Origin of the sequence: Branchiibius cervicis (assembly GCF_042661605.1) — a bacterium.
Taxonomy (GTDB): domain Bacteria; phylum Actinomycetota; class Actinomycetes; order Actinomycetales; family Dermatophilaceae; genus Branchiibius; species Branchiibius cervicis.
In genome coordinates this window covers 1,300,755-1,358,425 of record NZ_JBHSWJ010000002.1, presented here as the reverse complement: position 1 = coordinate 1,358,425, position 57,671 = coordinate 1,300,755, and the positions used below count along the sequence as shown (strand labels likewise).

The 57,671-nt window shown below is 68.0% G+C and carries 50 protein-coding genes and 4 pseudogenes (2 of these 54 cut by a window edge); 22 read left to right on the top strand and 32 right to left on the bottom strand.

What is annotated here, in order from left to right; translation table 11 throughout:
- Together ACFQBT_RS07180 and ACFQBT_RS07175 are read right to left on the bottom strand one after the other, a co-directional pair.
- On the bottom strand, positions 1–318 hold the 5' end (the start) of the coding sequence (locus tag ACFQBT_RS07180; RefSeq protein WP_377821534.1) for an ATP-dependent DNA ligase. The gene continues 762 nt to the left of window position 1, outside the view; 318 of the gene's 1,080 nt are visible here — the first part of the coding sequence; it begins with the start codon at positions 316–318; its stop codon lies off the left edge, out of view.
- A gap of 3 nt (positions 319–321) precedes the next feature.
- On the bottom strand, positions 322–1,407 hold the full coding sequence (locus tag ACFQBT_RS07175; protein WP_377821532.1) for a DNA polymerase domain-containing protein: 1,086 nt from the start codon (positions 1,405–1,407) through the stop codon (positions 322–324).
- 146 nt (positions 1,408–1,553) lie between these two features.
- On the opposite strand from ACFQBT_RS07175, the gene ACFQBT_RS07170 reads away from it, so the two are divergent.
- Entirely contained in the window at positions 1,554–3,971 is a 2,418-nt protein-coding gene (locus ACFQBT_RS07170; RefSeq protein ID WP_377821530.1) for a lamin tail domain-containing protein, read from the top strand.
- An 84-nt stretch (positions 3,972–4,055) separates the two neighbouring features.
- A complete protein-coding gene (gene msrB / locus ACFQBT_RS07165; protein WP_377821528.1) occupies positions 4,056–4,487 on the top strand; it encodes a peptide-methionine (R)-S-oxide reductase MsrB in 432 nt (143 codons plus the stop codon).
- 83 nt (positions 4,488–4,570) lie between these two features.
- Here the strand turns inward: msrB and hemQ are convergent, their stop codons facing one another.
- The 3 genes from hemQ to hemE all read right to left on the bottom strand — a co-directional run bounded on the left by hemQ (position 4,571) and on the right by hemE (position 7,981).
- Positions 4,571–5,266: a hydrogen peroxide-dependent heme synthase gene (hemQ, locus tag ACFQBT_RS07160; RefSeq protein WP_377821526.1), complete on the bottom strand. Its 696-nt coding sequence runs from the start codon at positions 5,264–5,266 to the stop codon at positions 4,571–4,573.
- Positions 5,267–5,270: 4 nt separating this feature from the next.
- Entirely contained in the window at positions 5,271–6,656 is a 1,386-nt protein-coding gene (gene hemG / locus ACFQBT_RS07155) for a protoporphyrinogen oxidase (RefSeq protein WP_377821524.1), read from the bottom strand.
- A gap of 257 nt (positions 6,657–6,913) precedes the next feature.
- The gene (hemE, locus tag ACFQBT_RS07150; protein WP_377821522.1) at positions 6,914–7,981 is read right to left on the bottom strand and encodes a uroporphyrinogen decarboxylase; all 1,068 of its coding nucleotides are present in this window, start codon (positions 7,979–7,981) and stop codon (positions 6,914–6,916) included.
- 64 nt (positions 7,982–8,045) lie between these two features.
- Between hemE and ACFQBT_RS07145 the strand changes: the two genes are divergently transcribed.
- The 7 genes from ACFQBT_RS07145 (at position 8,046) to ACFQBT_RS07115 (ending at position 16,305) form a co-directional block, all read left to right on the top strand.
- Positions 8,046–8,636, top strand: coding sequence for a DUF3000 domain-containing protein (locus tag ACFQBT_RS07145; protein WP_377821520.1), 591 nt, complete (start codon positions 8,046–8,048; stop codon positions 8,634–8,636).
- Positions 8,636–9,907 carry an HRDC domain-containing protein gene (locus ACFQBT_RS07140; RefSeq protein ID WP_377821518.1) on the top strand — a complete coding sequence of 424 codons (1,272 nt, stop codon included), beginning with the start codon at positions 8,636–8,638 and terminating at the stop codon, positions 9,905–9,907. Before ACFQBT_RS07145 ends, ACFQBT_RS07140 begins: the two co-directional genes overlap by 1 nt.
- 50 nt (positions 9,908–9,957) lie before the next feature.
- On the top strand, positions 9,958–11,190 hold the full coding sequence (locus ACFQBT_RS07135; RefSeq protein ID WP_377821516.1) for a thiolase family protein: 1,233 nt from the start codon (positions 9,958–9,960) through the stop codon (positions 11,188–11,190).
- 1 nt (position 11,191) lies between these two features.
- The gene (locus ACFQBT_RS07130; protein WP_377821514.1) at positions 11,192–13,303 is read left to right on the top strand and encodes a 3-hydroxyacyl-CoA dehydrogenase NAD-binding domain-containing protein; all 2,112 of its coding nucleotides are present in this window, start codon (positions 11,192–11,194) and stop codon (positions 13,301–13,303) included.
- Positions 13,304–13,412: 109 nt separating this feature from the next.
- A complete protein-coding gene (locus tag ACFQBT_RS07125; RefSeq protein WP_377821512.1) occupies positions 13,413–14,978 on the top strand; it encodes a helix-turn-helix domain-containing protein in 1,566 nt (521 codons plus the stop codon).
- Positions 14,979–15,066: 88 nt separating this feature from the next.
- Positions 15,067–15,417, top strand: a complete 351-nt coding sequence (locus tag ACFQBT_RS07120) for a hypothetical protein (RefSeq protein ID WP_377821510.1) — start codon at positions 15,067–15,069, stop codon at positions 15,415–15,417.
- A gap of 129 nt (positions 15,418–15,546) precedes the next feature.
- Positions 15,547–16,305, top strand: a complete 759-nt coding sequence (locus ACFQBT_RS07115; RefSeq protein WP_377821508.1) for a glycerophosphodiester phosphodiesterase — start codon at positions 15,547–15,549, stop codon at positions 16,303–16,305.
- Here ACFQBT_RS07115 and ACFQBT_RS07110 read toward each other — a convergent pair.
- The 3 genes from ACFQBT_RS07110 to ACFQBT_RS07100 all read right to left on the bottom strand — a co-directional run bounded on the left by ACFQBT_RS07110 (position 16,298) and on the right by ACFQBT_RS07100 (position 20,590).
- On the bottom strand, positions 16,298–17,257 hold the full coding sequence (locus ACFQBT_RS07110; protein ID WP_377821506.1) for an aminoglycoside phosphotransferase family protein: 960 nt from the start codon (positions 17,255–17,257) through the stop codon (positions 16,298–16,300). The two genes, ACFQBT_RS07115 and ACFQBT_RS07110, sit on opposite strands and share 8 nt — an antisense overlap.
- A gap of 2 nt (positions 17,258–17,259) precedes the next feature.
- The gene (gene dxs, locus ACFQBT_RS07105; protein WP_377821504.1) at positions 17,260–19,125 is read right to left on the bottom strand and encodes a 1-deoxy-D-xylulose-5-phosphate synthase; all 1,866 of its coding nucleotides are present in this window, start codon (positions 19,123–19,125) and stop codon (positions 17,260–17,262) included.
- A 127-nt stretch (positions 19,126–19,252) separates the two neighbouring features.
- Entirely contained in the window at positions 19,253–20,590 is a 1,338-nt protein-coding gene (locus tag ACFQBT_RS07100; protein WP_377821502.1) for a C39 family peptidase, read from the bottom strand.
- A gap of 122 nt (positions 20,591–20,712) precedes the next feature.
- Between ACFQBT_RS07100 and ACFQBT_RS07095 the strand changes: the two genes are divergently transcribed.
- Positions 20,713–21,615, top strand: a complete 903-nt coding sequence (locus ACFQBT_RS07095) for an alpha/beta fold hydrolase (RefSeq protein ID WP_377821500.1) — start codon at positions 20,713–20,715, stop codon at positions 21,613–21,615.
- A gap of 57 nt (positions 21,616–21,672) precedes the next feature.
- Here ACFQBT_RS07095 and acnA read toward each other — a convergent pair.
- Positions 21,673–24,464 (bottom strand): annotated as a pseudogene (acnA, locus tag ACFQBT_RS07090) (aconitate hydratase AcnA).
- A gap of 286 nt (positions 24,465–24,750) precedes the next feature.
- Here acnA and ACFQBT_RS07085 point away from each other — a divergent pair.
- Both ACFQBT_RS07085 and ACFQBT_RS07080 read left to right on the top strand, forming a co-directional pair.
- Complete coding sequence (locus ACFQBT_RS07085; RefSeq protein WP_377821498.1) at positions 24,751–25,197, top strand: sugar nucleotide-binding protein; 447 nt, start codon at positions 24,751–24,753, stop codon at positions 25,195–25,197.
- 98 nt (positions 25,198–25,295) lie between these two features.
- Positions 25,296–25,562, top strand: a complete 267-nt coding sequence (locus ACFQBT_RS07080) for a hypothetical protein (protein WP_377821496.1) — start codon at positions 25,296–25,298, stop codon at positions 25,560–25,562.
- A gap of 24 nt (positions 25,563–25,586) precedes the next feature.
- Here the strand turns inward: ACFQBT_RS07080 and mraY are convergent, their stop codons facing one another.
- Both mraY and ACFQBT_RS07070 read right to left on the bottom strand, forming a co-directional pair.
- Positions 25,587–26,684 carry a phospho-N-acetylmuramoyl-pentapeptide-transferase gene (mraY, locus tag ACFQBT_RS07075; protein ID WP_377821494.1) on the bottom strand — a complete coding sequence of 366 codons (1,098 nt, stop codon included), beginning with the start codon at positions 26,682–26,684 and terminating at the stop codon, positions 25,587–25,589.
- A 106-nt stretch (positions 26,685–26,790) separates the two neighbouring features.
- Entirely contained in the window at positions 26,791–27,576 is a 786-nt protein-coding gene (locus ACFQBT_RS07070) for a metallophosphoesterase family protein (RefSeq protein ID WP_377821492.1), read from the bottom strand.
- 68 nt (positions 27,577–27,644) lie between these two features.
- Between ACFQBT_RS07070 and ACFQBT_RS07065 the strand changes: the two genes are divergently transcribed.
- Positions 27,645–28,595, top strand: a complete 951-nt coding sequence (locus ACFQBT_RS07065; RefSeq protein ID WP_377821490.1) for an LLM class F420-dependent oxidoreductase — start codon at positions 27,645–27,647, stop codon at positions 28,593–28,595.
- Positions 28,596–28,714: 119 nt separating this feature from the next.
- Here ACFQBT_RS07065 and ACFQBT_RS07060 read toward each other — a convergent pair whose 3' ends face one another.
- Positions 28,715–29,254, bottom strand: a complete 540-nt coding sequence (locus ACFQBT_RS07060; protein WP_377821488.1) for an ester cyclase — start codon at positions 29,252–29,254, stop codon at positions 28,715–28,717.
- 81 nt (positions 29,255–29,335) lie between these two features.
- Here ACFQBT_RS07060 and ACFQBT_RS07055 point away from each other — a divergent pair, with 81 nt between their 5' ends.
- Complete coding sequence (locus ACFQBT_RS07055) at positions 29,336–29,998, top strand: TetR/AcrR family transcriptional regulator (RefSeq protein WP_377821486.1); 663 nt, start codon at positions 29,336–29,338, stop codon at positions 29,996–29,998.
- Positions 29,999–30,002: 4 nt separating this feature from the next.
- Here the strand turns inward: ACFQBT_RS07055 and ACFQBT_RS07050 are convergent, their stop codons facing one another.
- Both ACFQBT_RS07050 and ACFQBT_RS07045 read right to left on the bottom strand, forming a co-directional pair.
- On the bottom strand, positions 30,003–31,286 hold the full coding sequence (locus tag ACFQBT_RS07050) for a class I SAM-dependent RNA methyltransferase (RefSeq protein WP_377821483.1): 1,284 nt from the start codon (positions 31,284–31,286) through the stop codon (positions 30,003–30,005).
- A 1-nt stretch (position 31,287) separates the two neighbouring features.
- Positions 31,288–33,297, bottom strand: coding sequence for an APC family permease (locus ACFQBT_RS07045; RefSeq protein WP_377821481.1), 2,010 nt, complete (start codon positions 33,295–33,297; stop codon positions 31,288–31,290).
- A 57-nt stretch (positions 33,298–33,354) separates the two neighbouring features.
- On the opposite strand from ACFQBT_RS07045, the gene ACFQBT_RS07040 reads away from it, so the two are divergent.
- A complete protein-coding gene (locus ACFQBT_RS07040; protein WP_377821479.1) occupies positions 33,355–34,017 on the top strand; it encodes a potassium channel family protein in 663 nt (220 codons plus the stop codon).
- 14 nt (positions 34,018–34,031) lie between these two features.
- Positions 34,032–34,724 (top strand): potassium channel family protein, encoded by a 693-nt coding sequence (locus ACFQBT_RS07035; protein ID WP_291524894.1) that lies wholly within the window; start codon positions 34,032–34,034, stop codon positions 34,722–34,724.
- Between the two features lies 1 nt (position 34,725).
- Here ACFQBT_RS07035 and ACFQBT_RS07030 read toward each other — a convergent pair whose 3' ends face one another.
- From ACFQBT_RS07030 to ACFQBT_RS07005, 6 genes and pseudogenes are all read right to left on the bottom strand, one after another.
- A complete protein-coding gene (locus ACFQBT_RS07030) occupies positions 34,726–35,097 on the bottom strand; it encodes an OB-fold nucleic acid binding domain-containing protein (protein ID WP_377821477.1) in 372 nt (123 codons plus the stop codon).
- Between the two features lies 1 nt (position 35,098).
- Positions 35,099–35,689 (bottom strand): annotated as a pseudogene (locus ACFQBT_RS07025) (DUF3710 domain-containing protein); the annotation flags it as partial.
- Between the two features lie 252 nt (positions 35,690–35,941).
- On the bottom strand, positions 35,942–36,394 hold the full coding sequence (dut, locus tag ACFQBT_RS07020) for a dUTP diphosphatase (RefSeq protein ID WP_377821475.1): 453 nt from the start codon (positions 36,392–36,394) through the stop codon (positions 35,942–35,944).
- A gap of 10 nt (positions 36,395–36,404) precedes the next feature.
- Positions 36,405–36,704: a DUF4193 domain-containing protein gene (locus ACFQBT_RS07015; protein ID WP_109684373.1), complete on the bottom strand. Its 300-nt coding sequence runs from the start codon at positions 36,702–36,704 to the stop codon at positions 36,405–36,407.
- Between the two features lie 270 nt (positions 36,705–36,974).
- On the bottom strand, positions 36,975–37,811 hold the full coding sequence (locus ACFQBT_RS07010) for an inositol monophosphatase family protein (protein WP_377821472.1): 837 nt from the start codon (positions 37,809–37,811) through the stop codon (positions 36,975–36,977).
- Positions 37,812–37,816: 5 nt separating this feature from the next.
- The gene (locus ACFQBT_RS07005; RefSeq protein ID WP_377821470.1) at positions 37,817–38,935 is read right to left on the bottom strand and encodes a ferrochelatase; all 1,119 of its coding nucleotides are present in this window, start codon (positions 38,933–38,935) and stop codon (positions 37,817–37,819) included.
- Positions 38,936–39,068: 133 nt separating this feature from the next.
- Between ACFQBT_RS07005 and sepH the strand changes: the two genes are divergently transcribed.
- A complete protein-coding gene (gene sepH / locus ACFQBT_RS07000) occupies positions 39,069–40,304 on the top strand; it encodes a septation protein SepH (RefSeq protein WP_377821468.1) in 1,236 nt (411 codons plus the stop codon).
- On the opposite strand, the gene ACFQBT_RS06995 is transcribed toward sepH, so the two are convergent.
- From ACFQBT_RS06995 to ACFQBT_RS06960, 8 genes and pseudogenes are all read right to left on the bottom strand, one after another.
- Positions 40,276–40,932: an MFS transporter gene (locus ACFQBT_RS06995; protein WP_377821466.1), complete on the bottom strand. Its 657-nt coding sequence runs from the start codon at positions 40,930–40,932 to the stop codon at positions 40,276–40,278. The genes sepH and ACFQBT_RS06995 overlap by 29 nt on opposite strands.
- A complete protein-coding gene (locus tag ACFQBT_RS06990; protein ID WP_377821464.1) occupies positions 40,851–41,864 on the bottom strand; it encodes an MFS transporter in 1,014 nt (337 codons plus the stop codon). The genes ACFQBT_RS06995 and ACFQBT_RS06990 overlap by 82 nt, the downstream gene beginning before the upstream one ends.
- The gene (locus ACFQBT_RS06985; RefSeq protein ID WP_377821462.1) at positions 41,861–42,556 is read right to left on the bottom strand and encodes a thymidine kinase; all 696 of its coding nucleotides are present in this window, start codon (positions 42,554–42,556) and stop codon (positions 41,861–41,863) included. The genes ACFQBT_RS06990 and ACFQBT_RS06985 overlap by 4 nt, the downstream gene beginning before the upstream one ends.
- A gap of 21 nt (positions 42,557–42,577) precedes the next feature.
- Complete coding sequence (locus ACFQBT_RS06980; RefSeq protein ID WP_377821460.1) at positions 42,578–43,723, bottom strand: alkaline phosphatase family protein; 1,146 nt, start codon at positions 43,721–43,723, stop codon at positions 42,578–42,580.
- Entirely contained in the window at positions 43,720–44,316 is a 597-nt protein-coding gene (locus tag ACFQBT_RS06975; protein WP_377821458.1) for a DUF5998 family protein, read from the bottom strand. The genes ACFQBT_RS06980 and ACFQBT_RS06975 overlap by 4 nt, the downstream gene beginning before the upstream one ends.
- Positions 44,317–44,636: 320 nt before the next feature.
- Positions 44,637–46,091 (bottom strand): annotated as a pseudogene (locus ACFQBT_RS06970) (acetate--CoA ligase family protein); the annotation flags it as partial.
- Positions 46,058–47,029, bottom strand: coding sequence for a GNAT family N-acetyltransferase (locus ACFQBT_RS06965; protein ID WP_377821456.1), 972 nt, complete (start codon positions 47,027–47,029; stop codon positions 46,058–46,060). The pseudogene ACFQBT_RS06970 and the gene ACFQBT_RS06965, both read right to left, overlap by 34 nt.
- Positions 47,026–48,114, bottom strand: a complete 1,089-nt coding sequence (locus tag ACFQBT_RS06960) for a beta propeller repeat protein (RefSeq protein ID WP_377821454.1) — start codon at positions 48,112–48,114, stop codon at positions 47,026–47,028. Before ACFQBT_RS06960 ends, ACFQBT_RS06965 begins: the two co-directional genes overlap by 4 nt.
- A gap of 318 nt (positions 48,115–48,432) precedes the next feature.
- On the opposite strand from ACFQBT_RS06960, the gene ACFQBT_RS06955 reads away from it, so the two are divergent.
- Positions 48,433–49,053 carry a nitroreductase family protein gene (locus ACFQBT_RS06955; protein WP_377821452.1) on the top strand — a complete coding sequence of 207 codons (621 nt, stop codon included), beginning with the start codon at positions 48,433–48,435 and terminating at the stop codon, positions 49,051–49,053.
- Between the two features lie 78 nt (positions 49,054–49,131).
- Here the strand turns inward: ACFQBT_RS06955 and ACFQBT_RS06950 are convergent, their stop codons facing one another.
- A complete protein-coding gene (locus tag ACFQBT_RS06950; protein WP_377821451.1) occupies positions 49,132–50,178 on the bottom strand; it encodes an alpha-hydroxy acid oxidase in 1,047 nt (348 codons plus the stop codon).
- Between the two features lie 33 nt (positions 50,179–50,211).
- Here ACFQBT_RS06950 and ACFQBT_RS06945 point away from each other — a divergent pair, with 33 nt between their 5' ends.
- Positions 50,212–50,994, top strand: coding sequence for an LLM class F420-dependent oxidoreductase (locus ACFQBT_RS06945; RefSeq protein ID WP_377821449.1), 783 nt, complete (start codon positions 50,212–50,214; stop codon positions 50,992–50,994).
- Between the two features lie 146 nt (positions 50,995–51,140).
- Here ACFQBT_RS06945 and ACFQBT_RS06940 read toward each other — a convergent pair whose 3' ends face one another.
- The gene (locus ACFQBT_RS06940) at positions 51,141–52,139 is read right to left on the bottom strand and encodes an NUDIX hydrolase (protein ID WP_377821447.1); all 999 of its coding nucleotides are present in this window, start codon (positions 52,137–52,139) and stop codon (positions 51,141–51,143) included.
- A gap of 207 nt (positions 52,140–52,346) precedes the next feature.
- Here ACFQBT_RS06940 and ACFQBT_RS06935 point away from each other — a divergent pair.
- Together ACFQBT_RS06935 and ACFQBT_RS06930 are read left to right on the top strand one after the other, a co-directional pair.
- Positions 52,347–54,817 (top strand): annotated as a pseudogene (locus ACFQBT_RS06935) (DNA gyrase/topoisomerase IV subunit A).
- On the top strand, positions 54,814–55,743 hold the full coding sequence (locus tag ACFQBT_RS06930) for a sucrase ferredoxin (RefSeq protein ID WP_377821445.1): 930 nt from the start codon (positions 54,814–54,816) through the stop codon (positions 55,741–55,743). Before ACFQBT_RS06935 ends, ACFQBT_RS06930 begins: the two are co-directional and overlap by 4 nt.
- Here the strand turns inward: ACFQBT_RS06930 and ACFQBT_RS06925 are convergent.
- Positions 55,729–56,259 (bottom strand): DinB family protein, encoded by a 531-nt coding sequence (locus ACFQBT_RS06925; protein WP_377821443.1) that lies wholly within the window; start codon positions 56,257–56,259, stop codon positions 55,729–55,731. The two genes, ACFQBT_RS06930 and ACFQBT_RS06925, sit on opposite strands and share 15 nt — an antisense overlap.
- Before the next feature lie 424 nt (positions 56,260–56,683).
- Here ACFQBT_RS06925 and ACFQBT_RS06920 point away from each other — a divergent pair, with 424 nt between their 5' ends.
- A complete protein-coding gene (locus ACFQBT_RS06920) occupies positions 56,684–57,103 on the top strand; it encodes a VOC family protein (protein ID WP_377821441.1) in 420 nt (139 codons plus the stop codon).
- A gap of 58 nt (positions 57,104–57,161) precedes the next feature.
- Here the strand turns inward: ACFQBT_RS06920 and ACFQBT_RS06915 are convergent, their stop codons facing one another.
- Positions 57,162–57,671 carry the 3' portion of a S1 family peptidase gene (locus ACFQBT_RS06915; protein ID WP_377821439.1) on the bottom strand. It continues 270 nt past the right edge of the window, so 510 of the gene's 780 nt are visible here — the last part of the coding sequence; its start codon lies off the right edge, out of view; it ends in the stop codon at positions 57,162–57,164.

Here is a 57,671-nt window from a genome sequence, read left to right as displayed (position 1 = left end):
CAGCTTCGCGATCCGGCTGGCCGCGGGATGGATCCGTTGTTGCAGCACTTCGAACTCGAGCCGGTCGCCGGCGATCACGACGATCTCACCGTCGACGACGCACCGCTGCGGCAGGTTCACCTTCAACGCCTCAACCAGTTCGGGGAAGTAGCGCGTCATCGGCTTCTCGTTGCGACTACCCAGCTCCACCTCGTCCCCGTCGCGGAACACGATCGTGCGGAAGCCGTCCCACTTCGGTTCGACGTGACCGATGTCGGGGATCTCCTTCACCGACTTGGCCAACATGGGTGAGACCGGCGGCATCACAGGCAGATCCATGGTTCAGTCCTCGATCCGGTTGCCGTCGGCGTCCCAGTGATCGACCCGTTTCTTGGAAGGCTGCACCCGCGGCGGCTCGCCGGGCATCTTCGGGTAGTCGGGTGGGAAGTTCAGTTCACCGCCGGGCAGCGTCTCCCACAACTCCAACAGCGGTTCCAATGAGAACGCCTCATCGTCCATCGAGGCCCAGGCGTTGCCGTGCTCGGCCACGAAGTCCGGCACGGTGGTCAGGTTGAACTCACGCGGATCGGTCATCGCCGCCAACTGCTCCCAGGTCATCGGCGTCGACACCGGCGCACCGGGACGAGCCCGCAGCGACCAGGCCGAGGCAATCGTCCGGTCGCGATTGTTCTGGTTGAAGTCGATGAAGATCCGCTCCCCGCGCTCCTCCTTCCACCAGGCAGTCGTGACGCCGGGGTCACGTTGCGCGAGGAGCCGGCCGAAACCGATCGCGGCGTGCCGGACCTCCTCGAAACCCCAGCGCGGCTGGATCCGGACATAGATGTGGATCCCGCGGTTGCCGCTGGTCTTGCAGTACCCGCGGATACCCAACTCCTCCAACACCGTCCGCGCGAGGGCCGCAACTCGCTGGGCATCGGTGAAGCCGGTGCCGGGTTGCGGATCCAGGTCCAGGCGCAACTCGTCGGGGTGATCGACGTCGGCGCGCCGTACGGGCCAGGGGTGGAAGGTGAGCGCACCCATCTGAGCCGCCCACACCAGCACGGCCGGTTCGGTCGGACACAATTCATCCGCGGTACGGCCACTGGGGAAGCGCACCTGCACGGTCTCCGCGTACGGCGGCGCGCCCTTGGGCAGCCGCTTCTGGTAGAAACCGTCGCCCTCACGGTCCTGCGGGCCGGTGGCCAGGCGCATGCCCTCCCGCCACCCGTCCGGCCAACGCTCCATCGCCGTCGGACGCTGCCCCACCGCGGTCATCAGTTCCGCACCGACCGACGAGAAGTACTCGCACACCTGCAGTTTCGTGATCTGTGGGGTCCGCGACGTGGCCGCGTAGACGACCCGGTCGGGAGAGGTGACTCGCACCTCGCGGTCGTCGACGGTGACGGTGGCAGCCGGTTTCGAGGCCATGGCCAGCAGCCTACGGGCAGCCACCAACTGTTTACCGAACGCTCACCGTCGCAAGACCCCATCGGGCGGATGTACTACCTAGCGTTACCCGGGGCCCGTCGAACGACCGCCCTCCTGCACCTGTTCCCCACCCCGGAAGGTCCCCCATGCCGCGCCGTCGCGCTCTCGCTCTCCTGTGCTCCATCCCGATCGCCGGCCTGCCGGCGCTGGCACTGGCTCCGCACGCCCAGGCCGCCTCCTCGACCGTGGTCATCTCGCAGGCGTTCGGTGGCGGCGGCAACTCCGGGGCGCCGTACGCCTCCGACTTCGTCGAGCTCTACAACCGCTCCGGAGCGGCCATCGACCTCACCGGTTGGAAACTGCAGTACTGGTCCGCGGCCGGCACCACAGCCTCGAGCACCCCGCTGACCGGCAGCATCGACGGCGGACATCACTACCTGATCAAGGAGGCCGACGGCTCCAATGCCGCCGCGGCTGCCCTGCCCACCCCGGACGCCACTGGCACCATCGCCATGTCCGCCACGGCCGGCCGGGTGGCCATCGTCGACGCCGGCGGGACAACGGTGGACCTGCTGGGTTACGGCAGCACCGCGTCCGTCTCCGAGACCGCCCCGGCCCCCGCGCCGAGCAACACGCTGGCCGACGTGCGCACCAGCGGTTGCACCGACACCGACGACAACTCCACCGACTTCGTGACCGCGACCCCGGCCCCGAACAACTCGACCGGCGCCGTCGGCCAGTGCGGCACGACCGGTGGCGGCGGAGGCACCACGCCGCCGCCCACCGGTCAGGACGCCACCATCGAGCAGGTCCAGGGCGCCGCGCACCGTTCGCCGCTGGAGGGCAAGGCCGTCAAGAACGTGGCCGGTGTGGTCACCGCCACCAGCAGCACCGGATACTGGATCCAGTCCACGACTCCGGACGACGACCCGGCCACCAGCGAAGGCCTGTTCGTCTTCACCAAGAGCGCCCCGAGCGCCAGGGTCGGCGACGCGGTGACCGCGGCGGGCACGGTGAGTGAGTACCGCCCCGGCGGCAGCAGCGGCACCGCGAACCTCACGACCACCGAACTGACCAACCCGACCACCGCCATCGTCAGCAGCGGCAACCCGCTGCCGGCTCCCGTGGTGATCGGCAAGGACCGGATCGCACCCCAGCAGACCGTCAAGGACGGCGATCCCGGAGACATCGAAACCGCCGGCACCTTCGACCCCACCAAGAGCGCCATCGACTTCGATGAGTCCCTCGAGGGCATGCGCGTGGAGTTGGACGACGCCGTTGCCGTCGGACCGACCAACCCCTCCTACGGTGAGACGCCCGTGATCCCCGGGCAGAACGTCACCGCCACCCGGTCCGCGCACGGCGGTGTGGTGTACGGCGGGTACGACCAGCCCAACGCCATGCGGCTGATCCTCGACGACAGCCTGCTGCCTTCGGTCTCGGTGCCCTCCGCCAACGTCGGTGATGTCTACGAGGGGCCAACGGTCGGCGTACTCGACTACAGCTTCGGCAACTTCCACCTGCTGGCCACCAGCACAGGCAGCTTGAAATCCGCTGGGCTGCAACGGGAGACGGCGTCGGCAGCCAGCAAGGGACAGGTCGCCGTCGCAACCTTCAACGTGGAGAACCTCGCCCCCAGTGACCCGCAGACCAAGTTCGACCGGCTCGCCGGTCAGATCGTCGGCAACCTGAAGGCGCCCGACATCGTCGCGCTCGAGGAAATCCAAGACAACAGCGGCGCCACCGACGACGGTACGGTCGACTCCACCGACACCATCACCAAGCTCATCGCGGCCATCAAGGCGGCTGGTGGCCCGGCGTACCAGGCCCGGTGGATCAACCCCACCAACGACACCGACGGCGGTCAGCCGGGCGGCAACATCCGGCAGGTCTTCATCTTCCGGACCGACCGCGGCGTCAGCTTCACTGACATCCCCGGTGGCGACGCGACGACGGCCACCAGTGTCGTGGGCTCGTGGTTCGGAACGAGGTTGTCCGCCTCTCCCGGACGCATCGACCCCACCAACGGCGCCTGGACCGCATCGCGTAAGCCGTTGGTCGGACAGTTCAGCTACAAGGGCCAGAAGCTCTTCGTCATCGCCAACCATTTCAACTCCAAGGGCGGCGACGACCCGTTGTTCGGCCGGTTCCAGCAGCCGCTGCGGTCCTCGGAGACCCAGCGGCACAACCAGGCGACCGCCGTCCGGGGCTTCGTCGACTCGCTGCTCAAGGCCGATCCGCTGGCCAAGGTGATCGTGCTGGGTGACCTCAACGACTTCGAGTTCAGCCAGACTGCGGACATCCTCGTCGGCAGCGGCCGCACGGCGCTGACCGACCTGCCGCGGACCCTGCCGCCGGCCGAGCGGTACACCTACGACTACGAGGGCAATTCCCAGGTGCTCGACCACATCCTGATCAGCAAGGGGCTGCAGATCCCGCTGCCGTTCTCCGGTCCGGCGTACCGCTACGACGTGGTGCACACCAACGCCGAATTCTCCGACCAGGACTCCGATCACGACCCGCAGGTGGTGCGCCTGCAGTTGTGGCCCTCCTGGTTGGGCTGAACCCGCTCCACCCGTAGGGAACGAACGCCCCGGTCACACTGTTGATCAAAGCGGACGTTCCCTACCAGTGAGAAGGAGTACGTCGTGAACGACCAGTTCCCGGCCACCACCAGCTACCGCGTGCACAAGTCGGACAAGGAATGGCGCGACCAGCTGTCCCCCGCCGAGTACGCCGTGTTGCGGCAGGCCGGCACCGAGCGCGCCTTCACCGGCGAATACACCGACACCGAGACCGAAGGCGTCTACTCGTGTCGCGCCTGCGGCGTCGAGTTGTTCCGCAGCACGCAGAAGTTCCACAGCCACTGCGGTTGGCCATCGTTCTACGAGCCCAGCGAGGCCGACAACGTCGAGCTGATCGAGGACCGGTCGCACGGCATGGTCCGCACCGAAGTGCGCTGCAAGAACTGCGGCTCGCACCTGGGTCACGTGTTCGAGGGCGAGGGCTACCCCACCCCGACCGACCAGCGGTACTGCATCAACTCGATCAGTCTGCGCCTGACCCCGCAGGAGGCCTGAGCACCTCGATTTTTGGATCGGATTTCACCTCGAGGCGCCGATTCCGGGTGAAATCCGATCCAAGAGTCCGGCAGTAGCTATCCCTACCGCAGGCGAGCCGCGAACTCCGCGACGCTCGTCTGCGGTCCGGTGTAGAAGGGCAGTTCTTCGCGCACGTGCAACCGGGCCCTGGTGTTGCGCAACTCGCGCATCAGGTCGACGATCCGGTGCAGTTCGTCGGCCTCGAACGCCAGAAGCCACTCGTAGTCGCCGAGCGCGAAGGACGACACCGTGTTGGCGCGCACATCCGCGTAATCCCTTGCTGCCAGGCCGTGTTCGCGCAGCATCTCCCGACGCTCGTCCTCCGGCAGCACGTACCACTCGTAGGAGCGCACGAACGGGTAAACGCACAAGTACTTGTGCGCCGGCTCCCCCGCCAGGAAGGCCGGCACGTGCGAGCGGTTGAACTCCGCCGGGCGGTGCAGACCCACGTTGCTCCACACCGGGTCCAGGGTCCGGCCCAGCGGGGTCGCCAGGAATCCGCGGTACGCGGCCTGCAGCGACTCGACGTCGTCCGCGTGCCACCAGATCATCAGGTCGGCGTCCGCGCGCAGCCCGCCCACGTCGTACAGACCGCGCACGACCACGTCCTCGGTCGCGATCTTGTCGAAGAACGCGGTCGTATCGGAGACCAGGTTCGAGCGCTCGGCAGGCAACTCACGGGTCGCCTTGAAGACCGAGTACATGCAGTACCGGATGGAGGCGTTGATGGCTTCGACGTCGGGGGTCTGGTCGGACATATCTCTATTCTTCGCTTTCTTGCGTGGTTCCGGCTAACCGGGTGAGAAGTTGGTCGCTCGCGCGGTGCGCGGAAGCGATACAGGCGGGGATGCCGACGCCGTCGTAGGCGGCGCCCGCAACCGCCAGGCCCGCCGGCAGGCCGGCGCGGATGGCGGCGACCCGGTCCAGGTGCCCCACGGCGTACTGCGGCAATCCCCCACCCCAGCGCTGCACACGAGTGTCGACCGGCGCGGGTAAGGCCCGCCCGAGGGCCCCTGCCAGGTCGGCCAGTCCGGCGGCAGCCAGCTCCTCATCGGGACGCTGGAGGGTGTGCACCTCACCGGCACGACCGAAGGAGACCCGCACCACGTCGTACGCCGGCAGGGCCGTCCGCAGCCACGGCCACTTGGCGCTGGAGAAGGTGGACGCCTTGATGTCCCGGCCTTCCACCGGGGGCACCAGGAAGCCGGAGGTGTCATCGGGGATCGCGCCGCGTTCGAAGGCGTAGCTGACCAGCACCATCGATGCGTAGTCGATCGCGGCCAGAGCCTGCGCCGAGTCGGGGGCGATGTCGCGCAGCAGCCTGGCCGTCGGTGCGGCAGGCGCGGCGAGCACCACAGCTTCGGCCCGCAGCGTTCGCGGCTCCCGGGCCGACCCGACCGTGAGTTCGAATCCGTTTGTGATATAGGCGATTTCGCGCACCATGGCGCCGGTCTCGATGGTGACACCCTTGGCTGCCAGATGCTGCGCCAGCGCGATCGGCAGTCCGCCGATGCCGCCGGCGAGACTCGCGAAGACCGGCGCGTCCGAGCGAGGTGCATGCGCAGCGCGGGCCGCCAGCGCCGTCAGCGTGCCACCGGCAGCGACCGCGTCGTACGCCGCGGGCAGACAGGCCTGGGCCGACAACTTCCGCGCGTCCCCGGCATACACCCCGCCGAGCAGCGGCTCGATCAACCGGTCGACGACTGCTGGGCCCAGAGCTTGCTCGACGAGGGATCCCAGACTGAGGTCACCCTCGACATGCACCGGCTGCTCGTGGGCGGCGCGGGACACTTCGTCCGCGTCGAGCACCCCGGCCAGCGTCGATGCGTCGGCCGGAATGCCCATCAACGTGCCCTGCGGCATGGTGCGCAAAGCGCCACGGCTCCACAGACTCGCGCCAACCGCTGCCGGTGATTCGCGGGTCAGCCCCAGTTGATCGATGAGACCGACCGCTTCGGGGCGCCGGGCCAGTACGGCCTCCGCGCCCAGGTCGATCTGCTGTCCCGCGAGCTCACCCACGTGCAGTTTGCCGCCGACGCGCGAAGATCCCTCCAGTACCACGATGTCCGCGCCGGGCTCCTGCTGCAGGAGCCGCTCAGCAGCGGCCAGACCGGCGATCCCGGCTCCGACGACCACGATGTCCGCCATGCCTCTACCGTCTCACCGCCGTCCGTCACGGCGCATGTCAGGGTCGCCTACCCGGACTTCACGGGTCGAGTGTCCTTGTTCTGTGCCCCGGCGACTACCCCCCGCCGCCTGCCCGGGTCGAGTGTCCCTGTGTTGCGCCCCGTACGACGACCCCCCGCCGCCTGCCCGGGTCGAGTGTCCCTGTGTTGCGCCCCGTACGACGACCCCCGCCGCGTGCCCGGGTCGAGTGTCCCTGTGTTGCGGACGGACAACGCCCCCTACGCGGACGGCGCCTGCGCGGACAGGGCGTGTACTTCCTCAACGACACGGGTCAACACGTCGGGATCTGTGTTCGGAAGCACCCCGTGGCCGAGGTTGAAGATGTGTCCCGGCGCAGCCTTACCGCGCGCCAGGATGTCCGCGATCACCGGTTGCAACGCTTCCCAGGGGGCGAAGAGCAGCGCCGGGTCCAGGTTGCCCTGCACCGCGTACGCACCGTCCAGTCGGTCGACAGCGACATCCAGCGGAACCCGGAAATCCACGCCCACCACGTCGGCGCCCGCCTGGCCCATCGCCGCCAGCAGCTCCCCCGTCCCGACCCCGAAGTGGATCCGCGGCACATCGAGGTCCGCGACGGCGGCCAGCGCGGCGGCGCTGTGCGGCTGGACGTACCGCAGGTAGTCCGGCAACGACAGCGCCCCGACCCACGAGTCGAACAGCTGAACGGCCGATGCGCCCGCCGAGGCCTGCACCCGCAGGAATGTCCCGGAGATGTCAGCGAGCTTGGCGCACAATGCATTCCAGACTTCCGGCGCACCGGCCATCAGCGCTTTGGTGTGCTCGTGGTTCTTGGACGGACCGCCCTCGATCAGATAGCTGGCCAGCGTGAAGGGTGCTCCCGCGAAGCCGATCAGCGGCACCCCGCCGAGCGCTGCGGTGATCTGCCGCACCGAGGTCGCGATGTCCTCGACCGCCCCGGCATCCAGTAACGGCATCGCCTCGACGTCTGCAGCGGTGCGGATGGGGTTCGCCACGACCGGACCGACACCGGGGACGATCTGCACGTCCACGCCCGCCGCCTGGAGCGGCACCACGATGTCGCTGAAGAAGATGGCCGCGTCCACCCCGTGCCGGCGCACCGGCTGCAGCGTGATCTCCGTGACCAGGTCCGGGGTGCGGCAGGCCTGCAGCATTGAGGTCCCTTCGCGAATCGCCCGGTATTCCGGCAGCGAGCGTCCCGCCTGGCGCATGAACCACACCGGGGTCCGCCGGACGGGCAGCCCGCGCGCGGCCCGCACCAGATCGCTGTCCCGGGGATCTCCGGCGGTCGGTAGTTCGAGGGTCACCGAGCGATCGTCGCACGGCGCGCCGTTGCCGCGTCCCGTGGGCCGAGCGACCTACGCTGATCACGTGCCCAGCAGAGACATCAGTTCGACTCCCGAGTCGACGTTCGACCAGGTCGTTCGCGACCTTGCGGGAGTGACCGCCCGTCCCGAGGTGGTGCTCACCGAAGTCCCCGCGCCGAGCCGGGTCGCGCCGTACGCCATGGCGCTGACCGCGGACGTGCTGGCCTCCGGCAACGACGATGATGACCGCGAACTCGCCTCCGGCCGGTTCGTGGTCCTGCACGACCCGGCTGCCCCCGAACCATGGCAGGGCGCTTGGCGCGTGGTCACTTTCGCGCGCGCGAACCTCGAACCCGAGCTGGGTGAGGACCCGCTGCTCAACGACGTCGGGTGGAGTTGGCTGCTGGAAGCCCTCGAGGGGCACGACGCGCCGTTCCATGCCCCCTCCGGGACCGTCACCCACGTGGTCTCCAGCGGGTACGGCGGCCTGAGCGACAGCGGGACCAGCACCGAGATCGAGGTGCGCGCCTCGTGGTCCCCGACCGGGCTCGAACTGCCGGCCCACCTGCATGCCTGGGTCGGCCTGCTGTGCACCCTCGCCGGACTGCCACCCCTCCCGGAGGGCGTCGTCGCGCTACCCCGGCCGCGCCGCTGATGGAATCGGCGGATTCCGAGAACTACCCCGTCCTGGAAGCGCCGCGCGACGGCCTCCCGCCGGTCACCGCCACCGAACGTGACCTGTTGGTCGCGGCCGATGCGATCGCCGCCGGATCCGGCCCGATCGCGATCGACGCCGAACGCGCCTCCGGCTACCGCTACGGCAACCGCGCCTACCTGGTGCAGTTGCGCCGCAACGGAGCCGGGACGTTCCTCTTCGACCCCGCCGCCATCCCTGATCTATCGCCGGTCCAGGACGCCATCGGCGGCGCCGAGTGGATCCTGCACGCCGCGACCCAGGACCTGGTGTGCCTGGCTGAGGTCGGGCTGCGGCCGGCCAGCCTGTTCGACACCGAGGTCGGTGCCCGCCTGGCGGGATTGCCGCGGGTCGGGCTGGCCGCGGTCATCGAGCATTACCTGGGGGTGAGCCTGGCCAAGGAACACTCAGCGGTCGACTGGTCCACCCGCCCGTTGCCCGAGCCGTGGCTGCGCTATGCCGCGCTCGATGTCGAGTTGCTGGTCGACGTGCGTGATGCGATGTACGCCGACCTGCAGTCCCAGGGCAAGCTCGACTGGGCGCTGCAGGACTTCGCGGCACTGACCCGCTTCGCCGGGCCGCCGGTCCGGGAGGAACCGTGGCGACGTACCTCGGGACTGCACACCGTGCGTGACCGGCGGGTGACGGGCCGGGTCCGCGAACTGTGGCAGACCCGCGATCGCATCGCGCAGGATCGCGACACCTCGCCGGGCCGGGTGCTCCCCGACGCCGTGCTGATCGAGATGGCCAAACAGGACCCGAAGAACGCTGCCGATCTGGCGGCGATCCGCACCGAGGCCACCTCCCGGCGGGGCAAGGCCCGGCCCGCACACACCGGGGTGCCGCGCTACCAGCGCGACTGGCTGGACGCCGTACGCCGAGCTGACGCCCTCCCCGCCGCGGACCTGCCCGGCCCGCCGCCGCGCACCGACGCGCCCCCGCCGGCTCGGTCCTGGAGCGATCGCGACCCGGCGGCCGCGGCCCGCCTCGCCTCGGCCCGGGAGCAACTGGCGGTGATCAGCGACGAACGCAACGTGCCTGTCGAGAACATCCTGCAGCCGGACACGCTGCGCCGGATCCTGTGGCAGCTGCCTGATCCGTTGGACGACAACACGATTCGTGGTTTCCTGACCCAACGGGGGGCTCGCCCATGGCAGGTAGAGCTCACTCTCCCGGTGATCAAGCAGGCCGCGACCGCCCAGCCTGCGGAGGATACTGTTACTGACGAGTAACAAGCGAGTTAGAGTAGAGACGTTCCCGTCGTCTCACCGTTGGAGGCACCGTGCCCCGCACGCTCTCGGAAGTCGTCTTCGTCGATGGGGTTCGCACCCCGTTCGGCAAGGCCGGGGAGAAGGGCATCTACGCCCAGACCCGCGCCGACGACCTCGTCATCAAGTGCATTCGTGACCTGTTGCGCCGCAACCCGCAGTTGCCGGCCGAGAAGGTCGAAGAGGTCGCGATCGCCGCGACCACCCAGATCGGCGACCAGGGCCTGACCCTCGGCCGCACCGCTGCCCTGCTGTCCGGGCTGCCTAAGTCCACCCCCGGCTACTCGGTCGACCGGATGTGCGCCGGTGCGATGACTGCCGTCACCAACACCGCCTCCTCGATCGCCTTCGGCGCCTACGACGTCGCGATCGCCGGCGGGGTCGAGCACATGGGCCGCCACCCGATGGGCGAAGGCGTCGACCCCAACCCGCGGATCGTCGCCGAGAAACTGGTCGACCCCTCCGCCCTGGTCATGGGCTCGACTGCCGAGAACTTGCACGACCGCTTCCCGGCCATCACCAAGGAGCGCTGCGACGCGTTCGCCGTCGGTAGTCAGGAGAAGCTGGCCAAGGCCTACGCCAACGGCAAGATCCAGACGGACCTGGTGCCGGTCGCGACCCAGCACCAGGAGAAGGGCTGGGGTCTGGCGGTGCAGGACGAGCCCCCTCGTCCGGGTACGACGATGGAGGACCTGGCACACCTGAAGACCCCGTTCCGGCCGCACGGGCACGTCACCGCGGGTAACGCCGCCGGCCTGAACGACGGTGCGACCGCGTGCATCCTGGCCTCCGAAGAAGCTGCGACGCAGCTCGGCCTTCCGGTCGGGATGCGCCTGGTGGGCTACGCCTTCGTCGGCGTTGAGCCCGAGGTCATGGGTGTCGGCCCGGTTCCGGCGACCGAGAAGGCGCTGGAGAAGACCGGCCTGAGCATCGACGACATCGGCCTGTTCGAGCTGAACGAAGCATTCGCCGTGCAGGTGCTGGCCTTCCTGGACCACTTCGGGATCGACCAGGACGACGAGCGCGTCAACCCCTGGGGTGGCGCCATCGCCACCGGGCACCCGCTGGCGTCCTCCGGTGTGCGGCTGATGACCCAGTTGTCCCGCGAGTTCGCCGAGCACCCGGAGGTCCGCTACGGGCTGACCGCGATGTGCATCGGCCTGGGCATGGGCGGCAGCGTCATCTGGGAGAACCCGCACCACAAGGACTACGTCAGCAGCGTCGCCGCTGCAGGAGAGGTTGCTTGACATGACCGCTACCACCACGCTGCCCACCGTTGACGAGGTCGTGACCCACCCGCACGTGCAGGACATCACCCTGCCCGGCGGCGAGGGCACCTTCGTGCTGATCACGCTGGACAACGGCTTCGACCACACCAAGCCGAATTCCTTCGGCGCCCAGGGCCTTTCGGAGCTGTCGGCCGCCCTGGACACCATCGCCGAGCGGGCCGCCGCCACGGAGATCGTCGGCGTCGGAGTCACCGGCAAGCCGTTCATCTTCGCCGTCGGTGCCGACCTGACCGCCGTCCCGGCCATCTCCGCCAAGGAGCAGGCGCTGGAGATCGCCCGGATGGGTCATGAAACCTTCAGCAAGCTCGCCGACCTGCCGGTGCCGACCTTCGGCTTCATCAACGGCGCGTCCATGGGCGGTGGCGTCGAGCTGCCGCTCTACGCCGACTACCGCACCATCTCCTCCGGCGTGCCGGCCTACGCGACCCCGGAGTGCTTCCTGGGGCTGGTGCCCGGCTGGGGCGGGACCTACCTGCTGCCCCGGCTGATCGGCGTACAGAACGCGTTGACACTCATCGTGTCCAACCCGCTATCGAACAACCGGATGCTGAACGGTCCGGCCGCCTTCAAACTGGGCGTCGCGGACAGGATCTTCGAGCCGGTCACCTTCCTGGAGGACTCGCTGAAGTTCGCCGCCGACATCATCGCCGGCCGCGAGCAGGTGCAGCGCCCCGAGGTCGACCTGTCCGAGGCCACCTGGGAGGGCACCCTCGCCGAGGCGCGCAAGCAGGTCGACGCCCGGGTGGGCGGCGCCGCTCCGGCGCCTTACCGCGCGCTGGATTTGATCGGTTCGGCCCGTACGGCGAGCCGGCAGGAAGCGTTCGAGGCCGAGAACCAGGCGCTGGGCGACCTGATCATGTCCGACGAACTGCGCGCCGGCCTGTACGCCTTCGATCTGGTGCAAAAGCGCGCCAAGCGGCCCGCGGGTGCGCCCGACAAGTCGCTGGCCCGCAAGGTCACCAAGATCGGCATCGTCGGCGCCGGCCTGATGGCCAGCCAGATGGCGTTGCTCTTCGCCCGGCGCCTGGGTGTGCCGGTGGTGCTGACCGACCTGGACCAGGAGCGGGTCGACAAGGGCGTGGCCTACGTACACGCCGAGGTCGACAAGCTCGCCGATAAGGGTCGGGTGAACCCGGACAAGGCCAACTTCCTCAAAGGCATCGTGACCGGTTCGACGTCCAAAGCCGCGTTCGCGGATGCGGACTTCGTGATCGAGGCGGTCTTCGAGGAGATGTCGGTGAAGAAGACCGTCTTCGCCCAGTGCGAGGAGGTCATCTCCCCCGAGTGCATCCTGGCGACCAACACCTCCTCGCTGGATATCACGCAGATGGCGGCCGACCTGAAGCACCCCGAGCGGGTCGTCGGCTTCCACTTCTTCAACCCGGTGGCCGTGATGCCGCTGGTGGAGATCATCAAAAGCGAGCACACCGACGACGCCACGCTGGCCACGGCGTTCGCAACCGGCAAGGGCCTGGGCAAAACCTGCATCCTGGTCAAGAACTCCCCCTCGTTCGTCGTGAACCGGCTGCTGGGCCGGTTCATGGGCGAAGTCGGCAAGATCGTCGACGAGGGCACGCCGATCGAGGTCGCGGACGCGGCTTTCGCCGGGATCGCTCCGATGCCGCCGTTCGTACTGATCGGCCTGGTCGGTCCGGCGATCGCGTTGCACAACAACGAGACGCTGCACGCGGCGTTCCCGGAGCGGTTCTACAGCTCCCCGAACCTGGCCAAGGTGGTCGAGGCGAAGAAGACCGGGTTCTACGGCCCGGACGGAAAGCTCGACCCGTCGGTCCTGGACCTGTTCGAGGCGCCGGACAACCCGGTGGTGCTGACCAGCGAGCAGGTCCGGGAGCAGACCCTGGACGCGCTCGCCGAAGAGGTCCGCCTGATGCTGGACGAGGGCGTGGTCGCGGCGCCGCAGGACATCGACCTGGCGATGATCACCGGTGCCGGCTTCCCGTTCTGGAACGGCGGCGTCACACCGCTGCTCGACCGTCTCGGCGTGTCCGAAAAGGTCACCGGCCAGCGCTTCCTGCCACCGGGAGTTGCGTGCCTTCCGAACGGTTCGTGACATTAGTCATAGCACCTGGGGCATATGACCAACTCGGATGAGGCCGGTCGTCCGACACACGGGTCTCGGGCGACCGGTCTTATCTCATATATGAGTTACATTGGTCCGCATGACCGACACCCTGACGACTACTGCGTCCGAGACGACAGCGCAGACGCTGTCGCGTATCGGAGGTCTGGTGCGCGATGCGCGGATGCACAAGAAGCTGACCCAGGCCGAGCTGGCCGAGGCGTTGCAGACCTCTCAGAGCGCGATTGCCCGCATCGAGCAGGGCAAGCAGAACGTCAGCCTGGAGATGTTGACCCGGATCAGCGAGGCGCTGGACACCGACGTCGTCGGGCTGCCCGATCCGAACCGCCCGATCAACCTGCGGATCAACGGTGGCCGCCAGCTGTCGGGCACGATCGACGTGCGCTCCAGCAAGAACGCCGGTGTCGCGTGTCTGTGCGCCGCGTTGCTGAACAAGGGCAAGACGACCCTACGCAGCCTGGCCCGCATCGAAGAGGTCAATCGCATCACCGAGGTGCTGAACTCCATCGGGGTCAAGACGCGCTGGCTGCCGGATTCCTCCGATCTGGAGATCACTCCCCCGGCCCGGCTGGACTTGGACGCGATGGACGAAGCCGCGGCTCGGCGTACCCGCACCATCTTGATGTTCCTCGGTCCGTTGCTGCACGAGTTCGACGAGTTCAAGCTGCCCATGCAGGGCGGCTGCGACCTCGGGGAGCGCACCGTGGAGCCGCACCTGCACGCGCTGCGCTCGTTCGGCCTGAACGTGCACGCCACGTCGGGCTACTACAACGCGGAGGTGGACCGCTCGGTGCACCCGACCCGGCCGATCATCCTGATCGAGCGCGGTGACACGGTCACCGAGAACGCGCTGTTCGCTGCTGCCCGCTACCCGGGCACCACGATCATCCGCAACGCCAGCCCGAACTACATGGTGCAGGACCTGTGCTACTTCCTGCGGGAGCTCGGCGTACAGGTCGACGGCATCGGCAGCACCACGCTGACCGTGCGCGGCGTCGAAGAGATCGACGTGGACATCGAGTACAGCCCTTCGGAGGACCCGATCGAGGCGATGTCGCTGCTGACCGCGGCCATTGTCACCGATTCTCAGATCACGATCCGGCGGGTGCCGATCGAATTCATGGAGATCGAGCTGACGATCCTGGCCGACATGGGCCTGAAGTACGAAACGACCGACGAGTACACCTCGGCCAACGGTGCGACGCGCCTGGTGGACCTGACCACGGTGCCGTCGACGCTGACCGCCCCGAAGGACAAGATCCACCCGATGCCGTTCCCGGGCGTCAACATCGACAACCTGCCGTTCTTCGCGGTGATCGCGGCGATGGCCAACGGTGAGACGTTGATCCACGACTGGGTCTACGAGAACCGCGCCATCTACCTGACCGAGTTGGGCACGCTGGGTGCGAACGTACGGCTGATGGACCCGCACAAGATCCTGATCAACGGCCCGACGCCGAAATGGCGCCCCGCCGAGATCATGTGCCCGCCGGCGCTGCGCCCGGGTGTGGTGATCCTGCTGGCGATGCTGGCCGCGCCCGGCGAGTCGGTGCTGCGCAACATCTACGTGATCAACCGCGGCTACGAGGAGCTGTTCTCGCGCCTGAACGAGATCGGCGCGGACATCCAGGCGTTCAGGGATTAGTCGCCGTCTTCACCTCCGCTAAAAAGAGGACGAACTTTCGTCCTTTCGTACGACGTGACGCATGTCACTTCTAGGCCACGCTGGTCGTATGGCAACCCTTCTGCGGTCGGCTGAACTGACCGGGACGCTACAACTGCTGGACCTGTCCGAGCCGGCCGCGGCCCGGCTGCTGGAGATCGACCTACCGCGCCTTCGCCGCATCCTGTGTGGCGACGAGCGCCTCCCCGATGACCTGCACGAGGTCGTCGAAGCCATCAGCCGGTTCACCGATGCGGTGGTGGCCGGGATGGCTGGACAGCAGCAGGTGACCGTCTACGCCGACGACCGCGCGTTCATCCGGGCATTGCCCCGCTACGCGGGGTACACCGCGGCCTGGCATCGCACGGCCGCCGCGCGCGCCGCCGTGCGCAACCCGGACCTGCACATCGTCTACGCCTAAAGCGCAGCGCGCGTGGTGCGGCGCCGGCCGCAGCCGGCACCTGCGCGCGGTCATCGCGAGTAATCCAGTCACCTCGTCGGGCGCCGGACCAGGTCCTTCGTGCGTATCCGGGCACGACATAATCCCTGCGTGACCGGCTTCCTGGACTGGCCCGCCCCGATCCCGATGGCGCACCGAGGCTTCTCCCCCGAGCGCTGGGAGAACTCCCGGGCCGCCTTCGCCAACGCCGTCGACCTCGGCTACCGGTACGTCGAGACCGACGTACACGCGACCGCCGACGGCGTGTTGGTGGCCTTCCATGACGACACCCTGGACCGGGTGAGCGACGGGTCAGGTGCGATCAACGCCTTGCCGTGGAGCGCCGTACGGCAAGCCCGGATCGGCGGCACCGAGCCCATCCCGACCCTTGCTGAGTTGTTCGAGACCTGGCCGGACCTGCGGGTGAACATCGACTGCAAGGCGGGTACGGCGATCGAGCCCCTGGCGGCGGCCATCGAGCGACACCGGGCGCACGACCGCGTCTGCGTCGCCGCCTTCTCCGACCGACGGCGCCGCGCGGTGCTTTCCCGGTTGTCGCGACGGGTGGTGACCTCGGCCGGGCAGGCGGTGATTGCCGGATCCAAGCTGTTGCGCTGGACACCGTTGCGGCACAGACCGTTCGGCGGCGTGGACATCCTGCAGATCCCCGAGTGGCACGGGCGCCTACGCATTCTGACCCCGGCGCTTCTGACCCGCGCCCACGCTGCCGGCGTCAAGGTGCACGTGTGGACCGTCAACGACGAGGCCACCATGCACCGCCTGCTGGACGAGGGTGTCGACGGCATCCTGACCGACCGCGCCGACCTGCTGAAGCAGGTGCTGACCGAGCGCGGCGAGTGGGTCAGCTGAGCCGGGCCGCGGCGTGCGCTCGGTCGATGGCGATGTCGAGCCACTGCCCGGGTCGGTGCGCCCACTCGGCGCTCTCCGGACCCGGATCGGCCAGAGCGCGTTCCCAGCTGAAGATCCGCGACACGGGGGCGATCAGCAACGCGTCGTTCACCAGGGAGCGCAACGTCGCGTCATCGGCGTACCCACGCCACGGCAGGAGGTACGCCGCCAGCAGCTCGTCGTGCGAAGGACCCACCGGCCAGGTCAGGTCTTCGTCGAACTGATCCAACCCGACCTGTGCGGAGGCGAAGGGATGTCCGACGTGGCTGTCACCCCAGTCGAAGAACCTCGCTGAGTCGACTGCTTGCGCGGTGTCAGCGCCGAGGAACACGTTCCATTGGTGGAGGTCGTCGTGCTGGATCGACATCGGCACCGGTCCCGCCGCGAGACGCGACGCAGCCGCTCGCACCACCTCCCGTGCGAGCAAATCATCCGTACGCGAGTCGAACTCGTCGGCGACGTCGGAGGGTAGATAGCGCGGGGTCGGCAGCTCCAGATCAGACTGCGCGACGAAGACCTGCAACTCGGCGTACCTGGTGAGCACCGATGCCCACCGCACCCCGAGGTTCTCCTCGGCCACCACCTCACCCAGGACGCTTCCGTAGTCCGGGCTGATGAAGTCGCCCGCGTCGTTCGCAGCCCAGTGCGGCGCGACCCGATCAGCGTGGTCCACGGCGAGGGCGGCGATCAGATCTGCTTCGAACCGGTTCGAAGCGACATTGGCTTTGTACCATCCGATGCCGTCGGAGCGGCCGGAGTAGGAGAACCGCAGATTGGCCGACCACGGCTGCACCCGAACCGTCTCCAGGGGCGCGTTGCGACGTAGACCTCGGGCGGCAAGGGTGGCGTCGACGAAGTCACGGGCCTGGGCGAGCCAGGGTTCGGAGCGCCACAACGCGCTCCCGGTGAGCATGATCAGGTGAGGTCGGCGATCAGCTTCGTGGCGATGACGTCAGCGGTGAGGCCGATGGAATCGAGTACCTGGCCGCGGGACGCGTGCTCCAGGAACTCCTGCGGCACCCCGAACGTGCGCAGCGGCGTCGCCACGGACGCCTCGCGCAGCGCGAAACCCAACGCCTGACCGACCCCGTTGGTCACCAGACCGTCCTCGATGACCACGACCTGACCGGCCGGGCGGGCCTCCTCGACCAGCGCGGGCGAAATCGGCAGCACCCACCGCGGGTCGACGACACGCGACGAAATCCCCTGTGCGGCAAGCTTTTCTGCGATCCCCAGCGCGGTCGCACACATCGCTCCCACACCGACCAGCAGCACGTCGGGCACGTCAGGGGTGTCCCGCAGGATGTCGATTCCGCCGCGTTGCGCCACCGCGGTCAACGGTTCGGCGACGTCGCCCTTGGGGAAGCGCACCACGGTGGGTGCATCGGCGACGTCCAGCGCCTCCCGCAGTTGCAGGACCACTTGCTGACCGTCGCGCGGTGCCGCCAGCCGCAGGCCCGGCACGATTGAGGCGATCGCCATGTCCCACATGCCGTTGTGCGAGGGACCGTCCGAGCCGGTGATGCCCGCGCGGTCCAGCACCAGAGTGATGCCCTGTTTGTGCAGCCCCGCCTCCATCAGCAACTGATCGAACGCGCGGTTGAGGAAGGTCGAGTAGATGGCCACGACCGGGTGCATGCCGCCGAAGGACAGGCCGGCGGCCATCGTGACGGCATGCTGTTCGGCGATCCCGACGTCCAGGACCCGCTCGGGGTAGGCCGCGGCGAACTTGTCCAGCCCCACCGGGATCAACATGGCCGCGGTGATGGCCACGACATCGGGCCGCTCCTGACCGATGCGGACCATCTCATCGGCGAATTCGTCGGTCCAGATCCGGCCCGACACCTCGAACGGCAGCCCGGTCTCGGGATTGATCTTGCCGATGCCGTGCATATGGTCGGCCAGGTCCTCCAGCGCCGGCTGATAGCCGCGGCCCTTCTGGGTGATGACGTGCACCAGGACCGGGCCGCCGAAATCGCGGGCCCGGGACAGCGCCTGCTCGACGGCGGTGACGTCGTGCCCGTCCACCGGCCCGACGTACTTCAGTCCCAGGTCCTCGAACATTCCCTGCGGAGCGACGATGTCCTTCAGGCCCTTCTTCACCCCGTGCAACGTCTCGAACATCGCCTGACCGACGACCGGTGTGTGCTGCAGGGTGTCCTTGCCCCAATCCAGCATCCGCTCGTAGGTGCGCGTGGTCCGCAGCGCCGCCAGGTGATCGGCCAGGCCGCCGATCGTCGGAGCGTAGGACCGCTCGTTGTCGTTGACCACGATCACCAACGGCAGATCCTTGTCGACGGCGATGTTGTTCAACGCTTCCCAGGCCATCCCACCGGTCAGGGCGCCGTCGCCGATGACAGCGACCGTGTGGCGGTCACGCTGCCCGGACAGCAGCCGCGCCTTGGCGATGCCTTCAGCCCAGGAAAGGGAGGTCGAGGCGTGCGAACTCTCGACCACATCGTGCTCGGATTCGGCTCGGCTGGGGTAACCGGACAACCCGCCCTGCTTCTTCAGCTTGGAGAAGTCGTGCCGCCCGGTGAGCAGCTTGTGCACGTAGGACTGGTGGCCGGTGTCCAGCACGATGGCGTCACGCGGACTGTCGAAGACCCGGTGCAACGCGATCGTGAGTTCGACGACCCCCAGGTTGGGTCCCAGATGACCCCCGGTGCGCGATACCGAATCCACGAGGAACGCCCGGATCTCCGCAGCGAGATCCTCCAGTCGCTCCGCCGGGATTGCCTTGACGTCGGCCGGGCCGTCGATGCCCTCCAGAAGTCCCACGGTCAGCGCACACCTTTCGTCGTGAGTCTCCTGAGTCTACGACGTGAGCCGGCCGGGACCCTCCTGCCGATCGACGTACGACGAGCGCGGCGAACTCGTCAGGAGTGCGCCCCGGCCGGGAGCGTGCTCAGCGCCGGGGGCGCAACCAGGTGGGGTGGATGACGTAGACCGTTCCTCCGCTGGCGTTCAACCAGAGGCTCTCGAACTGGTCTCGGCGGTAGGTGGTGCGCACGGCGTCGTCGGACTTGATCAGGTGACTGGCCGGGTCGTTCATCACGACGTCGCCGGCGTCGGTGAAGCCGGCCAGGACCATCAGGTGGCCATCGGTGCTGTAACCCGCACCATCGAGCTGACCCGGCTCGAAGGCAATGGAGGTCGCCAGCGGGATGCCTGCCTTGATGAACGGCTCGGCCTCGCGCAGGTTGCGCAACCGGGTGACGTACCCCTCCAGGCCCCAGCGGCCGGCGTACGCCGTGTTGAACGGCCAGTTGCCGCATCCTTCGTACGCCGCGTCGTAGACGTTGCGGGCCGCGAACGGCACCTGGGGGTCGACCTTCGGCTCTACCCAGGCCAGGTCCTTGGCGGAGGGACCTTTATGCCAGTAGGCCACGATCATCGAGGTCGAGGTGGGCGAGCACCATGCTTCTCCCCCGTTGTCCCACTGCGGGTACTGACCCTCGTGCAACTCCTGGGAGTAGGTCGGGACCGGCAGGGCGATCCCCCGACGCAGACCGAAGGTGCTGGTGGCCGGTACGTCGCTGGGCAGGTTGGAGGCAACAGCACCGAAGAAGCGCACCGACGGGGTGAGTCGGGTGCCGGCTTTGCGCATCAACAGGATTCGCAGCTGCACCTTGCCGAACGTGTGGTCGCCGTAGAGGTGCAGGGTGTCGGTCCAGACGGTGGCGATGTCGGTGCCCTGCCCGTCGACGGAGGTCCGGCTGATCGCACCGCCATCGGCCAGATCGTTGCTGCACCACCGCCCCAGTACGAACCAGTCCGACATCGTGCCGGTCTCATCGACACCGCGCACCTGCGACTCGATCCACGTGCCGTTCGGGGTGTCGGCATTCCAGGAGCTGATGAGTTCGGTGAGCCCGAAGCCCTGACCGAGCCAGGGCGATGTCCAGGAACCGTAGTCATAGGTGACGGTCGGACTGCCCGCCGCCAGATCGGCGTACTGCCGCCTCTTGGTGGGGTGTAGCAGGCGCAGCCCGGCGGCGGACGGCAGCACACCGTCCCGGCTGCCGCGCAGGAAGTCGAACGGCGCGCGGAAGTGATGGTTGGCGATCTTCTGGTCAGTCGCGGCTACCGATCGGGTTGTCGCGGACGCGGCGCCGGCCGGGCCGGCCAGAAGCAGACCGCCGGCGGCAAGCACGCCACCCCCGACCAGCTGACGGCGGGTGAGACGGGGAAGAGTAGCGGGCGCGGCGCTGCGATCGGACTGACGGGACGATGAGACGGACACGAGATGGACCTCCGGTCAGGAAATTGTTTCCAGTTCCCCATTGGACACCGAAAGTTCTTACGCTGGGGACTTCCGGAGCTCAAAAAACCCTGAATGTGTCGCTACTCGCTGAAGGAGCCCGCGTGACCGAGTTGATGCGGATCAACGGAACGAACCTGTTCGTGGACGACCGTGGGCCCAAGGATGCTCCCCCGCTGGTGTTCGTGCACGGCGGACCGGGCAATTCCTGCTGGGACTTCATGACCAGCGTCGGCGACCTGCTCGCCGCCCGTGGGCTGCGCGTGATCGGGGTTGACCAGCGAGGCGTGCTGCGCTCCGATCCGCTGCCCGACCAGCCGGAACTCTCGACCGCCGTCCTGATCGAGGATTTCGAAGCTATCCGCAGAACCCTCGGCATCGACCGGTGGTCGGCACTGGGGCATTCAGCCGGCGGCGCGTATCTGCTCGACTACGCCGTCGAGCACCCGGAAGTCTTCGAGGTAGCGGTCTTCGACGCGCCGTCGTGGGACTGTGACGCGACGGACCGTTACAGGTTGCCCGTGGCCGCCGATCTGCTGGAAAACGCCGGCAAGACGCAGGCCGCCGCCGTGTGCCGCGCCGCAGCGGCAGCACCGCACCGGCTGCAGTTCGATTCGCAGGTGCTGGCTGCCATGCAACAGCTCGGCCCCGACTACCTGCGGTTGTTCACGTACGACGAGAACGGGCTGACGACGTACCTAGTCCTTGCCCAGCAAGCTCCCACCGACCTGGACTGGACCCGTGGGGCCAGTCATCTGCCGTTGATCTCCGACATGTACCAGGACCGGACGCCTCGTCTCGCCGAACTCGACTGTCGCTCAGCCCTGTTCGTCGGCGCCCGCGACCTCGTGTGTCCTCCCGCGATGATCGAGACCTACCGTGCCGCTACAGGCGGCGATGTCGTCGTCTTCGAGCGGTCGGGACACTTCGCCTATGTCGAGCAGCCGCAGGAGTACGCCGACCGCCTCGCCGACGAGGTCCTCTCCGCCCGGACCGCGACGAACTGAGCCAACGACGAAGGGGAGCCCCGAGCGGGACTCCCCTTCGCGCCGTACGAGATCGGCTTACTTCACCAGCGAGCGCAGCACGTACTGCAGGATGCCGTCGTTGCGGTAGTAGTCCGCCTCACCGGGGGTGTCGATGCGCACCACCGCGTCGAACTCGACCTTGGAGCCGTCGGTCTTGGTGGCGGTGACGTGCACGGTCTTGGGCGTCTTGCCTTCGTTCAGCGCGGTCACGCCGGTGATGTCGAAGGTCTCGGTGCCGTCCAGGCCGAGGGAGTCGGCGTTCTCACCCTGCGGGAACTGCAGCGGCAGCACACCCATCCCGATCAGGTTGGAACGGTGGATGCGCTCGAACGACTCGGTGATGACCGCCTTCACACCCAGCAGGCGGGTGCCCTTGGCGGCCCAGTCACGCGAGGATCCGGAGCCGTACTCCTTGCCGCCCAGCACAACCAGCGGGGTGCCGGCCTTGGCGTAGTTCTCCGCGGCGTCGTAGATGAACGACTGCGGAGCGCCCTCCTGGGTGAAGTCGCGGGTGTAGCCGCCCTCGACGTCGTCCAGCAGCTGGTTGCGCAGCCGGATGTTGGCGAAGGTGCCGCGGACCATGACCTCGTGGTTACCGCGCCGCGAGCCGTAGGAGTTGAAGTCCTTGCGCTCGACGCCGTGCTCGTTGAGGTACTTGCCCGCCGGGCTGTCGGCCTTGATCGACCCCGCCGGGCTGATGTGGTCGGTGGTCACCGAGTCACCCAGCTTGGCCAGCACCCGCGCACCGGTGATGTCGCTGACCGGGCTCGGCTCATGGGCCATCCCCTCGAAGTACGGGGGCTTGCGCACGTACGTCGAGTCCTCCGCCCACGCGAAGGTGTTGCCTTCCGGGGTGGGCAGGGACTGCCAGCGCTCGTCACCGGCGAACACGTCGGCGTAGTCCTTGATGAACATGTCGCGGTCCATGGAGGAGGCGATGGTGGCCTCGACCTCGTCCGGCGCGGGCCAGATGTCCTTCAGGAAGACGTCGTTGCCGTCCTTGTCCTTGCCCAGCGCGTCGGTGTCGAAGTCGAAGTCCATCGTGCCGGCCAACGCGTAGGCGATCACCAGCGGCGGGCTGGCCAGGTAGTTCATCTTCACGTCGGGGTTGATCCGCCCCTCGAAGTTGCGGTTACCGGACAGCACCGAGACGACCGCGAGGTCGTTCTCGTTGACGGCGTTCGAGATCGCCTCGGGCAGCGGGCCGGAGTTGCCGATGCAGGTGGTGCACCCGTAGCCCACCAGGTAGAAGCCGAGCTTCTCCAGGTACGGCCACAGCCCTGCCTTGTCGTAGTAGCCGGTCACCACCTGCGAGCCCGGTGCCATCGAGGTCTTGACCCAGGGCTTGGACGCCAGCCCCTTGTCGACGGCGTTCTTGGCCAGCAGGGCGGCGGCCATCATGACCGACGGGTTGGAGGTGTTGGTGCACGAGGTGATCGAGGCGATCGCGACGATGCCGTGGTCGATCTCGAAGGTGTTGCCGCTCTCGTCGGTCACCGAGACCTTCTTGGAGATTCCGCCGTTCGGAGTACTGCTCTTCGGCTTCTCCCCGCCGTTACCGGCCAGGTCGCCGGGGTCGCTGGCCGGGAACGACTCGTCGTCGGTGGCGGCACCCTCCTCGTGCGCGACGTACGTCGGCAGCACCTTGCGGAAGGACTCCTTGGCCTCGGACACCACGATGCGGTCCTGCGGACGCTTCGGGCCGGCGATCGAGGGGACCACCGTCGACAGGTCCAGTTCGAGGTACTCGGAGAAGCGCGGCTCGACCGACGGGTCGTGCCACAGCCCCTGCTCCTTGGTGTAGGCCTCGACCAGGGCGACCTGCTCATCGGAGCGGCCGGTCAGTCGCAGATAGTCCAGGGTGACGTCGTCGATCGGGAAGATCGCACAGGTCGAGCCGAATTCGGGGCTCATGTTGCCGATGGTGGCGCGGTTGGCCAACGGGACCGAGGCGACACCTTCGCCGTAGAACTCCACGAACTTGCCCACCACGCCGTGCTTGCGCAGCATCTCGGTGATCGTCAGCACGACGTCGGTCGCGGTCGCGCCGGCGGGGATTTCCCCGGTCAGCTTGAAGCCGACGACCCGCGGGATCAGCATCGACACCGGCTGGCCGAGCATCGCGGCCTCGGCCTCGATGCCGCCGACGCCCCAACCGAGCACCCCGAGGCCGTTGACCATCGTGGTGTGGCTGTCGGTGCCCACGCAGGAGTCGGGGTAGGCCTTGCCGTCACGGACCATGACGGTGCGGGCCAGGTGCTCGATGTTGACCTGGTGCACGATGCCGGTGCCCGGGGGACGACCTTGAAGTCGTCGAACGCGGTCTGGCCCCAGCGCAGGAACTGGTAGCGCTCGCGGTTGCGGCCGTACTCGATCTCGACGTTCTTCTCGAACGCGTCCGGGCGACCGAACACGTCGATGATGACGGAGTGGTCGATGACCATCTCGGCGGGAGCCAGCGGGTTGATCTTGGTGGCGTCACCGCCGAGGTCCACGACCGCCTCGCGCATCGTCGCCAGGTCAACCACACACGGCACACCGGTGAAGTCCTGCATGATCACGCGGGCCGGGGTGAACTGGATCTCGGTGTCGGGGTCGGCGTTCTCGTCCCACCCGCCGAGCGCGCTGATCTGCTCCTTGGTGACGTTGGCGCCGTCCTCGGTGCGCAGCAGGTTCTCCAGCAGCACCTTCAGGCTGAAGGGCAGGTTGGCGCTGCCCTCGACGGTGTTGATGCGGTAGATCTCGTAGGAGTTGTCCCCTACCTCCAGAGTGCCCTTGGCACCAAAGCTGTCGCTGCTCACGACGACTCCTTCGTCCGATCGATTTATCTTGACGTCAAGATAATGTTCTCACATCCGCCTGCGGCGTTTCAGCGAAGGCAGACCTAACCTGACCTCGGGTTCCGTCCGTCTTCGATCCTCTCACCGCGACTGCCGCTGTGGCAGGCTTTGCGACCTACGATCGATCACGCGCAACAGCACACCAGCGGCAATCTGCAATTTCGCGGAAGAATTCGCCGCGAAACGTCCGTTGGATTGCAGACTGCCGCTGAACTGACGCAACGCTCCCCCACGACCACCGATGTGGCAGCCCCGGGCGGCCTACGATCGGCGGGTGCGCGTGCTGATCGTGGGCGGGACCGGCCTGCTCGGACAGGAGTTGCTCCTTCGCTGCATCGAGCTGGGCCACCAGGTCGTGGGCACCTTCGCGAGATGGCCCGGTGAAGCATGGGCCACCTGGCGCCACCTGGACCTGCGCTCTGATCAGGACGTGGCCGAGGTGCTGGCCGACGTACGGCCCGAGATCATCATCAACGCGGCGTACTCCGGGGCGGACTGGCAGGTCACGGCATGGGGCGCGGCCCGGCTCGCCAGCCGTTCTCACGCTGCCGGTGCACGGCTGGTGCAGGTGAGTTCGGACGCCCTGTTCGCCGGGCGCCCCTCCCCTACGTCGAGAGCGACGACCCCTCGCCCATTACCCCGTACGGCGCGGCGAAGGCAGCCGCCGAAGTCGCCGTTGCGTCGATCGACCCGGCCGCCGTCATCGCCAGGTCGTCGCTGATCATCAGTTCCGGCGGATCGTCGCAACCCGAGCGGTTCGTTCACGAACTGGCAGCCGGCGGCGAGGGTTTCCTGTTCACCGACGAATACCGCTGCCCGGTGCATGTGGCCGACCTCGCGGCCGCGCTCGTGGAATTGGCGACGACGGACCGCTGCGGCATCCATCACCTCGGCGGGGCAGATGCTGTGTCCCGGCTGGAGTTGGGGCGGCTCATCGCAGTTCGTGACGGTTTGGACGCGGACGCTCTCCCGTCGCGCACGCAGGACATGGAGAAGTGGCGACCACGCGACGTACGCCTGGACAGCTCGGCCACCCAGGCGATGTTGACCACCCGGCTGCGCGGCGCCCGGGAGTTCCTGGCCTGACCGGATCAGGACATCGCGGACCGGTCACCTACCGGCAACCCACTCCGCGTAGAAGATGCCCAGCCCGAGCCCGACGCAGAGCCCGCACACGATCCAGAAGCGGATCGTGATGGTGATCTGCTCCCAACCGACCAGTTCGAAATGATGGTGCAGCGGCGCCATTTTGAACAATCGCTTGCCGACGCCGCCGTTGCGACGTTTCGTCAGCTTGAAGTAGCCGGTCTGCAGGATGGAGGACATCGTCACGATGACGAAGAGGCCGCCGACGATGACCATCAGCAGTTCGGTGCGGCTGGTGATGGCCAACCCGGCGAGCGCCCCGCCCAGACCCAGCGACCCCACATCCCCCATGAAGAGCCGGGCGGGGAAGGCGTTCCACCACAAGAAGCCGAAGCAGCCGCCCATGATGGCGGCGGCCAGTACGGCCAGGTCCAGCGGGTCCCGGACGGCGTAGCACCTGGCGCTCAGGGCCGTCTGGCAGCTCTGGTTGAACTGCCAGATCGCAATGAGCACGTAGGCGCCGAAAACCATGACGCACGCACCGGCCGCCTGTCCATCGAGTCCGTCGGTGAGGTTCACCCCGTTGCTGGCACCGGCGATGATCACGTTGGCCCACAGCACGAGCAGCACGAGCCCGACACCGGTCCCGGCGAACGCCAGATTGACCCAGGTATCCCGAAGGTAGGAGATATGGAAGCTGGCCGGGGTCAACCCGTCGCGTGCGAACCGCGTTGCCAGCACGACGAAGACGAGGGTGACCAGCGCCTGGCCGACCAGTTTCTCCCGCCCGGTCAGACCTAGCGAGCGTTCACGCCGGATCTTGCGCCAGTCGTCCAGGAATCCGACGAAGCCGGTCCCGAGCATCAAGAACACCACCAGCAGCCCGGAAGACGTCGGCATCGTCAGGGTCACCGCGTGCGCGAAGGCGTACCCGAACACGGCCGACAGGAGGATGGGTATGCCGCCCATCTGCGGGGTACCGCGTTTGGTCTGGTGGGTGACGGGACCGTCCTCGCGAACGTACTGCGCCCAACCATGGCGGGTGGCCAGGGTGATGAACCATCGTGTCCCGACCAGGCTGACGATGACGGAGGTCAGCGCCGAGATGACGACGAGCTTCATGGCCGACCCGACCGATCGACGTACGTCGGGTGCTGGGCCACGACGTCCACCTTGCCATCACGCGTGCACGGCAGGGTCGAGAACACGCCGCCCCGGCGAGCCCTGGTCAGCGGTGGTACTCGGGCGCCGTACCCGCCCTGAAGTCACCGCGGTAGATGCCGTCGCGGATCTCCACGACGTAGGCCTCCAGGTCGGGCATGTTCATCGCGGCGGCGACCTCGGCTTCGGCCGCCCAGTCGTAGGGGACGCGGACGAACGAAATCGAGAACGGGGCCTGCTCGAGGCTGTCCATAATTCCTTCGAGCACCACGTAAACGGGCGTCGGGTCGCCCATACAGTTGCCGACACTGCCGGTGTTGAAGACCGTCCGGCGCTCCCGGTCGGTTTCGTAGTACGGGTCGTGGGTGTCGGCGTACCCCACCACATCGGGCACCGGGCCATCACCGGTGGCGGCGGTGTTCCTGAACAGGCCAAGGAACTCGGACTCGTCGTGGTCGAAGCGGACCCGGCGGTGCACGGTCTCCTCCGAGGCGTGGAAGAGCCGGATCCGCCGGCCGCTCATCACGAAGTCATGGCAGAACGGCAGCGAGCGAAGCCACTGCCCCTGGCGAGGGCCGAGTTGGTGCAGCCACCACTTCAGCGCGTCGCTGTCGACCGTGCGATCGGGATCGGGAAGGAAGTCGTCCCAGTTGCCCAGGATGTTGACCTCGCATCGCTGTCGGCACAGGTCGACGACCTCCCGGCCGCGAGGTCCCTTGCCGACGTAGTCGCCCAGGTTGAAGATCCGGGTGATTCCCCGGGCGTCGATGTCGGCGAACACCGCTTCGAGGGCAGTGAGATTGCCGTGCACGTCCGAGATGAGGGCGATGCGCTCAATAACTGGTGCGGTCATGCACCGACCTTAGGGCCGGCTCCCTACGGTGCTGTGCGCCGAGGAATCCTGCGCGTAGCGTCGAAGCCATGACACGACTGGGCTATCAGATTCCCAACTTCAGCTACCCCGGCGGAGCACCCGACCAGCTGTTCCCGACCGTCGTGCGGCAGGCCCATGAGGCCGAGGCGTCGGGCTTCGACACGGTGCTGGTGATGGACCACTTCTATCAACTGGCGATGATCGGCTCGCCCGACCAGCCGATGCTGGAGTGCTACACCTTGCTGTCCGCACTGGCGCAGCACACGCAGAAGGTCCGGCTGTCCGCGCTGGTCACCGGCAACACCTATCGCAACCCCAGCCTGCTCGCGAAGGAGGTCACTGCGCTCGACGTCGTGTCCGGCGGTCGCGGCCAACTGGGCATCGGTGCCGGCTGGTACGAGTTCGAGCACGCGTCGCTCGGCTTCGAATTCGACACCTTCACCGAGCGATTCGAAAAGCTGGAGGAGTCTCTGCAGATCGTGACCGGGATGCTGAAGGGTGAGAACCCGTCGCTGGAGGGCAAGCACTACACGGTGCACGAGGCGATGAACCACCCGGCGCCGTTGAGCCGGATCCCGGTCATGATCGGTGGCGGCGGCGAGAAGAAGACGCTACGGCTGGTCGCGAAGTATGCCGATGAGTCGAACCTGATCTGCGCGCCCGATGAGATCCCGCGCAAACTCGAGGCGCTCGCGGGTCACTGCTCCGACCTCGGCCGCAACAGGGACGAGATCACCGTGAGCGTGCAGGCCAATGCGTGCATCGCGCCCACGCACGAGCAGGCAGCTGCCGAGTTCGACGCCTTCGTCGCCGAGCATCCCGAGGCCGGGCAACGGCGTGCCGTAGTGCTGCTCGGGGACAGCGACGAGGTGGCCGCGGGTGTGCAAGCGCTGCTGGATCGTGGCGTCGACGGGGTCACGGTCAACCTGATCGCCAACGGCCACATCGAGGGCCGCGTGAGCCAGCTCGGTGAAGCGCTGGCGCCATTGATCTCCTGAGCGGCTGCCTCAGAGGGTCAGCGCACCACGATTCGTGACGAAATCACCACACATAGCTGCGACCTCGGCCCCGGCCACCACGATTCGTGACGAAACCGCCACGACCTGGGCTGTCGAGCTCAGGAGCGCGCGGCCTGGATCGCCCGTCGACGCGCAACACGCATTCGCCAGAGGTACGCCGGCGTGGGTGGCACCCACCCCAGTTGCAGCGCCTGCCCCTGGTCGTCGCGATTGGCCCAGTGCTCGATGATCTTGTCCCCCGCCATGCGGAACCAGTGACTCTGCGTTACGGCGAACGTCCGCCCGGTCGGCGGGAACACCTGGTCAGGCCGCCCATCGGGTCCGTAGACCACGAACGGACGGGTGTGTACGCCGCTCATCGTCGCGTACATACAGACCAGGTCATCCTCGCCAACGAGTTCGTGGGTCTCCCAGTGCAGGTCGTCGAAGGCGTCCCGCAGCCACTGCGCAGAGGCGAAAAAGGCAGCCGGGCCGCGGCCGCGTGCGGCCGGTGGCTCGGCACCGGCCTCCCGGTTGACCGCGTCCGGCGCTATGACGGCGGCGAACTCCTCCACCGTGCCGGCGGCCATCAGCTCGACACTGCGTCGGCATGCCGACTTCGCCGCGCCCGTGCTGAGTTCGCTCGTGGACTGGCTCATGATGACTCCGTCGGGGTTCGCCGCAATATTGTCTAGAATAGGATTCCATTCAATATGGTAGAGGGTCAAGAGGTTCGCCCGGTGGATACGAAGCGCCGCTACTCGCGCGAGGGGCGGGATGAGCAGATCGCGCAGTCCCGTCGCCACGTGCTGAACGCAGCCGCAGCGTGCTTCCTGACCACCGGATACGCCGCGACCACGGTCGCGACGATCGCGGCTCGAGCCGGTGTCAGCGTGCAGACCGTCTACAACGTGGTCGGCGGCAAAGCCGAACTGCTGAAGGCGGTCTACGACACCACCCTCGCCGGCGACGACGAGCCGATCCCGATGGCACAACGGCCCCAGATGCAGGCCATCCTGGCCGCGGCGGATGCGCGATCGTGTCTGCTGGCGTACGCCGCCCTGGGGCGCACCATCCTCGAACGGACGGCACCGCTGCTGGCCCGCGTGATCCCGGAAGCAACCGGAGATCCGGCGATCCAGGCCTTCGCGGAGGCGATCGAGCGCGAGCGCTACTTCGGTGCCACCAACATGGCGCGCCATGTGCAGGAGAGCTTCGGACTGAAACCGGGTCTGGACATCAGCGACGCCGCAGACAGCCTGTGGGCGTTGACGGCACCGGAACTCGCCCATCGCCTTGCCAACCAACGTGATTGGGGCTGGGAGCGCTACCAAGAGTGGCTGGGCGATGTCCTCAGCTCGGCGATCACCGGACCTACGACGTGGCGCCCGGACGGCGGGTGAGTGCTCAGACCAGCCCGTCGATCGTCGTACCCCGGGCATCTGGTTCGAGGATTGCGATGCATTCGACGTGGTGGGTCATCGGGAAGGCATCGAACGCCCGAAGCGAGGCCAACCGGTAACCGTGTTCGGCTGCGTAGGCCAGGTCCCGGGCAAGCGCCGCTGGATCGCAGGCGACGTACGCCGCGCGCCTGGGCCTGCGGGCAAGCGCGGCCTGCATGACCGCTCGACCCGCCCCGGCCCGCGGCGGATCCAGCACCAGTAGGTCTACCGCGCCCAATTCGCTTTCCACGCCGCCGGATTCGAAGAAGGCTTCGACGTCGGATCGCACGACGGTCGCGTTCGTCGGAATGTTGTCCTGCGCGTCTTCGACGGCTCGCGCGTCCCCCTCGACCCCGAGGACCCGGCCGCTCGGCCCGGCGGCGGCCGCCAAGAAGGCGGTGAACAGCCCCACTCCGCAGTACAAATCGAGCACGTGATCACCCGGCTGCGGATCCAGCGCGGACAGCACTACCGACGCAAAGGTCGAGGCCGCCCCCGGGTGCACCTGCCAGAAGCCGCGGGCCGAAACCTGGAACGATCGGTCGAGCACTTCCTGCCGCAGCGAAGGCACCGGATCGTGGTTCGGCAATTCGACGACGACGGTCTCATCGGATCCGACGGCGACGTCGGCTCCGCTGATGCCCTCGTCGAAGACCTCGGTGAAGATCGCGGTGGCCGTGACGTCCTCGACCGCGATCAGGCAGTCGTCCACCGGAAGCACCTCGTGTGAACGGTGCTTGCGGATCCCGAGGCGAACCCCTGCCCGCCCGGGAGCGGCCGCCGCCAACTCCACCCGGGTCCGCCAGCGCAGACCGTCGCTGTCCCCCGGCACCGGCTCCACGGTGACCGGCACGTCCAACGTGGCCAACCGGCGCAACTGCTCGGCCACCACCTGCGCCTTCAGAACCCGTCCGTAGGCCGCCGACGTGTGCTGCCAGTCGCAGCCCCCGCACAGCCCGGGACCGGCGTATGGACACGGGGCAGAACGACGTTCCGGTGACGCCACCAGGATCTGCGTTGCGTCGGCGCGCAGGAACCGGGACTCGGTGTCCCCTTCCGTCACCGTCGCGACGACCTGCTCCCCCGGCAGCGTGTGCCGCACGAAGACCACGCGTCCGTCGGCGCGCGCGACGCAGAACCCGCCGTGCGCGACGTTGCCGATCTCAAGCGTCAACTGCGTCCCGACGAGGGAGCGACCGCGCGTCTGCCGCGACCGCGGCCGACGGTGCGCCGAGCGGCGACCGGGCACGTCAGCGACCCTGCCGTACGGCGCCCGGTGCCGGACCGTCGTAGACCCGCTCCTCGTGCCCCTGGGCCGAGTCCAACTGCCAGGGCACACTGGCCACCATCACGCCGGGAGTGAACAGCAGACGTGCCTTGAGGCGGAGTGCGGATTGGTTGTGCAGCAACTGCTCCCACCACTTACCGAGCACGTATTCGGGCAGGTAGACCATCACGACGTCGCGAGGGCTGTCCCGCCGGATGGATTTCACGTACTGGATCACCGGCCGGCTGATCTCCCGGTAGGGCGAGGCAATGATCTTCAGGCGTACCGGAATCTGGCGCTTCTCCCATTCGGCTTGCAACGCCTCGGTCTCGGCGGGCTCGACGTTCACGGTCACCGCTTCCAGCACCGAGGGCCGCGTGGCACGCGCGTAGGCCAGCGCGCGCATCGTCGGCTTGTGCAGTTTGGAGACCAGCACGATCGCGTGCACCCGCGATGGCAACAACTGCTGGGTCTCGTCGGCGTCGGCCAGAGCAAGCTCACGCCCGACCCGCTCGTAGTGCCGGTTGATGGCGCTCATCAGGAAGAACAGCACCACCATCGCCGCCACCGCGTAGCCGGCACCGTGCAGGAACTTGGTCAGCAGCACCACGATCAGCACCAGCCCCGACATGACCGCACCGACACCGTTGATCACCCGCGAGCGCATCATCCGGCGCCGCACGGCGGGGTCGGTCTCGGTGCGCAGGTGGCGGTTCCAGTGCCGGATCATGCCGCTCTGGCTGAGGGTGAAGGAGACGAACACCCCGACGATGTAGAGCTGGATCAACCGGGTCGTCTCGGCGTCGTAGAGCACGATCAGGACGATGGCCATCCCCGCCAACGTGATGATGCCGTTGGAGAAGGCCAACCGGTCGCCCCGGGTGTGCAACTGGCGCGGCAGCCATCCGTCGCGCGCCAGGATCGAACCGAGCACCGGGAAACCGTTGAATGCGGTGTTGGCCGCGAGCATCAGGATCACGCCAGTGATAATCGCGATGAAGACCAGACCCGGCGTGAAACCGCTGAAGACCGATTTGGCCAACTGCGCCAGCACGGTGTCCTCGTGATAGTCCTGCACCGGCTGGCCGTTCATCAGCAGGTTGCCGGGATGGTCAGGGTCCTGCATCTGCACGCCGGTCCAGTTGGCCAGCGTCACGATCGAGGCCAGCATGAAAATCGCGATGCCGCCCATCATCAGCAGCGTCGTGGCGGCGTTCTTGCTCTTGGGTTTGCGGAAGGCCGGCACGCCATTGGAGATCGCCTCGACACCGGTCAGTGCGGCACACCCCGATGAGAACGCACGCAGCAGCAAGAAGAGCATGGCGACCTGACCGAGGGTGTCCATACCCTGTTGCGGGCCGAGAGTGAACTGAGCGCTCTCGGCCAGCGGCAAGTTGCCGCTGATCTTGCGCACGAATCCCACGACCGCGAGGGTGAAGACGCCGAGCATGAACAGGTAGACGGGTACGGCGAACACGGCGCCGGACTCCCGGACACCGCGCAGGTTCATCGCCGTCAGCAGGACGACGACCAGGACGGCGAAGATGACTTCCTTGCCGCGCACGAACGGTAAAGCGGCTGAGGCGTTCTGGATACCCGAGGACACCGACACCGCGACGGTCAGCACGTAGTCGACCAACAGCGCGGAGGCCACTCCCAGACCAGCGCGGCGGCCCAGGTTGACGGTTGCGACCTCGTAGTCGCCTCCGCCGGAGGGGTAGGCATGCACGTTCTGCCGGTACGACGCCACCACCACCGCCATGACGAAGATCACACCGAGGGTGATCTGCCACGAGTGGGTGAACGCGAACGCACCGCCAGCGCTGCCCAGCACGATGAGGACCTCGTCGGGTGCGTACGCGACCGATGACAGGGCGTCGCTGGCGAAGATGGGCAGCGCTAACCGCTTGGGCAGCAACGTGTCTCCGAGTCGGTCGCTGCGCATGGCGCGGCCCACGACGAGACGCTTCAGCGCCCGACTGGTTCCTGACACAAGGCGAGAGTATGCCGCCTCGCTGCCCCGCGCAGCGACTCCGGTACCGTTCCAGGCGTGTACTTCGTCATCATGGGATGCGGGCGGGTCGGCTCCACCCTGGCGCTCGCGCTGGAGCAGCGCGGTGAACAGGTCGCCGTGATCGACCAGGACGAATCCGCTTTCCGCCGCCTGGGACCGAGCTTCGAAGGCCGCCGCGTCACCGGTGTCGGCTTCGACCGCGAGACGCTGGTGCGCGCCGGTATCCGGGATGCCTACGCCTTCGCGGCGGTCTCTTCCGGTGACAACTCCAACATCCTGGCCGCGCGCGTTGCCCGCGAGACCTTCGACGTCGACCACGTCGTTGCCCGCATCTACGACCCCGCCCGGGCCGAGATCTATCAGCGGCTCGGGATCCCGACGGTGGCCACGGTCCGGTGGACCGCCGATCAGGTGCTGCGGCGCCTGGTGCCGCAGGGCGCCGTACAACTGCACACCGACCCCAGTGGCCGCGTCACTCTGGCCGAGGTGCCCCCGCACCGGTCGTGGATCGGTTCGCCCCTGCGTTTCATCGAGCAGGAGACCGGGGCGCGGGTGGCCTACGTCACCCGGCTCGGCGAGGCGATGCTGCCGGCAGCGGACACCGTTCTGCAGGAGGGCGACCTGTTGCAGCTGCTCGTCGGAACCGACCGTCTCGCCGACGTGGAAGCCCAGTTGGCCGCCCCCAAACCCGCTGACTGAGTAAGGAATTCATGATGCGCGTCGTCATCGTCGGAGCCGGCAGCGTCGGGCGCTCCATTGCCCGGGAGTTGCTCCACAACGGCCACCAAGTGCTGTTGATCGACAAGTACGCCGATGAGCGGCGCACCCGCCAGGTCCCCGATGCGTCCTGGCTGTTGGGTGACGCCTGTGAGATCGCGACCTTGGTGGAGGCCTCGCTGGAGGACTCCGATGTGGTGGTCTGCGCCACCGGTGACGACAAGGCCAACCTCGTGGTCTCCCTGCTGGCCAAGACCGAGTTCGGTGTCGGACGCACGGTCGCCCGGGTCAACAATCCCAAGAACGAATGGATGTTCGACGACGCCTGGGGTGTCGACGTCGCGGTGTCCACGCCGCGGTTGATGACCGCACTGGTCGAGGAAGCCGTCACCGTCGGTGACCTGGTGCGACTGTTCCAGTTCCAGCAAGGCCGAGCCACCATGGTGGAGATCACCGTGCCGGAGGACAGCCCCACCATCGGGCGGGCGGTCCGGGAGTTGAAGCTGCCGGCCGATTCGGTGCTGGTGGGGATCATCCGCGACGAACAACCCCTGGCGCCCAGTGACGACGACACCGTCGAGGCCCTGGATGAGCTGCTCTTCTTGACGACCTCGGATGCGGAGGCCGAGTTGGGCGCTGCGCTGACGGGGCGCAGCCCCGAGACGATCCGGACGATCGAATCCTTCTAGATCAGCCCTTGTGGGCGACCGGCTTGATCTCGTAGGCCGGGTTGTAGATGGTCGGGACGCCTTTCTTGAACAGCACCCGACCCTTGACCTTCAAGAAGACACCGGGTTCGATCCCGGCGATGGTGCGCCGGCCGAGCCAGACCAGATTCATGGTGCGGTGACCGTCGTCCAGGTCCACGACCAGTGCGGGTACATCGTCCTGACGGGGCCGCAGGCTGACGGAGCGGACGGTGCCACAGCACTCGGTGACGCATTTGTCCTCGACCTGGTCGATCGGCGTACCGCCCAGCTCATCGAGGGTTTCGCGCAGCTCGTCCTGCTCGTGCGCTTCCGCGCTGCGGGTCAGCCGTTTCAGCGTGCGGGACAGACCCATCTCAACGCACCTCGGTGATTTCGGGGCCGCGTTCGAACGGGTTCAGGTCGGTCGCTGCGGCAGCTTCTGCAGATGCCTGGGTCAACGCCTCGGGCAACGTGAGCTCCAGCAACTCCCGTGGGGCCCGCGGTTCGCTACCGCGGACCACCACGACAGAGCGAGCGAAGTCCAGTAGCGGCTCGGCGGCGGCCTCATCGACCGCGGCGTTGCCGGACAGGACGATGCGAAGGAACCAGCGCGGTCCGTCGATGCCGAGGAACCGGGCCGGCGCCAGCACGGTGCGCCCGTCCGGGCCCTGGCTGGGAATCGTGGCATGCAACTCCGGACCGAATGGGCCGTCGAGGATGTCGGTGCTTCCACCGCCGGCGATCAGGTTGTCCGCGATCTCCCCGCGGATCTCCCGCCACACGCCGCGGCTCTTCGGGGCCGCGAACGCCTGGATCTGGCATGCGGAACCGTCGGAGATGGCGGTCACGCCGGTGTACTGCTGAGTGGTCTCGTCGGCGTCGACCTGCAGCTGCAGGTCCGGCGACACGGCGAACCGCAACGAGCCGAAGTCGACACGCTCGACGTCGTCATCGACTTCGGTGACGTCGAACGGACCGGCGGAGCGATCGACCTCGACGGTGACCGGCTCCTCGACATCGGCGTCCGCGGAATCGGCGGCTTCTACGGTGTCGGCGCCCTGCCCACCGGTGTCCTCGGAGACTTCCCCGGGGCCTCGATGACCTCATCCGGGTTGTCACCGGTCGCGGCGCCGTCCTTGGCGCGCTTCTTGAAGATGCCCACTGCCGTCCTTCGAATCGTCGTTCGGCCGGTCCCTGCCGGTCGCCCTCTTCCGAGGTTACTTCTGCGAGAAGCCTCCGGTCGAACCGTGCCCGCCGGCGCCCCGCACGCTGTCCGGCAGCACGTCCACCGGATCCCACTGCACGACGGTCACCGCCTGCACGACCAGCTGAGCGATGCGGTCACCGCGAGTGATCGCAAACGATTCGCGCGGGTCCAGATTGATCAGATTCACATGGATCTCACCGCGGAACCCCGAGTCGACCGTCCCGGGAGCGTTGAGCGTGGTGATGCCGTGGCGGGCCGCCAACCCCGAACGGGGGTGGATGAACCCGGCGTACCCCTCCGGTAGGGCCAGCGCGATGCCCGTCGGGATCAACGCCCGATGACCGGGCGCCAAGGTAACGCCCACCCGCGCGAGCAGGTCCAGTCCTGCGTCACCCGGGCGGGCGTAGGCCGGCAGCGGCAGATCTGGATCGATCCGGCTGACCGGTATGCGCAATGCGCTCACCGGCGGTGGCTCAGGCCGCGCACTCGCTGCAGACCGGCAGTCCGCCGACCTCCTTGGCCAGCTGGCTGCGGTGATGCAGCAGGAAGCAGCGGGAGCAGGTGAATTCATCGGCCTGGCGCGGGATCACCGTGACGGTGAACTCCTCACCGGACAGGTCGGCACCGGGCAGCTCGAAACCTTCAGCCTGCTCGGACTCATCGACATCGACGCTCGCCGCGTTCTTGTCGACCCGTCGTGACTTCAGCTCCTCGATCGAGTCGTGCTCGATGTCGTCGTCGGTCTTGCGCGGGGCGTCGTAATCAGTTGCCATTTCGAGGGTTACTCGCTTCTCTCGTTCTCTGGGTCGAAGAAAATCTGGGTGGCGCGGCCATGGATGCACCGCACCCTGTGCGCCGTCTAACGCACGCTGTAGCTCATATGTGCCCGTCCGGCCCGGAATTCTGCCCTACCTGAAAGGCAGCGCCCGCACCGGGCCCCTTGTGGACTATCCCTCCGTCAGATCCAGGAGGCGGCAGCATACGTGCTTGCACGGCCAGGGAACACCCTTACCGGCGAGTACATTCCATCCGGCGGTACGCCGTTAGTGCCCCGCCGATTCCAGTACGTCGTGCAGCGCGTCGACCAGGACCGTCGGCCCGGCGAGGGTCAGCTCGCGTGACGGCTGCGAGCCCACGCCACGCACGACGCCGCCGGCTTCGGTCACGATCAACTGGCCGGCCGCGCGGTCCCACGCGTTCAGCCCGGATTCGTAGTAGACGTCCAGCCGGCCGGCCGCCACCGCGCACAGATCCAGTGCAGCGCTGCCGGCCCGGCGGATGTCGCGCACCCGCGGCAACACCCGTGTCAGGATTCGGGCCTGCTGCGCGCGCTTGTCCGGGTCATAACCGAAGCCGGTCCCCGTCAGCGCTTGTCCCAGGGCCGACTCCCCGCTGACGAACAACGCCGTCACCGACGCCGCGGGGCCGGTCGATCGCAGGAACGCCCCGCCCCCGCGGCGGGCGTGGAACAGTTCACCGCTGACCGGGTTGAACACCGCCCCGGCGACGCTTTGCCATTCCCCGCCCGGGTCACCGACGCACGCGGCGACGGACACGGCGTACGCCGGAATGTCGTAGAGGTAGTTCACGGTCCCGTCGATGGGATCGACGATCCAGGTGATGCCGCTGGTGCCTTCGACCGAGGCGCCCTCCTCGCCGAGGATCCCGTCGTGGGGGCGACGTTGGCGCAGTTGCTCCTGCAGCAGTTGCTCGCTGCGCCGGTCCATGACGGTGACGACATCGGTGGCACTGGACTTCGTGGCGGCCACCCCGAGGTCGGCGGGGCGTTCCCGCACGATGAGTTCGCCGGCTTGCACGGCCAGCTCCCGGCAGATGGTCTCCAGCGTTCCGAGGGCCGCCAGGCTCAGATCGTCGCTCACCGCGATCAGTCCATGCCGCAGGCGGCCGGACGTGCCTCACGCAGGTTGGGACAGCACCCGGGCCGGCACACCGGCGGCATCGCCTCACCGGGCCACGCGACCATCTCCACCGGCACGTTGCGCGCCTGCGCAGCGCGCTCGGTCATCAGATCGACCAGTCCGATCACGAACTCGGGGTCCACCCCGACCGTCGGCACGCGCACCATGTTCAGGCCCAGTTCGTCGGCAGTCTGGCGCGCCTCGACGTCCAGGTCGTACTTCACCTCCATGTGGTCGGAGGTGAAGCCGATCGGCGCGACCACGACATCGGTGATGCCGTCGGCGGCCAAGGAGCGCAGATGATCGTTGACGTCCGGCTCCAGCCAGGGTTGGGTCGGCGGCCCGGATCGCGAGCAATAGACCAGGGCACCGGTCAGTTCGCGGTCCAGCGTGAATCCGGCCTCGTCCAGGATCACGTGCGCGATCTCGTCGTGCTGGTGCTCGTAGAGGTTCCCCTCACCGTCGCCCGGCCCGGAGGTGTCGTCCATCGACTCGGGAATCGAATGGGTCACGAAGACGATCCGCAGTTTGTCATCGTCGGGTTGGCCGATCTCGCGGACCGCGTCGGTCACCAGCCGGGCGTTGACGCGCGCGAAGCTGGGATGGGTGGCGTACTGACGGACCTTGTCCACCACCAATTCCCGGCCCTCGTCCTGCAGGGTCTGCAATGCGTCGGCGATGTTCTCGCGGTACTGCCGGCACGAGCTGTAGCACGAGTAGGCGCTGGTCGTGATGGCCAGAACCCGGCGCGCGCCCGCGTCGTACGCATCGCGCAGGGTGTCGGTCAGGAACGGCTCGCTGTTGCGGTTGCCCCAGAGCATGGGTACGTCGATCCCGCGCCGGCGAAGATCTGCCTCCAAGGCAGCGCGCAGCGCGCGACACTGGTCGTTGATCGGGCTCTTGCCACCGAACAGGTCGTAGTGGTGGGCGACTTCGGCTAGCCGCTCGTCCGGGATCCCGCGGCCGCCGGTCACCCGGCGCAGGAACGGCATGACCTCCTCCGGACCCTCCGGACCGCCGAAGGAGAGCAGGACGACCGCGTCGTACGGCGCGACGGAGGCGATCGCAGGCTGAGAAGTAGGCACGTCCAAACCCTACGAGCACGCGCCGCCCGGCGTGCCACCGGCATTCCTTCGGGTTCGGCATGGCATCGTTGGGCGGTGGGCCGGTCCAGCGACGGCCCGTTTCGATCGAGTACATCCGACATGGGGCGGGACGATGAGTGAACTGCACTTCACGCGCGTGAGCGACGACGGCGGGCAGTTGGTGCTCTCCGACGCGGACGGTGTCGAGTACACCATGACGCTCACCGATGAGTTGCGGGCGACGTTGCGCCGCACGCCGCGACCGGCCGCGCAGCTACCAGAACTCGCCGCGCCGGCCACCGCCAAGGACGTCCAGTCCATGCTGCGGGCCGGTGGCACGGTGCACGAGGTCGCCGAGCGCACCGGCTGGGAGGCCAGGCGCGTCGAACGCTACGAACCGCCGATCCGCGCCGAACGCCAGTACGTTTCCTCCCTGGTGCAGGCACTGCCCACGCCGGAGGGGACGTTCGCCGAACAGGTCGCCGAGCGCCTGGCGGGGCGCGGGGTGGACGCCGAGGAGATCGACTGGGACGCGTTCCGCGACGTGACGACCAACGCCTGGACGGTTGTCTGTGCCTTCGAAGCCGGCGGGCGCGCCCGCCGGGCGGAGTGGGCGTTCGACCCTTCGGACCGCCGCGCCGTCCCGATCGACGATGAATCCCGGTGGCTGAGCGAGGACGACTCCCCCGCCGGACTCATCCCGGCCACGCGCGTCGCGGCGCCGTACGACGTGATCGCCGACGGCGGACTGGAACACGGCGCCACGCCACGCCCGCGACCGGCGAGCCGGCCCGCCGGGCCGTTCTTCCGAGCCAGTGAGCCGCAACCCCAGAGCGCGCCGGTGGTCCCCGAGCCGGACGCGCCCGAGGAAGACGACACTGCACCGTTGGCCGCCGCGCCGCAGGAGTCGGAGCCGGTCGATCTGGTGTCGGCAATCCGACGCCGCGGCGCCAACCGGCGCACCAAGCAGAAGCGCACGGCCGCCGCGGACCAGCCGCCGGCTGAACCACCCGGGACGGCAGATTCGGACGTCACCGAAACTGCGGCCACCGAGGTGGATCCGGTGACAGGAACGGTGGATCTGTTCACCCAGGTCGACGACCCCACGCCGCCTGAACAACTTCTCACCGAGGCCCTCGCCCAGGACGACTTCGCCGACGCCGAGCTCTACGACGACACCGACGACGGCGCCGTCATCGAGGAGGACATGGAGATCGACGTCACCGACGCGCCGCCGGTCTCCGGCGACGTCATCGACGAGGACGAACCGGCGCCCGTCGTGCCCGACCGCCCGTCGGCGGCTCGGTCCGGTCGGCCCAGCGTGCCCAGCTGGGACGACATCATGTTCGGTCGTCGCGCTCGGGACTGAGCGGGTCCGCCGCACCGTTCCCATTCCCTCGCCTGCGCGCCCGCCGCGGCAGCGGTAACCGGTGACCGGTGTGCCAGGTGATCACCACGATCGTCCAGCCCACGACCAGGACTGCGGCGACCACCGTTCCGACGGTGGCCTTGAGCGGAACGATCACGGCCACCAGGCCGCCGAAGACCCAGGACAACTGCAGCAACGCCTCCGAGCGACCGAACACGCTGGTGCGGCGTTCCTCCGGGACGGTGTCCTGGATCAGCGAGTCCAGTGCGAGTTTGCCCAGTTGTTGACCGATACCGGCAACCAGACCGACCAGCACCGCCGTGACGATGCTGAACCGGGCTGCCGCGATCAGGATGACCACCGCATCCGCAAGCAGCGTGCCGAGGACGATCATCCGGGGGCTGGCGATCTTCAGCAACGCACCCATGACCGTGCCCAGCGCGTTGCCCACGCCGGCCGCACCGAGCACCAGCGCGAACAGCAGGGTCTGGCGGTCCTCCCAGCCGGGGAACGGATGCGCGCGCACCAGGAAGGCCAGGAAGATGGTCAGGAAGCCGGACAGCCACCGCAGACCGGCGTTGGCGCGCAGGGCGGTGACGACGTCCGGCCCGATCCCCAGGGCCGACATGCCTTGCCCGCGGGCGAGATCGACCAGATCGGTGGGTTCCTCCCCTCGCTGGAGTCGACCCGAGCCGGCAGCAGGATCGCCAGCACCGTGCCGATGACGAAGAGGACGAACGCCACCCGCAGCGACCAGGCAGGCCCGACCTTGGCGGCCCCGCCGGCCAGGACACCGCCGACACCCGCACCGATGACACCGGCCAGCGACAGCCGGCCGTTGGCCTTGACCAGGGTCAGCTGCGAGGGCAGCAGCCGGGGAGCGGCGGCGGACCGGGTCACCAGATACGCCTTGGACAGCACGAGAACGCCCAGCGCACAAGGGAACAGCCAGTTCGAATGGTCCTCGATGGTTTGCGCGGTGACCCAGCACAGGAACGCCCGCCCGGCCAGAGTCGCGCCGATCGCCCAACGCCGGCCGCGCCGGAAGCGGTCGAGCAACGGGCCGACCAGGGGCGCGATGATCGCGAACGGCAACATCGTGAGCAACAGGAACAACAGGACCTGGCCGCGGGCCTGCCCGTTGGGGACGGCGAAGAACACCGTCCCGGCCAAGCCGACGGCCAGGGCGGCGTCGCCGGCGGAACTGAGCGCGTGCACCTCGATCAGTCGGGACAGGCCGCTCTCTCCCGCCCCCTGGGCTTCGGTGGCGCGCCGGGTGGCGTGCAGCAACCGGCTCGGTGCGGTCTTGGTGGCCCGTACGACGCGCCGGCCCCTGCGCGGCGTCGGTTGCGATCCGCCAGGCCCCGCCAGGCTCTCGTCGCCGGCACTGACCGGAGCCGGCCGGGTCTGCTCGATCTGCGGCAGCGGCGCGGTGACCGCACGGCGTTGAACGTGCAGGGGCGGCCATGTCGGGGCTTCGTCGGGGCGCATGGGCGACCCATCGGCGTACCGGAAAGGGGTTTGATCCTCGTGCGGGTCCGGCCCGCGGTGCTCGGTCACGACCGCGCCTCGTCGAACGGCAACACCTGGGCGGCCGCCTGACGGGCCCGCGCAGAGGTCATCCGGCGCATGTGATGGCGTCGGCACAGAACCTCGTATTCCACTGTCCCACTGTGGTTCGCGGTGTCGGCCGAGACTGGGAGCGACGCGCGGTCAGCGGTGTCGTCGACATCGCCCACGACCACCTGCTCGCCCTCGGTCACCATTTCACCGTCGACCAACCGGGCGTTGTGAGTGGCCCGGCGACCGCACCAGCACAGTGCCTCGACTTGCAGCACCTGGACCCGGTCGGCCAGTTCGACCAGTCGCTTGGAGCCGGGAAAGAGCTCGGTGCGGAAGTCGGCGGTGATGCCGAAGGCGTAGACGTCGATGTCCATCTCGTCCACGATGCGGGCCAACTGCTCGACCTGGGCAGCGGTGTAGAACTGCGCCTCGTCGCAGATGAGGTACTGCACGACGGTGCCACCCACGGCCAGGTCGACCAGGTAGGCCCAGAAGTCCATGTCGTCGCCGACCTCGACCGCCGGGCGCTGTAGGCCCAATCGTGAAGAGATCATCTGCTCCCCGGCCCGGTCCAGCTTGCAGAAGAGCACGCCGCGGTGGCCGCGGGCACGCCGGTTGTGATCCATCTGCAGGGCCAGGGTGGACTTGCCGCAGTCCATCGTCCCGGCGAAGAACACCAGATCGGCCATGGGGTCCAGTATCCCGTTCGCTCAGTTGGCCGGCGCGTGCAGCACCGGCACGAACAGTTCGGCATCGGTGAGCGAGCCGTGCTGACCGACGAGTTCGAGCAGCACCGGTTTGATCGTCCGCGCGTCGTAGACACAGCCGTTCGAGCGCATGGCCACCAGGACGTCGCCGATCCGGTCGCGGACGGCGGTGTCGACCCGGCCGAACAGGCCCGCCGTGATCGCCTCATCGCGGGTAAGAACCCACGCGGAGCCGGCGAACCGGTCCCGCCACGTCGTCGCGACATCTTCCGCGGCACCGGGCACGGTGTAGAGCTGCAGGGCGCGCGGCTCGCCGCCGGTGAGATGTACGCCGGCGACCAGTTCGGGATCGGCGGATAGATCGATGCGATCCTCGAACGGCACATCGACCATGCCGTGGTCGGCCGTGACCGTCAGCGACACGCCGGGTGGCAGCGCGGCCGCGAGGCGCGCTAGTTCGGCGTCGACCCGTTCGAGTTCTTCGACCCACTGCAGCGAGCCGCATCCGGTGGTGTGCCCGATCCGGTCGATGTCGCCCCAGTACAGGTAGACCAACGATCGACCTTTGCCGCGCACGGCGGCGAGGGTCAGGTCGACGCGTTCGGACAGCCGGTAGGAGCTGAGGACCTTGGCTCCGCGCAGCGCGGCTTTGGTCAGACCGGAACCGTCGAAGTAGCCCGCGCCGACCATCGTGACCTCGATGCCGTCGCGGCCGGCGATCTCGAATGCGGTCGGATTCGGTTGCCAGGACAGCGAATCCGGGCCATCGATCCAGTCCAGCTCGTTGAAGAGCAGATCCCGGGCCGGGTCGCGGACCAGGTAGCCGACCAGGCCGTGCCGACCGGGCGACAATCCCGTGCCGAACGTGCCCATGCTCGTGGCGGTCGTGGCGGGGAACCCAGCGGTGCCGGCCTGGTCCGCGCCCGCCGCGAGCAGACTGCGCAGGTACGGCGCGTGGCCGCTGCGGGTGCGCAGGAGCTCCAGGCCCAGACCGTCGAGCAGGACGACCACCGCGGACCGTGCCGGTGGGAGGGTAGGCGACAGCTCGGCGTACGTCGGGTGGGCGACCCCCAGCGACGCCACGACCCGGGGCAGCACCCCGGCCAGATCGCTGGCCCCGTAACCGGGGACGGGCAGGTCGGTGCTCAACCGGCCAGGGCGGACGACAGGGCCGCGGCGAAGCGGACCGCTTGTTGCAGCACCGCGTCGCCGTCCGCGTCGGCGCTGACCCGCAGCGCGACGTCGTCACCGGTGATGGTGCCGTCGTAGCCGTGGTCGGCTTCGCAGTCGGGGTCGGCGCAACTGGCGGGTAGCAGGTCGACCCGGGACACGGTGCCCCAGCCGATCGTGACGGTGAGTTCACGGCCCAGCGAGCCGGGTTCGTAGTTCTCCGGGTCGGCCACGACATGGGCCAGCATCACGCCGCGCACGGCGGACAACGGAACCGTCTCGGTGGTGGCGGTCGCGAAGGACCCGGCGCCTTCGGTCTCGGTCGGCCCGTGATCATCGGTATGGGCCAGCACCAGCCGGGTGGGCGTCAGGATCAGCACGGTGATGTGCCGGCGGACCGTGCTGGCGTCGAACGTGGTTTCGCAATGGACCAGGTGGGACACCACCTGATCGCCGCCGAGCGCCGCGGCCACCACGTCGCAGACCAGCACAGGGTAGTACCCGGCGTTGCCGATGTCATCGACCAGTGCCTTGGGCAGCGATGACGAGGTGACCTGACGTGTGACCGACATGTCGGCCATCCTCCCACCTCGGACCCACGGTGGGACGCGGGCGTGTCGATCCGCCACGCGATCAACCGGCGGACAACGCGCGCCGCCCGGTGTCCTGGCGGGACTGCGGGGGCGCGACCGAGCACTGAGCGTCCAGCACATCGATACCGCCGGCATGGGTGTTGACCGGGCTGAGCCGCAGCGAGGCAACCTGCGGCAGCTGATCGGCCAGGACCGCCACCCGCGCGATCAGATCCTCCAGCGCCGGCCGGTCGATGGCGCCGCCGCCTCCGACGTTGTGCAGCAGGGGCTGCGCGCACCGAGCCGATGAGGTCACGCACGTCGCCGGTGGTCAGCGGCGGGATCCGGTAACCCACGTCGCCCATCTCCTCAGGGGCGCCGCTGATCGCGAAGCGAAGGACGGGGCCGAAGAGCGGGTCCTCACCGGACTCGATCACGCAGGCCACGCCCGGGGTGGCCATGTGCTGGACGACCAGTTGTGCGTCCCCGGTGGGCGAGAGTGCCTCGTGCAGCGCGGTCCACGCGTCCCGGACGGCGACCTTGTGCCGCAGGTCCGCGCGCACCGCCGTGATCGTCTGGCTGCGCACCCGCGGCGACACCGACTTCACCACCACCGGGTACCCGATGTCCTTGGCTGCCGACTCCGCCTGCGCCGCAGACGCCACCGGCCGCGCCGGCCACAGGGTGATGCCGTACGCCGCCAGCAACTCGCCCACCTCCTGCGCCGTGAGGTCGCGACCGTCGGGGGCCTCCTGCAGCACCCGGTCGATCACCGCGTGGGCCGCGTCCGTGTCGATGCCCTCCGGAAGCACGAGGTCGCCACGGTCGGCATTGGCCCAGTCACTGCGCTGAGCGGCCAGGGCCACGGCCCGAACGGCGTCCTCCGGCAGCGGATAGGCGGGCACGACACGGCGGCTACCATCCTCCAGCGTCCCGGCCGCGAGTGATTCAGAAACGCCTTGGACGCCGAGGATCGTTGTCACACAGGGTTTTTCGCTGATCGAGCTGACTTCCGCCAGCATGGCGGCCACCTCGCGACCATCGCCCTGCTGTTGGCGCATGAAGTTGGTGACGACAGCGTCGACCGAGGAGTCGGCGAAAGCGTCGCGTAACGCCTCGCGCAGGTCCTCCAGGGCCGACTCGGCCGGCAGGTTCACGGGCCCGCGGGTGACCTCCAGTCCGTGACTGACCGCGGTGTCGGCGGCGATCGCGCCGAGTGCATCGGAGTTGCCGACGATGGCCACCCGCCGGCCGCGCGGCGCCGGTTGGTGCAGCAGCAACTGGGCCACGTCGAACATGCGGTGCAGATCGTCCACCCGGATGACGCCGGCCTGGTCGAGCATCGCCTGGAACGCCCGGGGGTCCGCGTGGGTGCCGCGCACGCGGTGACCGGCGGGCACGCCGTACGACGAGGTGCCCGGCTTGATCACGATCACCGGTTTGCGCTCGGACAGCCGACGCGCGATGCGGGAGAACTTGCGGGGGTTTCCGACCGACTCGAGGTAGAGGCCGACCAGCGTCGTCTCGTCGTGCTCGATCCAGTACTGCATCACGTCGTTACCGGAGACGTCGACCCGGTTTCCGGCGTTGACGAACTGGCTGATGCCCAAACCGCGCAACTGGGCGAAGTCGAGCACCGCCACGCCGAGAGCACCGGACTGGGAGAAGAGGCCGAGGCCGCCGGGGTCCGGCAGGCGATCGGCCAGGGAAGCGTTCAGCCGGACCGGTGTCTCCGCGTTGATCAGGCCGAAGGAGTTGGGCCCCAGCACCCGCATCCCGCCGTCGCGCGCTCGCCGCAGGAGTTCCCGCTGCAACCGCACCCCTGCTCGCCGGCCTCGGCGAAACCCTCCGACAGCACCGTCACCGAGCGCGCGCCGAGGGTGGCGCAGTCGTCGATGACCGCCAGCGTCGCGCCGGCGGGTACGGCGATCACCACCAGATCGACCGGCTCCGGCAGATCGGTGACCCGCTGGTAGATCGTGACTCCCGGAATCGACTGGTGCACCGAGGAATTCACGGCATAGAGCGTGCCGGTGTAACCTCCGTCGGCGACCTGCTGCCACACCCGGCGACCGAGTCGGTCCTGCTTCTCGCTGACACCGACGACCGCCACCGACTGCGGGGTCAGCAGGGCCTTCAGACTGGTGGCCTCCGCACGCTGCTCCCGGGCCACCACGACCTGGCGCGAGGCCGACGTGGGCTCGATCGGGAAGGACAGGGCCACGACGCCGTCTTCGAAGGCCCGCTTCACGGCGTACCCGGCCTCGGTGAACACCGACAGCATCTTGATGTTCTGCGGCAGTACGTCGGCGACGAATTCCTCCACGCCGAGTTCGAGGCCGATGGCGGCCAGGTGCTCCAGCAGCACCGAACCGACCCCACGACCCTGGAAGGAGTCGGCGACGTTGAAGGCGACCTCGGCCTTCCGGCCGTCGTCGAACCGGTCGAACCGACCCACGCCGACCAACCGGTCACCGCTGCGCAGCACCAGGGCCACCCGGTTGACGTAGTCGACGTGGGTGAACCGGTGCACGTCCTTGTCTGACAGGTGTTTCATCGGCGCGAAGAATCGCAAGTAGGTGGACTCGGGCGACTGCGCGTCGTGGAACGCGCGCAACGCATCCCCGTCGGAGGGTTTGATCGGCCGCACCTGGGCCACCGAACCGTCCCGCAGGACGACGTCCGCCTCCCAGTGCTGGGGGTAGTCAGTCATCGCTTCTCCCCCGCCGGATCGACATAGCGCCACGTAACCGCATCATCCCCACTGGTCCAGTATCCCGAGGCGGTGCGAGGAATGGCGTAAAGCGTCGAATCACCGCTGGTCATCACGTCGTCGAAACCGGTCGCCGACGACGGAGCCGTCTTCGGCGGCGCGAAGGACCGGCCGGCGTCCTCAGAGCGCACCAGCGCCGCGTATCCCCTGGGTACGAAGCCCACGTCACCGCGTGGACCGCCGCTCGCGGCGACCAGTACGGCGGGATCCGGTGCGGCCAGACTCACCTGGCCGATCGACGGCAGCGTGAGCGCGCCGACGGAGGCCACCGACCAGGATCCGCCATCGTTCTCGGAGCGGATGACGGTGTACGACGTGCGGTCACCTACCGCGACGGGCGCGCACACGGCGTACATCCCTTTTCCGGCCGCCACCCCGGTCAGGGCGCCGATGCCGGTCCCGCGGCAGGCGGTCGGTGCCTTCATCGGCGCCAGCGCACTGCCCTTGACCGCATAGGCGTCGAACGGTCCGGTCGGGCTGCCGCTGAGTTGCACGAATACCTGGCCGTCGGATTGCACCAGGGATGCCGAGCTGACGGCGATGGTCGGGACCAGACTCGCCGTCACGGCGGTCACCGCGTTGTCCGAGGGTTTGATCAGACTCAGATAGACCGGTCCGGTGCAGGTTCCTTGGACGCAGCCGTCGGACGCCAGCACCGCGACCCGGTTCTTGCTCGCATCGACCGCCACGTCCAGCACGGTCTGACCGACGTGCGGCATCCGGGTGAACGTCTGTCCGCGGTCGCGGGTGAGCCACAGATCACCGCCGAAGACGTACCCGCGCTGCGGATCCAGGAACCGGGTCTGCGTGACCGCACGGTCCGGCTGCACCGACGGCACGAAATCGCCTCTGGCGCTGGAGGTGTCGGCATCACTGAAGGTCTGCACCGAGTTCCAGGAGGTCCCGTCGTCCGATGAGCGCAGCAGGACGGGGCAGACGTCGTCGGAGCAGTTGGCGGCGCCCAGGGCGAACAGCGACCCCGAACCGGCATTGGACAACGACCAGCTGCGAAGGCCCGGTGGCACGGGCTCGGGAGGTTGTGGGCTGGGGGTCTCGACCGGGGGCTGGTCACGTCGGTGCCGGAAAAGACCTGCCCGGGGTTGACCGCCTCGCCACGCCGGACTTGCCCGCCCAGCGGGTGCAGGGTGAGGGCGTAGACCGCCAACGCGACGACCATGAGACCGAACGCGACCCCCAGACCCACGGAGACACCGCGCCACGGAATGCGCCCCTGGTGCGGGGACTGACCGGCAGCCTCGGCGACCGGCTGATCGACGATGGGCTCCGGCACGTTGCCCAGGGTAGTCCGCACCTCTGGCCGGCCGCCGTGATACGAGTGGCATGTGGAACTCAAGGACGCAATCCGCAAGCGGCGGATGATCCGCAACTACGACCCCGACCGGCAGGTGCCGACGCAGGTGCTGGCCGAACTGGCCAGACTGTCATTACGCGCCCCCAGCGCCGGGTTCAGCCAGGGCTGGGATTTCGTGGTGCTGCAGGGTAGCGAGCGTGACCCGTTCTGGGACGCGATGGCCAGCGAGAACTGGCCCGGCTCGTGGCTCGCAGGCGTACGCAACGCCCCGACGTTGATCGTGTGCCTGTCGGACAAATCGACCTACCTGAAGCGCTACCAGGAGAAGGACAAACCGTTCCAGGACGGTGAGGACAAGCACTGGCCGGTCTTCTACTGGGACGTCGATACCGGAATGGCGGCCATGTTGATGCTGCTGCTGGCGGTCGATGCCGACCTGGGCGCGCTCTTCTTCGGGGTACAGGTGGAGGATCTACCCGCCGTACGTGCAGCGCTGGCCATCCCCGAGGATCGCAACGTCGTCGGCGTGGTCGCCCTGGGCTATTCCGCCGAGGACAAGCCGACCGGGAGCCCGCGCAAACGGGCGCGCCGCGGGGTCGATGAGGTGTTCCACTCCGGGCGGTTCGGCGCGCCCTTCGCGCCGGCGCCCTGACGCATCGCCCGGTTTCTGGATCGGGATCCACCTCGCCGCGAGAATCCGGGGTGAATCCCGATCCGAAAGTGGCCGGGCTCAGGCCACCAGCGACGGATCGAGTTGCGCCAGGCTGGTCGCGCCCGCCAGGCCCATCGCGTGCCGCAGCTGCGCAGTGACCTCGTCCACGACGCGTTCGGCGCCTGCCTGACCGTCGGTGGCCAGGCCCCAGATCACCGGCCGGCCGAGGAACACCGCACTCGCGCCGAGGGACAACGCCGCCAATGCGTCTGTGCCGGAGCGGATTCCGCCGTCGACGACCACCGGGACCTGCCCCTCGACCGCAGCCACCACCTCGGGCAACGCACGCGCGGTGGGTAGGGCGCCATCCAGTTGGCGCCCGCCGTGGTTGCTCACCCAGATCCCGCCTGCGCCCGCTTCGACGCAGCGGATCGCCTCATCGCCGCGCAGGATGCCTTTGACGATCACCGGCAGCCCCGACTCCTTGGCCAACCACTCGATCGTGTCGACGGTGATGCCGGCGTCCTGGTCGATGAGCTCCCAGATGTCGGCGACGCCTTCGTGCGGTAAGTGCTGGGCGACGTTGGCCAGAGCCAATTCGTCGGTGAGCGGCAGCGGGCGGGCCGTGCCCGTAGGTGGGACATATCCGACGTACGGCGTGTCCCCCGTGAGCACCAGCGCGCTGGCTCCCGCGTCGCGCGCTCGCCGTACCGTTGCAGCAGTGATGCTCGGGTCCCGCATGACGTAGACCTGGAACCACCACGGCCCTTGGATGACCGCGGCGACGTCTTCCAGCCGCGTGGTGGTCCGACTGGACAGGACCATCGGCGCACCGCACGCGAATGCCGCTGCGGCAGTGGCAAGTTCGCCCGCCGGCGTATAGAGCTGGTGGAATGCGCTGGGGGCGATGCCGATCGGCGTACGCCAGGTCCCGAACAGTTCGAGATCAGTCTCCACCCGCCGTACGTCCTGCAGGACGCGAGGCCGGAAGCGGTACGTCCGCCACGCACCGGCGGCTTCGCCGACGGACACGTTGCCACCGGCCCCTCGACTGACGTAGTGCCAGACGTCCGGGTCCAGCACCTCTCGCGCGGCAGCCTCCGAGCTCCCCTCCACTAGTGACATCCCTTCCCCGTTCCGGTCCCTACTATCGAGCCTATGACGACACGACCTGTTCGCATCGGTGTTCAGCTGCAGCCACAACACGCGGAGTATGCACAGATCCGCGACGCGGTGGCCCGCGTCGAAGATCTCGGCGCCGACATCGCCTACAACTGGGATCACTTCTTTCCTTTGTATGGCGAACCCGAGGGCAAGCATTTCGAGTGCTGGACGATGCTCGCGGCCTGGGCGGAGCAGACCAGTCGGGTGGAGATCGGTGCACTGGTGACCTGCAACAGCTACCGCAACCCCGAGCTGCTGGCCGACATGGCCCGCACCGTCGACCACATCAGCGACGGCCGTCTGATCCTGGGTATCGGGTCGGGCTGGTTCGAGAAGGACTACGACGCGTACGGCTACACCTTCGGTACGGCGGGCGGCCGGCTCGATCAGCTGCGTGAGGATCTGCCGCGGATCGAGTCCCGGCTGGGCAAACTGAACCCGGCGCCGACCCGCAAGATCCCGGTGCTGATCGGCGGCGGCGGCGAGAAGAAGACGCTGCGCCTGGTCGCCCAGCATGCCGACGTGTGGCACACATTCGTGACCGGCGAAACCCTGGATCACAAGATCTCGGTCCTGAAGGGGCACTGCGAGGCGGTCGGGCGCAATTTCGAGGACATCGAGATCTCGCTGGGTGTGCCCAACGACGCCGGTCCCGCGACGGAGATCGGCCCGAAGCTGCTGGAGCAGGGTGTCACCCAGTTCACCGTCGGCACCGGCGGCCCGGACTACGACCTGACGCGGGTGCAGGAATTCGTGGCCTGGCGCGACAGCCTGTAGACACTGGTCGGGGCCAGGGTTTGGTAGCGGATTGACAACCGGAGCGACGGAGGTCGTCAATCCGCTACCAAACCCTCGCTGTCCGTTCGCTGCCTCGATCCGTGGCAGACCTCGCCGTAGTCGCTTGCGCGCCACACGGCAGGCGGTCAATCGAACACGAAATTCGGCGCAGCTCGCGATAGCCAGGGACGGTCCTGCTGCCAGGAATCCGCGTCAAGGACCTGCAGCGGCAGCAGGGCCAGACGTTGGCCGTCGTCGAGGTAACCCCACCGGAATCCCAGGACGGGCAGAACCTTGCCGTCGGTCCAACGCGCCGGTGCGGCAACGAACCAGGTTGTCGCCTCCCAACGGAGACGGTCCGCGCCGTTGCGGTTGTTCGCGGGAGCGTCGTACATCGCGGCGGGATATCCGGAGGCAAAGAACGGCACTCCCGCAGACCGAAATACTTCGGGTACATCGAGTTCCCGCTCGCGATCGACGCGATCGGCAACCGTCCGTTCGGTGTCCACCCACTGGATGAAGGCACTCGCTGTGCGGTACCCCTGTCCATCGAACGACGCGACCCGTGCAGCAAACGTCGGATGTGCAAGGGCGAGCCTCGGGTCGAATTCCGCTTGATCGAACATGTCGAAGCCCGAACGTTCCAGGGAGGCATTCACGGCGTAGTCGACCTCGAGCACTCCGGTGCGCCCGTTCAGCACGAACGGCACGGCGTGCACTGCAGCCGCGCCGAAGGACTCGGCCGCCTGTTGCGCCCACGCGGTGACCGGTTCTGGCAGGGCGTCGCATGGGAACCAGCCGACCGCATCAATCTCCTCGTCGTCCGGGCTGACCGGCTCGGGGCGTTCATCCCCTTTGAACCGGCCTTCGAAGAGCAGTCGGATCCCGTGCAGGTCCGTGGTGGGACCAGTGGCTACCGCGGAGTGCACACCGATCGGCTTACCGATGGTCGGGGTTAGCCCGGTCTCCTCCTGGCATTCCCTCGCGGCCGCTGCGGCGGGGTCCTCGCCGAATTCGACGCCGCCGCCGGGCAATGTCCACTGGCCGCGAGCCGGCCCTGAACTGATCTGGTGGCTGAGCAGGATCTTCCTGTCCCAGACGCACACGGCATACGCACCGACTCTGACGGCGCGATCAGCAGTCACTCGCGCAGTCAACCATAGGCCCGTGCTTCTGATGGAGGAGGTCTGGTAGTGGATTGACAACCGCAGCGACGGAGGTCGTCAATCTGCTACCAAACCTTCCCGCCTGCGCCCCGCCCGGCGGCCAGTGCGTGTCCCTCGGCAGGCGACCACTCGGCGTACGGGAAGATGGGCGGGACTCATCGCACGCGCAAGGAGAACCCGGCCCGGATGGCGACCAAGAAGAACAACGACGACGGCTTCGTCCCCGACGACCAGCAGCACATCATCGACATCGACGTCGAGGACGAGATGCAGACGGCGTTCCTGGAGTACGCCTACAGCGTCATCTACGCCCGGGCGCTACCGGATGCCCGCGACGGGTTGAAGCCCGTACAGCGGCGGATTCTCTATGCGATGACCGAGCTCGGCCTGCGCCCGGATCGCCCGCACGTCAAGTGCAGCCGGGTCATCGGCGAGGTGATGGGTAAGTACCACCCGCACGGCGACACCGCGATCTACGACACGATGGTCCGGATGGCGCAGCCGTTCACCATGCGGCTGCCGCTCATCGACGGGCACGGCAACTTCGGCTCGCTGGACGACGGCCCGGCGGCCAGCCGCTACACCGAGGCCCGCCTGGCGCCCGCAGCGCTGCTGATGACGCAGAGCCTTGATGAGAACACCGTCGACTTCGTCCCGAACTACGACGAGCAATTCATGCAGCCGGCGGTCCTGCCCGCGGCCTATCCGAACCTTCTGGTCAACGGCGCCGCCGGTATCGCCGTCGGGATGGCCACCAACATGCCGCCGCACAACCTGGTCGAGGTGATCGGCGCTGCCCGGCACCTGATCAAACACCCGGACTGCTCGCTGGACGATCTGATGCGCTTCGTCCCCGGTCCGGACCTGCCCATGGGCGGTCAGATCGTCGGGCTGGAGGGCATCCGCGATGCCTACCTCACCGGTCGCGGCACCTTCCGCACCCGGGCCACCGCTCGCATCGAGGACATCACTGCCCGCCGCAAAGGCATCGTGGTCACTGAGCTGCCCTACCTCGTCGGCCCGGAGAAGGTCATCGAGAAGATCAAGGACCTGCACAGTTCCAAGAAGCTGCAGGGCATTTCGGACGTCAAGGATCTTTCGGACCGCAACAACGGCCTGCGCTTGGTCATCGAGGTCAAGAACGGTTTCAACCCCGAAGCGGTCCTCGCCAGTCTCTACAAACTGACGCCGATGGAGGAGTCGTTCGGCATCAACAACGTTGCGCTCGTGGACGGTCAGCCGCAGACGCTCGGGCTGAAGGACCTGCTCAAGGTGTACGTCGATTTCCGGATCGACGTGGTGCGCCGCCGCACCCAGTTCCGCCTCGACAAGCGTAAGGACCGGCTGCACCTGGTCGACGGCTTGCTGCTGGCCTTGGTCGATATCGACGAGGTCATCCAGGTGATCCGGACCAGCGACGATGTGGGTACGGCGCGCACTCGGCTGATCGACGTGTTCGACCTGACCGAGGTGCAGGCCAACTACATCCTCGACCTGCAGCTGCGCCGCCTCACCAAGTTCTCCCGCATCGAGCTGGAGAAGGAAGCCGAGGAGCTGCGCCGCGAGATCGAGGAGCTCGAGGCCATCCTGGGTGACGAAAACCGTTTGAAGGCATTGGTTTCCGGCGAGCTGGCCGATGTGGCCAAGGCGCACGGCACGCCGCGCCGCACGATCCTGCTGGAGTCGGCTGGCACGCCCGCGGCGATCGACACTCCCCTGGAGGTCGCGGACGACCCGTGCTTCGTGTTGCTGTCCTCCACCGGTCTGCTGGCCCGCACGACCAACGTGGACCCGCTCGCCACGGAAGGAAGCCGACGAAAACACGACGTGATCACCGGCGCTGTGCGTACGACGGTGCGTGGCGAGTTCGGCGCCGTCACCTCCGCGGGTCGTGTCGTGCGGCTGTCGGCGTTGGAGTTGCCGACGCTGGTCCCGACCAACGACCCGCCGGCGCTGGCCGGTGGCGCGCCGATCGGTGCGTACGTCGACCTGGCGAAGGGCGAACGGATCCTCACCCTGTGTTCGGTGCAAGCCGACTCCCCGGCCTGGCCCTCGGCACCAAGGACGGCGTCGTCAAGCGCGTGAATCCGGACTACCCGGCCAAGGATTCCTTCGAGGTCATCACTCTCAAAGAAGGTGACGAGGTCGTTGGTGCCGTTGAATTGACTACGGGCACAGAGGAACTCGTGTTCATCAGTAGTGACGCCTCTCTGCTGCACTTCTCGGCCGCTGCCGTGCGGCCGCAGGGCCGTGCCGGCGGTGGCATGGCCGGCATCAAACTGGCCGCCGGGCAGCGGGTGGTCTTCTTCGGCGCCGTGAACGACGAGGCGACGGTTGTCACGATCGCCGGGTCGTCCGGCGCCCTTCCCGGGACCGAAACCGGCTCGGTCAAGGTCACCCCGTTTGCGGAGTATCCCGGCAAGGGTCGGGCGACCGGCGGGGTCCGTGCGCACCGGTTCCTGCGTGGAGAGGACGAACTCATCCTGGCCTACGTCGGAGCACCGCCCGTGCGTGCAGCAGCGTCGTCCGGGACGCAGGTCGCCCTGCCGACCGAACCGGGCCGCCGCGACGGCAGCGGAACTCCTGCGGCGGCACCGATCGCAGCGTTGTCGTCGACCGTTCTGCCCGGCGTGTCTGCGCCAGCGGAGGACGAGTGAGCTTCGCCGCGGACTCCTGCTCAGCACAATGGGACGACGCCGGCCTGCCCGCTCTGGGCACCGCATCCCGGGCTGCGTTCTGGGTGGCCCTGGAGCAGAACGGTCCGTGGGGTCGCGAGGCCATCACTGAATCACACCTCGATCCAGGGGTGGGATCGGCTCTGGCGCAGGCATGTTCGGACCACGGCGGCCGGCTGCTGCTGATCCGCCGTCCCGGTCGCCATGTCGACGCCGGCACTGCCGAGCCGACCGTGTTGATCGCCGGCGGCTTGGCGACGGACCCGTGGTTGATCGTCGGGTCAGTTGACGACCCGTCTCAGTTGCTTCGGACGCCGTGGCCGCTGCTGGCCGGCGACGACCCCGATGCCGTCACCGAAGTGCTCGACACCTTCGACGAGACCCGTGACCCGGCGCTGCTGATCTGCACCAACAGCAAGCGGGACGTCTGCTGCGCCGTGCGCGGCCGGCCCATCGCGTTGGCGTTGCAGGAGCAGTTCCCGGGGCAGGTGTGGGAGTGCTCGCATACCGGCGGCCACCGCTTCGCGCCCACCGGGATCGCGTTGCCGTCGGGGCAGACGTATGCACGACTGACCACAGAGTCTGCCGCCTCGATCATCCCGGCCGAGCGCAACGGCGAGATTCCGGCGGAACTCAATCACTCGGCGTACGACCGGGGCCGTTCGGTCCTCAGTCCCCCGGCGCAGGCAGCGGAGTCCGTTGTCCGCCAATCGATCTCGGAGACGTCGCTGCGTGCCTTGAGCACCGAACTGCAGCCCGACGGCGACGGGTGGCGCGGTCAGGTCACCCATCGGGACGGGCGGAGTTGGCCGGTGGACGTACGTCGTATGGCTGGCCCGGAGCTCAAAGACTCCTGCCTGAAGGTGGCTAAGCCATCGTCCTTCTTCGAGGTGTTAGTCGCCGGTTGAACCGTCGATGGACTCCCGGATGAGGTCCGCGTGCCCGTTGTGCCGCGCGTACTCCTCGATCAGGTGCAGCATGATCCACCGCAGGGTGAACGGCTGACCCGTGCGCCGGTCCGCGCGCTGCGAAAGCGTGTCCAGACGCTCAGCCCGCATACATGCCGCGATGGCGCGATCCGACCGCTCCCGCGCCCGCAGCACGAACATCCGCAACTGCATCGGGCTGTCACTGGTGGCACTGTGCCAATCCCAGTCCCGGTCCGCCTCCCAGTCCGCCGACGCCCACGGCTCCGGCATCTGTGCGCCAAGCAGGATGTCCTGAAACCAATAGTCTTCAACGAACGCAACGTGCTTCATCAGGCCGCCAAGCGTCATCTCTGACGGGGCGAATCGCGTGTTCAACTGCACTTGCTCCAACCCATCGACCTTCATGAGCAAGGTGTCTCGGTGGTATTGCAGGAAGCCCAGCAGGGTGTTGATCTCAGTGCCCTGCAGCGGCGGAGCGGTGCGCGGATCGGTCATACCCGACAGCCTCTCGCACTGGCAGGTTCTCGGACTACGCGTTTACGGTCGGAGCACCCCATCACAGGAGGAGCCATGACCACCCGGCCGGCCTCGACCACGGGCGCGAGATTGTGACCGCTGCCTGCGGCGCGTAGACGGTGCCATGGGGCACAAGAGCTTTTACGATTCCGCTCGGAGCACCGAACTGCCGCTTCGCAGGCGCGGGCGTACCACTGTTTGACAAGGCGGGCGGGGCTGGCTTCGCGGTCTGCGACGAGCAACCCGCCAGGCCCAGCACCGTCAGCGCGGTCGTGATCAGGAAACCTCTGCGGTGCACGAATGATGTCGCTCATTGGCCAGGCTGAGTGCTGGCTGGAGCACCGGACCTCGCCGGGGTGGGCGGCTAGTCTCGAAGGAACCGCCCGGTCCCTGAGGAGTCACCATGACCACCCGTCTCAACCCATACCTGAGCTTCCGTGGCAACGCACGTGAAGCCATGACGAAATACCACGCCATCTTCGGCGGCGAGCTCGACCTGGCGCCGTTCTCGATGTTCGACATGCCCGTGGACGACGCCGAGAAGGACTGGGTGATGCACGGTTTCTTGCGGACCGCAGCCGGTCCGACTCTGATGGGCGCGGACGTACCCAGCTCCGTCGACTTGCCACCCAACGGCGTCGTGGCGATCACCGGCGACGAGCCGCACGTCGTGCGCGGCTGGTGGGATGCTCTGGCGGAGAACGGCACCATCGAACTACCGCTGAAACAGGCGCCCTGGGGCGACTACTACGGCGAACTGACCGATGAGTTCGGGGTTCGCTGGATGGTCGATTTCGGCGAGCCGTCGTCTAACAACACGTGAATCGACCAACACCGCAGGGGTGTTGGCCGATTCACGGTGTCGTTTGCGGTGCGGTCGATCAGACTCCAGAGGTCGACTTGATCCAGGACCGGCTAGCAGTCAGGTTCGCGTAGTTCGAGGTGGCGTTGACGTTCGAACCGGGGTCAGCCTGGTCACCGGTCGAGCAGACGCCGACGATCTTGCCGCCCACGATCAACGGACCACCGGAGTCACCGTGGTTGCTCGCGCCGTTGACACCTTGCACGTGGACTGCCCGACCGTTGTAGGCATCCGTGCTCGACCCGAGCACGTTGACTGTCGCCTTGTAGAGGCCGGTGCTTTGCTGCTGGTTGGCGCGCAGCCCGTAGCCGTAGATCGTCCCGGTGTCGCCGGACTTCGCCGTGTACGACGAGGCGAGCGAGCCATAGGTGGAGATCGACTTGGACGCCGACAGGTGCACCAGGGCCACATCGCCGTACGACGACCCGTAGACCGCGTCGGCCGCCACCGGGGTGCCGGGGTTGCTGGTGCTGTTGCTGTAGTAGACGTCCATCCACTGCGTGCCGTCGATGCAATGCTGAGCGGTCAG

Coding starts and splice junctions, on each gene's coding strand:
- ACFQBT_RS06920 (WP_377821441.1), top strand. CDS start 56,684: ATGACCACCCGTCTCAACCCATACCTGAGCTTCCGTGGCAACGCACGT.
- ACFQBT_RS07065 (WP_377821490.1), top strand. CDS start 27,645: ATGACACGACTGGGCTATCAGATTCCCAACTTCAGCTACCCCGGCGGA.
- ACFQBT_RS06995 (WP_377821466.1), bottom strand. CDS start 40,932: ATGTCGGCCCTGGGGATCGGGCCGGACGTCGTCACCGCCCTGCGCGCC.
- ACFQBT_RS06965 (WP_377821456.1), bottom strand. CDS start 47,029: ATGACTGACTACCCCCAGCACTGGGAGGCGGACGTCGTCCTGCGGGAC.
- hemG (WP_377821524.1), bottom strand. CDS start 6,656: ATGGCGGACATCGTGGTCGTCGGAGCCGGGATCGCCGGTCTGGCCGCT.
- ACFQBT_RS07060 (WP_377821488.1), bottom strand. CDS start 29,254: ATGAGCCAGTCCACGAGCGAACTCAGCACGGGCGCGGCGAAGTCGGCA.
- ACFQBT_RS07070 (WP_377821492.1), bottom strand. CDS start 27,576: ATGACCGCACCAGTTATTGAGCGCATCGCCCTCATCTCGGACGTGCAC.
- ACFQBT_RS06950 (WP_377821451.1), bottom strand. CDS start 50,178: ATGTCACTAGTGGAGGGGAGCTCGGAGGCTGCCGCGCGAGAGGTGCTG.
- ACFQBT_RS07130 (WP_377821514.1), top strand. CDS start 11,192: ATGACCGCTACCACCACGCTGCCCACCGTTGACGAGGTCGTGACCCAC.
- ACFQBT_RS06925 (WP_377821443.1), bottom strand. CDS start 56,259: ATGACCGATCCGCGCACCGCTCCGCCGCTGCAGGGCACTGAGATCAAC.
- ACFQBT_RS07015 (WP_109684373.1), bottom strand. CDS start 36,704: ATGGCAACTGATTACGACGCCCCGCGCAAGACCGACGACGACATCGAG.
- ACFQBT_RS07120 (WP_377821510.1), top strand. CDS start 15,067: ATGGCAACCCTTCTGCGGTCGGCTGAACTGACCGGGACGCTACAACTG.
- ACFQBT_RS07140 (WP_377821518.1), top strand. CDS start 8,636: ATGGAATCGGCGGATTCCGAGAACTACCCCGTCCTGGAAGCGCCGCGC.
- ACFQBT_RS06975 (WP_377821458.1), bottom strand. CDS start 44,316: ATGTCGGTCACACGTCAGGTCACCTCGTCATCGCTGCCCAAGGCACTG.
- ACFQBT_RS07030 (WP_377821477.1), bottom strand. CDS start 35,097: ATGGGTCTGTCCCGCACGCTGAAACGGCTGACCCGCAGCGCGGAAGCG.
- ACFQBT_RS07110 (WP_377821506.1), bottom strand. CDS start 17,257: ATGCTCACCGGGAGCGCGTTGTGGCGCTCCGAACCCTGGCTCGCCCAG.
- hemQ (WP_377821526.1), bottom strand. CDS start 5,266: ATGTCCGACCAGACCCCCGACGTCGAAGCCATCAACGCCTCCATCCGG.
- ACFQBT_RS06945 (WP_377821449.1), top strand. CDS start 50,212: ATGACGACACGACCTGTTCGCATCGGTGTTCAGCTGCAGCCACAACAC.
- mraY (WP_377821494.1), bottom strand. CDS start 26,684: ATGAAGCTCGTCGTCATCTCGGCGCTGACCTCCGTCATCGTCAGCCTG.
- ACFQBT_RS07125 (WP_377821512.1), top strand. CDS start 13,413: ATGACCGACACCCTGACGACTACTGCGTCCGAGACGACAGCGCAGACG.
- ACFQBT_RS07170 (WP_377821530.1), top strand. CDS start 1,554: ATGCCGCGCCGTCGCGCTCTCGCTCTCCTGTGCTCCATCCCGATCGCC.
- sepH (WP_377821468.1), top strand. CDS start 39,069: ATGAGTGAACTGCACTTCACGCGCGTGAGCGACGACGGCGGGCAGTTG.
- ACFQBT_RS06985 (WP_377821462.1), bottom strand. CDS start 42,556: ATGGCCGATCTGGTGTTCTTCGCCGGGACGATGGACTGCGGCAAGTCC.
- ACFQBT_RS07175 (WP_377821532.1), bottom strand. CDS start 1,407: ATGGCCTCGAAACCGGCTGCCACCGTCACCGTCGACGACCGCGAGGTG.
- ACFQBT_RS07035 (WP_291524894.1), top strand. CDS start 34,032: ATGCGCGTCGTCATCGTCGGAGCCGGCAGCGTCGGGCGCTCCATTGCC.